This is a genomic window from Fulvivirga lutimaris (genome assembly GCF_009711525.1).
GTDB lineage: Bacteria > Bacteroidota > Bacteroidia > Cytophagales > Cyclobacteriaceae > Fulvivirga > Fulvivirga lutimaris.
This window is the reverse complement of sequence record NZ_SMLV01000430.1, coordinates 1-57,671: the sequence shown is the minus strand read 5'-3', so window position 1 is coordinate 57,671 and position 57,671 is coordinate 1. Positions and strand designations below refer to the sequence as shown.

Here is a 57,671-nt window from a genome sequence, read left to right as displayed (position 1 = left end):
TTGCAACAAAGGCATAGAACAATACAGAATCTGATTCACCTTTATCACGAGCAAACCAATTTGATTGCATGTCTTCACTTGTGCCGTTGCTGTACCCAGCAACAGGCATGGAAGAAAATGCTACTACTTCTGAGTTTTTTAGGATGGATTTAATTGCCTCCTCAAACTCCTTTATGGCAGTTATCATTAATAATTCCATGATCTTAAGCTTTAGTTTTTTGTTCGTTTTTATTCTCCCACTTACTGCGCTCCGTCATATAGTAGATCAGTGGAACTACAATCAGTGTCAGCAATGTGGATACAATTGCTCCAGCTACCAGTGAGATGGCCAAACCTTGAAAAATCGGGTCAAACAATATGATAGATGCACCAATCACAACTGCTCCGGTGGTCAAAAGAATAGGCGTTGTTCTTACCGCTCCTGCGTCTATAATCGCTTGCTTAATAGAGGCGCCTTCAGCCAGTCTGATTTCAATAAAATCGATAAGTAACACTGAGTTTCTTACCATAACCCCAGCCAGTGCGATCATACCAATGAAAGAAGTAGCAGTAAAGAATGCATCCAACAACCAGTGACCAAGTACAATACCCACCAGTGAAAGTGGAATAGCAATCATCATCACTATTGGTGTTTTGAAATTTTGGAACCATCCTACAATCAGCATGTAGATGATGATCACCACCACTAAAAATGCTGCTCCAAGATCTCTAAACACTTCAAGGGTAATCTGCCACTCGCCATCCCATTTAACAGTAAAGTCAGTCTCATCAGAAGGTTGATTGATATATAATTCTCCAATCTCATACCCTTTTGGAAGGTTCATTTGCTTCAACTTCTCTTCCATTCCAAGAATCGCGTAAGCTGGGCTTTCAAGTCCACCAGCCATATCTGCAGTTACATAAACCACTCGCTTTTGATCCTTTCGGTAAATAGATGGATTAAGCGTATCTTGTTTTACACTTACCAGATCCTGAACAGGCACTAAGTTGCCCTGCTGACCTTTTATTTTAATGTCATTGATATCTCCTAATCTTGATTTATCAGCATCCGGAACGCTAAATACAACCCCTACAGGATTCACTGATTTTTCATCATAAAAATTAGTGAATGGGTATTCCTGCAATAGGTAAGTAAGGTTGCCAACTACCTGCTGTGGAACAATACCTCTTAGCATGGCCTTTTCGTAATCAACATCCAGCTTATACTCCACCTGCTTAGCCTCAACTGTCCAGTCGACATCCACCACATCATCAGTATTGATCAAGATGTCCTTTACCTGCTCAGCTACTTTTATCTGTTCAGCATAGTCAGGACCATAAATTTCGGCTACAATAGTTGACAATACCGGAGGACCTGGTGGTACTTCCACTACCTTCACATTAGCATTGTACTGTGCTGCAATTTTCTGAATTTCAGGACGCACCAAAGTGGCAATGTCATGACTCTTTAATGATCGTTCTTCTTTAGGAAGAAGGTTCACCTGAATATCAGCCATATTGCTACCGCCTCTTAAGTCATAATGGCGAACCAACCCGTTGAAGGTAATGGGAGCTGATGTACCGATGTAGTTTTGGTAATCCACAACTTCTGGCACTGTTATCAGGTATTGTGTAATCTCTTTAGCTACCGCAGATGTTCTTTCAAGCGTAGTGCCTTCAGGCATATCAATTACCACCTGAAATTCATTCTTATTGTCAAAAGGCAACATTTTTACAGCCACAGACTTGGTAAAGAACATGGCCACTGATCCTAGAAGTAATAGAACGGTAAGTCCCAACATTACCCATCTTTTCAGGCCACTGTCTAAAAACGGTTGCTCAACAAGTTTGTAAATTCTATAAATGAATGTCTGCTCATTTGAAGGATGTTCTTTACTCTCTTCTTCATGCTTTTCTTGTAGTAAATGATACCCCAAATATGGCGTTACTGTCAGTGCAACAAACAAGGAAAGCATCATTGCAATGGAAGCTCCAATTGGCATTGGACTCATGTAAGGGCCCATCATACCAGACACAAAGGCCATTGGTAATATTGCCGCTATTACAGTGAATGTCGCCAAAATAGTAGGGTTACCAACCTCGTTGATCGCATAGATAGCCGCTTGTTTGAAAGGCAATCTTTTCGATTTGAAATGGCGGTGCATGTTTTCCGCGATAATGATACTATCATCTACCACAATACCCACCACGAAGACTAAAGCGAATAGTGTAATTCTATTCAAAGTGTAACCCAGCATATAATAGCTGAAAAGGGTCAATGCGAAAGTCAATGGCACTGAGAAGAACACTACCAATCCACCGCGCCAACCCATGGCAAACATTACCAAAACAGTAACGGCTATAATGGCTACACCAAGGTGCAGCAATAATTCACCTACCTTGTGAGAAGCTGTTTCACCATAGTTTCTTGTTACCTCTACATGTACATCATTTGGAATTAAGGTTGCTTTTAATGCTTCAACATGATCTATGATCTTGTCAGAAACCTTCATTGCATCTGCACCTTTTACCTTAGCCACAGAGATGGTTACTGCCTGATAATCTGATGGTGCATTAGTATAATTTTCATTGGCCTTGCCATATCCAAAAGACACATAATCCTTTGCTGTGGCAGCACCATCTTCAATACTGGCTACCTGATGCAGATAAACCGGCATATTTCTATTTACGCCTACTACCAAATTTTCAATATCCTCCACATTAGATAGAAACTTGCCGGTGGTCAAAAGATATTCCTGGTCGTTATTCACAAACTTTCCAGACTGAGACGAGCTATTGCTGGCTTTCATGAGTTGCATTATACCCAAAGCATCTACACCATTTTCAGCCATTTTATCAACGTCAACCACCACTTTCACCTGACGGGTTCTTCCTCCTATTTGCTTGGTGATAGCTACATCCTTAACCTTCTCTATTTCTGAAGTAAGCTCTTCAGCTAGTTGCCTAAGCTCAAAGTCATTATAGTTTTCGCTCCATAGTGTAAGCCCAAGCATAGGCACATCATCAATTGATCTCGTTTTGATTACCGGTGGGTAAACTGCTGACGGGAAAATGTCATTGTGCTTCATTAGCTCATCATAGAGCTTTACATATGATCTTTCAATGTCTTCACCCACATAGAACTGCACAATCATCATGGCCTGACCATTCATGGCCATGCTATGAATATGCTCAACCCCTTTAATATTAGCGATGATCTTCTCCAGTGGTTTTACCACCCTGCTTTCCACTTCTTCAGGAGTGGCACCCGGGTATCCAACCATGACATCAGCCATGGGCACATTAATCTGTGGCTCTTCTTCCCTTGGGATCAGGAAAGAGCTGTACACTCCTATGATCATAAGGGCTACCATTAATAAAATGGTGAGCTTAGAGTTTATAAAAAAGTTGGCGATTTTGCCTGATATTCCTTCTTGCATTATTTCTAATCTTTAGCGTTTAGAATGTGACTTTAGCGCCATTGTAAAGTTTGCCATCAGCAGAAGAGATGTAGGTTTCACCAGGCTTTAGGCCAGATAATACCTCAACATCGCCCCCAATGGTTTTACCTAATCGAAGCCATCTTAAAATGGCTACCTTCTCACTGCTCACTACATATACTCCAGATAGCTGGCCCTTGCTCACAATAGCCGATTTATTCATGGTGATTCCTTTTTGTGATTCTGTAGTCTCAGAAAAGCTCACATTAACGAACATCCCTGCATACACATCGCTGGTTGGCTCTTCTAAACTCACTTTCACAATGTATTGACCTGCGGTATTTTTAGCTGATTTGCTTATTTCTGTGACAGTACCAGTAAACTCCTTACCAAGGCTTTTTACTAATACTTTAGCTTTAGCTTCCTGCTTTAATTTTGAAATATCATTCTCAGATATCATTACAGCCGCCTCGTATTGCTTACCCCCTTCAAGGGCAACAAGTGGCATCCCAGGATTAGCCATACCACCTTCTTTTATGAAAGTGTTGGTAACTACACCATCAAAAGGAGCAGTTATATTACTATAAGCATATTGAGCCAATACCTCCTTTTTCATTTGGCTTGCAGCCTCATAATTAGCCTTTGCCATTTCAAATCGAGTGGTCATGTCATCAAGCTCCTTTTGAGAAGCACTATTTTTATCAAACAGCGCCTTGAACCTGTTATAGTCCTTTTCAGCATTCTCTAAAGCACTCTGTGCCTGCGTGATTGAAGCTTCTACCTGTGCTTTTTTAGCATTCAGGTCAGCATTATTGATGCTTATTAGCAGCTGTCCTTTTTTAACTTTCTGTCCAACTTTCACTGGAAGGCTGGTTACAAAGCCCATCATTCTGGTGCTCAAATTAGTGCTGTTCTTAGCCTCAATTGTTCCGCTTGCACCAATGGTGCTTCCCATGCTTTGACTAGATGCCTTGGCAACTTTTACAGCCACTGCCTTCGTATCTGCAATGGTGTGCTGATCATCACTGCCACATGCAAAAACAGTAAGCAGGATTATTAGTATGGTTAAATAATTTATAGTCTTCATTTTCTATTTTGTTAAAAATCTTAAGTATTCTTTAGTGAGATTGTATTCAAATATTGATTGGCGATATTCCAGCTCCTTTTGAAAATATTTGGTTTCAGCAGCTAGCAGATCGGCTGTTTTTTCTAAACCTTCAGCAAAGCGGTCCTTTCTGATTCTGTAAGCCTCTTCAGACTGCTCCAACGCCTGACCAGTTAACCTTACTTTATTTTGCAGGTCATTTAGCTGACGGATTGTTTTATCCAATTCCATCTGCTCTTTGCCTTTATATTGATTGTTTTCAAATCTGGCTTTTTCAAACTGCGCTTTTGACTTTTGTATTTTGCCGATGGTGCGAGATCCATCAAAAATATTCCATGATAACTGAGCCCCTACTATGTAGCCTGAAGCACCGAAACCAAAAAGGGCTTCATCATATAATTGATAACTACCGAAAGCATTTATCCTTGGTATAAGGCTCATCTTATCTGATTTTAGCATGGCCTGATAACCCTCCTCAGCTTTAGACATTGCGGTTACGTCCTTACGGCTATCAGATAATTGGTCGTCAAAAGTTTCTATTTCGACAGATGCTGCTGAACGCTCTGATGGTCTGTAGATAATCCCTTGATCCTGTGTGCCAAATAAGAAACCTAAGTATGCTGAAGCATTCTGAACATTTGACTCGGCAAAACGGAGCTGACTTTCTACCTCACTCACCCTCACCTTAACGGCCAGTACATCAGTTTTTTGAACCAACCCCTGATCGTTGTAATCATTGATAACTCTTAACCCTTCTCTCGCTGTTTTCTGTGCCTTTCTTAGTACACTTACAGCCTCATAACTGAGTTGCAATTGCATATAGGCTTTTAAAACCTCAAGCTCAAGATATTCTGAAGTTCGTTGGGCTTGTAAAACCTGTGCTTCTGCCTGAATTATTGCCCCTTGCCTCTGATAAGCATAATCCAGATTCAGCAAAGGCTGAAGTATCTGAATTTCTGTGGCAAAATTGGTGGTATTATCAGGGTCATTTAATAAAGCCGGGTTGAAATCAGCCTGTGTTAATATCTCCTGATTTAGCTTTGAGCCAAATGCCATCAATGGGTTATTGGTAACCATAGCGGTATGCGAAGCAGTAATAGTAGGGAGATAAGAAGCCCTTGACTGACTTAGATCGCCTTGTGCTATTTCTACCTGCTTACTGGCTATTTTTAATTGCAGATTACCCTCGTGCACTTTCTGGAGTAATGCTGACTTGTCAATTACCAGTGTATCTTGTGCGTAAGATTTAATGGTAAGAGACCAGATAATAATCAATAATAAACCTTGTCTAATCATTTTATTTAAATTTTCGACAAAGCTATATCGGTGAATTACCGAAATCTGTAACGAATGTTACAGAGCAATAAAATACTGCTCTATTTACTTAAAATGAGCTATTTTCAGATTTGAAAATGGTTATGCTCTTCTTGGCCTACGATAGGCATAATAACTCAAAACCACTTTGAGAGCTTCTTCAATGGCCACATTAATTGGCATTAATTGTCTGCCAAGCTCGGTATCAATGGCTCTTAATTGATGATAAAAATCTGTCATAATTGGAACCCTGCCGCCAGCTTTAACCACATCTTTAGCGGTTTGATATTGCTCGGGAAATTCAGTCTTTATCGTCTTACAAGTAGCCAATTCTAGCTCACTCATTTTGTTTCTGCTAGCAGCAAATCCAAAAAGCCTGCAAATTAATCCACGGTATTGGTATTGTGAACAAAACCCAGGCTCTCCTTCTACCCTCATCGGCCTAAGAATTTTACACATGGTCGTTTCAGAAGCTTGCACCTCCTCTAACCACTGATAAGCAAGATCATTTTTATATAATTCGTAAGCAAAAGGAAGAAACTCCAGTGGGGTGGCCGTGATATTAGGGTTCAGGCAGCAAAGTCCGCAGCCTGATAAGCAATTTAATCCTGTTCCGTTTTTGAAGGAGGCCAGTTCCTTTTCCAGCGCCTTGAATACCTTTTCAACAGCCTGAACTTTCCTATAAATTGACATAGCGCCCAGAGGCGATGCAAAGCTAATCAGTAGCCATCATTAAAAATACAGGTCTTAATTTATATTTATCGCAATTAAATCCGAAGGCCTGATTCAGCCATTTTATTATGATTTTGTCTTATATTACCGAATGGTCTTGGCTAAGAAACATCAGAAATACATAGAAAACTTGTTGCTCGAGGGAGCTAAATTAAAGGCTGTCAGATATATACAAGAGCATGTTGTACCTGATATTTCCAAAGCTGTGGAGTTAGCTGAAGAGATTGATAACACCATTGATGCCGATGCCACATTAAAAAAACTTAATGAAAAGCTCGTTATTCAAAATAATGAACTCGCCAAAAAAGAGAAGCAACTAGAGCAGTCTAACAAGCAACTAAAGCTTAGCGCCAAAAGATTATTTAACTCTCAAAGAGAGATTGCTCAAAGTCAGGAGTTAATCAATTCTATCAACACCAATTTATCAGAGGGCATATACCGCAGTCATGCAGTAGGAGGTTTGGTTTACGTAAACCAGTCCTTTGTAAAGCTTTTTGGTTACGATTCAGTTTCGGAGATGCTTGAAACACCATCAATAGAGCTTTATGCCAATCCTACCTCAAGGAAAGGATTGACCAAGGACATTGTAAAAGACAAGTCACGATCCAATCAGGAGGTACTTTATAAGCGTAAAGATGGCAGCACCTTTTGGGGCTTGAATAGCTACTACCTGACTATTGATGAAAAGGGAGAGGCCGTCTTTGATGGGGCCATCAGAGATATTACAGAGGAAAAGAAGATTCAAAAGAAGATTTACGAAAGCCAACGCTTACTTGAGTCAATCAACACCAACTTATCTGAAGGTATTTACCGTAGTTATAAAAAAGGCGGATTGATATATGTCAATAAAGCCTTTGCCAAAATGTTTGGTTACTCTAGCCCTGAGGAGATCCTTCGGATCAAATCTATCAACTTATATGCTGTTCCTACTTCTCGTGAGGAGCCAATCCATATCATGAGTAAGGATGAAGAACGATCAAATGAAGAAACGTTATTTAAACGAAAGGATGGCTCAACTTTTTGGGGCCTGAACACCTATCTTATTACTACCGATGAAGATGGTAATGAAGTGTATGATGGTGCTGTCAGGGATATTACAGAAGAGAAAATCTATCAGGAAAAACTTAACAAACTAAATGAAGAGCTGCTAAAAAGAAATCAGGAGCTAGCACAGCAGGAGAAGGAACTGGAAGAATCAAATGATGCCTTAAGAGCGAATAGTGAGAGTCTGGTTAAAACATTAGATGAACTTTCTGATAGAAATTTCGAGCTGGATCAGCTGGTTTACAGAACCTCTCATGACCTGCGCTCACCTTTGCGCTCGGTGCTGGGGTTGGTGAATCTTTATAAACTTGAGTCTCCAACAGCCAAACTTGAATTCATCGATAAGATAGAAGATCGAATCCTGAAAATGGATGAGTTCATTAAGTCTATGCTCAACTATTCCCGAGCCAGCAGAATGGGCATTAAAAATGAGGTGGTAGACATTGGGGCTTTAATAAAAGAAAATATTGAAGGACTGGAATTTTTAGAGGGCTTCAAAAGAATGAAGATTACCACAAAAATTACTGGTGACACCAGCACTTTAATTACCGATCAACTGAGATTAAAGATTATTCTGGGCAATATCTTGTCCAATGCCATTAAATACCGAAATCAAGAGTTGTGCACCAACAAGCTTTCAATCAAAATCAAGATTCTAAAAACAAAGGCCACTCTTGTGTTTGAAGATAATGGTATAGGGATTTCTGAAGAATATCTGGGGAAAGTATTTGACATGTTCTACCGTGCCACAGAGCAGTCGGACGGGTCGGGTTTAGGAATGTATATCGTTAAACAATCTATAGACCGACTTGGGGGAACCATAGATATTCAAAGTAAGCTTGGTGAAGGCACTAAAATTGAGATCGAGCTACCACTTAGAACTTTGGATGAAGAGGAGCCTGAGGAATGATAAAAACACCTCCTAATTCTACTCAAGAGGTTATAGGAGGTGTCATTTGATTACTTATAAAGCACCTAAAGCTGCCTCATAATTTGGCTCCTGCCCAATTTCAGGTACAAGCTCAGAATGTATCACTTTATGATCAGCATCCAGAACAACAACAGCTCTTGCATTCAATCCCTTAAAGCCGGCATCTACTAACTCCACACCATAATCTTTGGAATAAGAATCATTTCTGAAACCAGATAAAGTGATAGCATTTTCTATACCTTCTGCTCCGCAAAATCTAGCCTGCGCAAATGGTAGGTCTTTTGAAATGCATAGCACTACAGTGTTATCAAGTGAAGCGGCCTTCTCATTAAACTTTCTGATAGAAGTAGCGCAAACACCTGTGTCTACACTTGGAAAGATATTTAAGACAACCTTTTTGCCTTTAAAGTCACTTAGTGATGCTTCTGAAAGATCATTTTTTACTAAAGTAAAGTCTGGAGCCTGAGTTCCATTTTTTGGTAAGTCTCCATTAGTATTTGTTGGTTTTCCACCTAAAGTAATTGTAGCCATATTTTAGTTTTTATTATTTACTATAATCTAACAACTCATCTAGTGAATTGGTTGAAACAAAGTGATAATTTGGCCTGGCAGTAGTATATATACTCGTTGCCATAGATGCACAGCACTCTGAATTCACCATTTCCTGGTATAAAGGCATTAAGAACTTTCGCCTTCCGGTATTCACCAAAAAGTGAATGAGCTCATCAAATGAAGCCTCATAATTATGCCTAATAGACTGAACCAGCCATTCGGTAAGTACTTCAGAATTGCCACTTTTAGTAAAACCAAAAGCATCATCCAAAGCCTTCATTTGGTCTTTGGTCAAATTCGCTGGAATTGATCTTACAAAATGTAACCATTCCTGTGAAGACCAACCTTCTACTTCAAGATCTGAAGCTTTAGTTTCTGTTAAAAACCTGCTCATCTGCTCATCAACTTTAGCGAATTTGTCAGAGGTTGGTTTTGGAGCATCAGCCGGTAAACCTGGCTGATATATCCACTCTTTAATTTTAGCGGTATCCATCTCAAGGCCATTCTTTTTATAAAGCTTCTCATCAAGTTGTCTGATGAAATTTTCTGTTGTCATCACGGAAAAGGCATTACTGGTAAAATAGTCCTTTAAGAAAATATCAAACTTCTCTCTACCTACCTTCTCCTCCTGACTTCTTAAAAACAAATAACCTTTGTCATAGGCAATTGAGGTTACTCCATCATCAGGGTTTCTGTTAGACAGATCCAATTTCAATCTTGTGTCATCACCTGATCCGTTATTTTTCATGTCTGCAATTTCGGCAACAAGTCCCTGATATGCGAGGCTAGCTTCCATCTCAGAAAAATCACGGCCATACATTTTCTCCATGATTCTATTTTCAAAATAAACCGTAAACCCCTCGTTAAGCCAGAAGTCATTCCATGTAGCATTAGTCACCAAATTGCCAGACCATGAATGCGCCAGCTCATGTGCAACTAATGAAGTAAGCGATTTATCACCGGCTAAAATGGTGGGCGTAGCAAAAGTAAGTTTAGGGTTTTCCATGCCACCAAAAGGAAAGCTCGGTGGTAAAACCAGTAAGTCGTAACGCCCCCATTGATATGGTCCATAGAGCGACTCAGCAGCAGATATCATTTCCTCCAAATCTTCGAACTCAAAGGCAGCGGCATCAATAACTGATGGCTCTGCATAAACCCCTGATCTATCTCCTATAGGCTCAAATTCTAAGTCTCCTACTGAAAGGGCCAAAAGGTAAGCGGGTATTGGCTTGTCCATTACAAAATGGTACTCTCCTTTTGTATTTTTTTCTTGAGGGTTTTCAGCGCTCATCAATGCCAAGAGCTCAGAAGGAACTTTGACATCCGCTTCGTAGGTAAATCTTATACCAGGCGAATCCTGAATAGGCACCCAGCTTCTGGCCAATATTGCCTGTGACTGAGTAAACAAGAAAGGATGCTTCTTGCCTGCTGTTTGCATTGGTGTAAGCCATTGCAATGCTTCAGCATCCGTTGAAGTAGAATAATGGATAGTCACAGAATCCGTTGATGATTTAATAGGAATGGTTAAGGCACTTCCCATGTTTTTATCGGCTTCACCTAATGTAAATTTTGCTTCTTTTTTACCCACCAGCACTTTCTCGATCTTAAGCGCTTTGGTATCCAGAACCACTTCTTTAGCATCATCACCATTTTTAAGATGCAATGTTGCAACTCCATCTATTTTCTTATTTTCGAAGTCGACTACTGCATTCCATTTCAGGTGAGTAACAACCGATTCGGCAGGTTTTGCATAACTATGCTGATCCATTATTATTTCTTTGTTGGTTTCCTTACTCTCTTCATGACTTTCCATAGCGCAAGCTGGTAGCAATAAGGAAATAAGAGCGATTAATTTAAGTTTCATTTTATAACGTTTGTGAACATTGTATAAACCATTTTCCGCATAAACGACTTGAAACTAAAAAATCTTACCCTGTAAGCCACATATTACCATGAATTTATATTTTCTGAGTTAAATTTTTACTATTTTCCACACGTGATCCGATTGGGCAATAACTTACTGATATTGAGCATAATACTCCTTTTTGCCGCCAAGGCAACAGGTCAGAATATGCAATTAATCGATAGCTTAAAGACTGTTGCAAATAATGTTAGTATTGATCAAAAAATCGCGATTTACAATCAGCTTGGTTGGCAGTACAGAAAGCTTCATCCGGACAGCTCTATCTATTTCCTAAACAAGTCAAGGTTACTCATTGATGAAAGTAACAACCTTGAGCTGCTACCTGAATGCTATAACTTTTTAGGAGTCGCCTATTTGTACAAAGGTGATTATCTGTTTTCTTATGATTATCATGAACAGGCCAAAGAGCAGGCATTTAAACAGCAAGATAGTCTCCAATATGCACACGCGCTCAACAGCCTGGGCCGACTATATGAGGGTACTGCTGCTTATGATAAGGCCATTGAATATTATGATGAAGCCTTAATATATTTTCAAAACCTAAACGACAATGTTGGCTTGGCTTATATCTATTCCAGTCTGGCCACCTTTTACCAGAGTCAGAAGAACTTTGTGCGTGCCGAAGAGATGTGTAAGCAAGGGCTGGAGCTCAGAATGCAAGAGGAGTTATGGGCTGGAGTTGCATTTAGCTATTTAGAGCTTGCCAAAATATATAATGATTGGGGTAAACCAGATAAGGCTTTTACCACCTTGCAAAGTGCACAAAAATATAGCCAGCAGGTTACCGCCAATATGGTGTTAAAAGCTGAGGTAAATACCGAAATAGCGAGCCTTTACAGACAGAAAGGGGAATATGCCAAAGCTCAGGAACTAATGAACATGGCACAAAGCACTGCTGAGAGCATTAGCAATCAAAACCTTTTCATGAAGGTTTATTTGGAATTGGGCAGGCTAAATTATGACCTGAAAAAATATGATGAGGCAATCAAATATGACAAAAAGGTAGTAGTGGCCGCGGAAAAGTCAGCTTTTATGAAAGAGCTACGAGAAGGTTATTTAAACCTTTCAAAAAACTATGAGAAAAAAGGTGATATAACCACTGCTTATGAAAATTTTAAAAAGTATAACGAGATTGAAAAGCGCTTTCTAGATACTGAAAAAGCGCGTTTGGCACAACAGCACGAGTCAAGAATAGCACTGGAAACACGAGCTCGCGAAAATGAATTACTGCGCATTGAGCAGCAAAAAAATGAAGAGCTTATAGAAGAGCAAAACTTAAGAAATTATGCGCTTTTAGGTATTGCAGCTTTAATGTTTGTGCTTTTGGTAATGTTCATGATCTACTCATACAGACGCAAAAGAGATAACCTACTCCTGACCCAGCAGAAGGATAAGTTAGCAGACATTAACCTTGAAAAGGATACATTAATGAACATTCTTGCCCATGATTTAAAGGCACCCTTCAACCGGATTTATGGCCTCTGTGATTTGGCCAAGATCGATAAAGGTCAGGAAGAGCAGTATATCAAAATGATGCAAGACATGAGCAGCTCGGGTTTGGCATTGATCAAAAATATATTGGAAGTAAGCAGGCTTGAAACCGGAGAAGTTCTCGCTAACATCAACTCTGTTGATCTTCAGCAACTGTTCCGAACAAAAATTGAAAACTATGCTGATGATGCAAAGGCAAAAAGCATCGACCTGAAAAGTGACCTGAAGCTGGATAGTAATTTTGTCACCAATCAGCTTTTTCTAGAACGGATTATTGATAATCTCATCTCTAATGCCATTAAATACTCAAGCAAGGATTCGGCTGTGGAGGTGAGGGCCTTTAAAAATTCTAATGCTCTAAAGATCTCAGTTAAAGATCACGGGCCTGGGTTTACTGAAGATGACAAGAAAAATCTTTATCAGAAATTTAAACCGCTGTCTGCCAAACCAACTGCTGGTGAAGCTTCCAATGGCCTTGGACTGTCTTTGGTAAAAACCCTTGTTGATAAACTGCACGGCACCATCTCACTTTCCAGTGAAGTAGGTAAGGGAAGCACTTTTAATGTGGAAATTCCGGAGCTGCATCGTTAGTTATAAACAAACTCGCCCTTTTCACTTTTTACAGTTACCTGAGCCTTGTCTGCTCCTTCTACTCTACCAATGATTTTGCCTCTGATGTTGAACGATGCTCCAATTGATATTAAATCCTGAGCGATGCTTTCTGGCACGTACAATTCTAGTCTGTGGCCCATGTTGAACACCTTATACATTTCCTTCCAGTCCGTACCGCTTTGCTCATGTATGGCCTGGAATAATGGTGGGATTTCGAAAAGATTGTCTTTGATCACATGTACATTATCCACAAAGTGAAGCACTTTGGTTTGTGCACCACCACTGCAGTGCACTGCACCATGAATTTGACCCTTGTATTCTTTAAGAATGGCTGTCATGATTGGGCCGTAAGTTCTGGTAGGTGAAAGCACTAGCTTACCCATATCTAAAGGCACACCATCAATTTGATCAGTTACTTTATAACCTCCGGTATATACCAAATCTTCCGGAACAGTTGGATCAAAAGTCTCAGGATATTTGGTAGCATATGATTTATCAAACATATCATGACGGGCAGAAGTAAGACCATTACTTCCCATTCCACCATTGTATTCTGTTTCGTAAGTAGCCTGACCGTAAGATTCAAAGGCCACAATCACATCCCCATCCTGAATATTTTTATTGTCAATAACATCTGATCTTTTCATTCTGGCAGTGACCGTGCTATCTACGACTATAGTTCTCACCAAATCTCCTAAATCGGCCGTCTCACCACCAGTGCTAATGATATTCATGCCATTATCACGAAGCATGTGCAGCACCTCCTCGGTACCTTCAATAATCTCCGCGATAACCTCTCCTGGAATCAGGTTTTTGTTTCTGCCGATAGTAGAAGAAAGCAGAATATTATCCACCGCCCCAACACAAATTAGGTCATCAGTATTCATGATGATCGCATCTTGTGCTATGCCCTTCCAAACGGAGATGTCACCTGTTTCTTTCCAATAGATATAGGCCAAAGAAGACTTTGTACCGGCTCCATCGGCATGCATCACAGTGCAGTAGTTGGGGTCACCACCAAGGTGATCTTCGACTATCTTACAAAATGCTTTGGGATAAAGCCCTTTGTCAATGTTTTTGATGGCATTGTGAACATCTTCTTTAGAGGCAGAAACCCCTCTTTGTGCATAGCGATCGCTCATGAGCAGTACAGATTAAAAAGGAAACGCAAAAATAAGAAAAGTATGGAGAGTTTGGGTTTAATAGGTTGTTAAAGGTTTTAGGATTTAAGCTGCAGGTCATTCGGTATCCAGATTTATCGGGAGTAGGAATCCTTATCAAAACGTGTAACTAAATGGCAAAGATGCCTAACGGCATGACTTATCGATGGCAAGATTTATCCACTAAATCCAAGCCTTGGTTCATGTCACACGAAACAAGCAGTTTTTACATAAACTGGTTTGTGAGGACACAAACCAGAGTGGTCCCATCCCTTCAACCAAGGGAGAGGTTTCCCTAACCTGAAGGGGATTTCTCCCTCGCACCTCAGTCGAAATGACGATAAACAAAAAATCACCGAACAACTTTCGTCATTCGGTGATTTGGTAACAGTCTCCCTTTTCAGGGAGTGCCGGAAATTCCGGATCTATAATTATTCAGCCGCCAGGCTTACACTGCGCTTGATGAAATTGGTAAGATCAGCTCCAGTCAGCATGTTTTGAGAAAGCATTGCTAAATCATAAGCTTGCTTAGCCAATTGCTCCTTCTTCTCTGCTTTCTTAGCTTTCAAAATCTTATCAATCACAGGGTGATTACCATTTACAGTCACTTCAAACTGGTCTGGCATGTTGCCCATCATGGCATAGCCTCCGCCACCCATTTTACTCATGTCCTTCATTCTGCGCATAAACTCAGACATTGTAATAGTTACTGGCATTTCTTCTGGTGCTAAAGAATCAATGTTCACTTTCATGTTCGCATTGTTGATAGCCGTTTCGAAAATACCTTTCACTTTTTCTTCCTGCTCCTTGCTCAACACACTGTCCAGCTTCTCGTCTTTATCAATCAACTTATTGATAGTATCAGCATCAACTCTTTTCAACTGGGTGTTCTCTAATTTCTGCTCCAGGAAGTTCACATAATGGCTGTCTAAAGGACCATCCATCAATAACACATCATAAGACTTGTTCTTAGCAGTTTGGATGTAAGTATCCTGTGTGCCAGGGTTAGAAGTATATAAGTAAATCTTGTTCTTGTCTTTATCAGTCTGATTTGGAGCTACAGCTTCAGCATACTCATCTAAAGTTGAGAACTTGCTATCTACATTTTTGAATAGTGCAAAGTCCTTAGCCTTCTCATAAAACTTCTCTTCGCTCAACATACCGTATTTTACAAATACGCCAATATCATCCCACTTCTCTTCGTAAGCTTTTCTATCTTTTTTGAACAGCTCGCTCAGTTTATCAGCCACTTTTTTAGTAATGTGTGAATTGATCTTTTTCACATTACTGTCAGACTGCAAGTAACTTCTCGATACGTTCAATGGAATATCTGGTGAGTCAATCACACCATGCAATAGCATTAAAAATTCAGGAACCACGTCTTTTACCTCATCAGTAATAAACACCTGACGTGAGTAAAGCTGAATTTTATTTTTCTGTACCTCAAAGTCATTTTTCACTTTAGGGAAGTACAAAATACCTGTCAAATTGAAAGGATAGTCAACATTAAGGTGGATCCAGAACAATGGATCTTCTGTCATCGGATAAAGTTCCTTGTAGAAACTGATGTAATCTTCATCAGTTAATTCAGAAGGCGACTTAGTCCAAAGTGGCTCAGTTTCGTTGATGAACCTGTCTTTAGTTACCGTCTTATATTTTGGCTTACCATCCTTATCTTTTCCATCTTCTACAGACTCATCTCTAGTACCGAATCTGATTTGAACTGGTAAGAATTTGCAATATTTATCAAGGATACCTTTGATTTTAAACTCCTCTAAAAATTCTTCAGAGTCATCTGCAATGTGAAGAATTACGGTAGTACCGCGCTCTTCTTTAGTAGCCTTAGTAATTTCAAATTCTGTAGAACCGTCACATACCCAACGAGCAGCTTCTGATCCTTCTTGATATGATTTAGAAATGATCTCAACCTCTTTAGACACCATAAAGGCAGAGTAGAAACCTAATCCGAACTTACCGATGATGTCCTGAACATCTTCTTTGTCTTTGAATTTCTCAACGAACTCAGTAGCTCCTGAAAATGCGATTTGATTAATATACTTCTTAATCTCCTCGGCAGTCATACCAATACCTCTATCCTGAATGGTAATGGTTTTTTTATCCTTATCGAAACTTACATCAATGGTTGTATCTCCTATTTCTTGTTTCAATTCACCAAGTGATGACAGTCTTTTCAACTTTTGAGTAGCATCAACAGCATTAGAGACCAATTCCCTCAAGAATATTTCATGATCTGAATACAAAAACTTCTTGATGATAGGGAAAATGTTTTCGGTGTGTATCGAAATCGTACCTTTCTCTTCCATTATTTATAATCGTTTACGTGTTAGTTTAATCAGTAATTCGAAACACCCTTTTCAAATACTATTCCACGTCATTTTTGGTGACAAAATGACAGCATAAAGGTAAAAATGAGAAAATGACCTGACTTATTGGATAGGTTTTGTGGCAGCCAGTACAGTTTTGTTCCTATCATGAAGGTCTATGGCCTCATTGCCATACCTATATAGGTCTATGGTTACGATATTGCCTTCCCATCTCACGGCTTCCTCCACTCCTGGCTCTACAGCTTCAATGACAATAAAATCGCCATACTGTTTAACCAGTTCATCTTTCATCCGATCAAAATCAGCCTGGTTGAGTCGCTGAAAATAGAAATCGACATATTCCAGCAAATCATCGCGATAGCCAAGATTGATATCGAATATTTTATTGTCATAGAGCGCTCTTAAATCTCTGTCATCATATTTATAATAATTGACACCAAAAGATATAGTAAGATCTAAAGTAAGCTTGCCGGGAAGGCTTTCAGGAGAGCTCCTGAATTCGAAAGTGTGAAAAGAGGTGATTTTGTCAATATCTACACTTTGCTGTGCCCAACTTCCGGAAGAAGCTATGAGCAGCAGCACTATGGAGATATATATTTTCATTTACCGGATTCTATCTACAGACTTTACGAGTTTATCGTCTTTGCGGATGAATCTATTGGCCAACATGTTAAACATCATGGCAGCGGCCGGAAGGAAAAGGCCTATTCCGAAATTCCCAGAAGCACCTACTTCTTTCATTAATTCTGTAGAAAACCATGCTCCACAACCTAGTGCACCAGCCATAAATAATGAGTTAAGTGCGCCTAACCTCATTTGCATCAAGCGGTCTTTAAATTTGGTAATAGAGACAACGGCAATAATTGCAGAAATTACTGCACAAATAGCCATTGAAGCATATGGAAAGTACACAACTCCGTTTGCTTCATCAGTCGCTTTAAAGTCAATTAATTTCATGGCCATCAGTTGCTGAACTAATTCTCCATTTTCTGCCTTTAATGTCCATACAGGTAAAAATAAGGTGAGTAGCATGAACAGAGCTACGAGCATTAGAAATACGGTTTGAATCCTTTGTAACATATGGCTATTGGCTTAACTTGCAGCGCAAATGTAAATCAAACCGCTCGGTTTTAAAAAGCATTCCTACTATGAAAACAGCCTATATTGTTGATATTTTGAGAACCCCTGTTGGGAAATTTGGTGGAACACTGGCTTCTGTAAGACCTGATGATATGGCCGCCTTTGTCATTAAAAAACTGATAGAGCGCAATCCTTCGCTAGATACGAAACTTATTGAAGATGTAATTTTTGGAGCTGCCAACCAAGCTGGCGAAGACAATAGAAATGTGGCCAGAATGGCCGCGTTAATGGCCGGACTACCGATTGAAACTGGTGGAGTAACGGTCAACAGGCTATGTGCTTCCGGGCTTCAATCTATTATGGATGCTTCAAGGGCTTTGATGCTGGGTGAAGGTGATGCCTACATAGCCGGAGGTGTGGAAAGCATGACCAGAGCACCTTTTGTTACAGGTAAACAAGAGGCAGCTTTTGGAAGAGTTGTTGAGACTTATGACACTACCATCGGGTGGAGGTTTATCAACCCTAAGCTTTCTGAATTATATCATCCTTATGCTATGGGTGAGACGGCAGAAAATGTGGCCGAACAATGGAAAGTGAGCCGTGAAGCACAGGATGAGTTTGCCTTAAGCTCGCAGCAGAAATATCAGGCTGCCCATGAGGCGGGAAAATTTGCTAATGAAATTGTAGCTTACAATGTGCCTCAGCGCAAAGCTGATGACATTATTTTTGATAAAGATGAACATCCAAGATTATCGAGTTTTGAAAAACTTGCAACCTTGAAGCCTGCCTTCAAAAAGGGTGGTACTGTAACGGCTGGTAACTCATCAGGTATTAATGACGGAGCCGCAGCCTGTCTTATTGTAAATGAAGAAACGCTTAAGAAATATAACCTGACACCTATAGCAAGAGTAGCTTCTATGGCCATTGCCGGTGTTACTCCAGAATGCATGGGCGTTGGCCCAATACCTGCCACAAGAAAAGCTCTTAAAAGAGCAGGATTAACTTATAATGACCTCGATGTTATAGAACTTAATGAGGCCTTTGCTTCACAATCAATTGCCTGTATGAATGACCTGGGGTTTGATCCTGCAAAGGTCAATGTAAATGGAGGCTCAATAGCCATAGGTCACCCTCTTGGTGCTAGTGGAACCAGAATAAGCGCCACATTAATTCATGAAATGCAAAAAAGAGCGTCTGCTAAATATGGGTTGGCTACAATGTGTATTGGCGTTGGTCAGGGTGCAGCCATCATTTATGAAAAACTTTAAGAATAATGCCAATAAAAGTAGTAGCCTTTGATGCTGACGATACTTTATGGGTAAATGAAAACTACTTTCGTGAAGCCGAAGGCGAGTTTGTAAAACTAATGGCCACATATGCCTCAGAAGAGGATACAATGAAGATTCTTTTCGAGATAGAAATGCAGAATCTAGGCATCTATGGTTTTGGTATCAAGGGTTTTATGCTGGCTATGGCAGAGGCGGCTGGCAGAATATCTAACGGAAAAGTAACAGCTGCAGAAATAGATAAAATTCTTAGCCTGGGTAAAGCAATGCTCAACAAGCCTGTTGAGTTGCTCGATAATGTTGAAGACATTCTTAAAAAGGTTCAGCAGAGATATAAAGTGATACTGGCTACAAAAGGTGACTTGCTAGATCAGCAGCGAAAACTGGAAAAGTCAGGATTGGAAAAATACTTTCATCATATAGAGGTGATGAGTGATAAAAAAGTAAAGGACTATAAGAAGCTTATAAAACATTTGGACATCCAACCTGAACAATTTTTGATGGTGGGTAATTCATTGAAGTCTGACATCTTGCCTGTGGTTGAGCTTGGAGGCCAGGCCATTTATGTTCCATATGAAATAACATGGCTGCATGAGCAGGCAGCTCCTGAAGAGCAGCATAATGGTAAGTATGTTGAAGTAGCAAAACTTCATGATGTCTTAAATCACCTTTAGCCATGAAGTATTTATTTGAAATAGCATACAAAGGCACCAACTATCATGGCTGGCAAAGGCAAAAAAACGCCATGACAGTACAACAAATGGTGGAAGAGGCTTTTTCAAAAATAATGAGAACCGAGATTTCAATTTTAGGTAGCGGAAGAACAGATACTGGCGTGCATTGCGAGCAACAATTCTTTCATATTGAAACCGAATCTGAGATTCCGGATGCTGATCGGCTCTTATTCAAAATAAACAATTACTTGCCAGAGGACATTGCCATAAAAAATGCCGCTCTTGTTAGTGATAATGCTCACGCTAGGTTCAGTGCATTTTCAAGAAGTTATGAGTATCGTATGACATTGGTAAAAGATCCCTTCAATGCGCCATTGAGGTATTTTTTCAATAGGCCGTTAGATATCAAAACCATGAATGAGGCCGCTGCGTTATTAATCGGTAAACAAGATTTTGAGTGCTTCAGTAGGGTAAAAACTGAGGTCAATAATTTTTTCTGCGATATTACAGAAGCAAAATGGGTTTTAGAGGGCGACAATCTCACCTTTTATATTTCAGCTAATCGGTTTTTAAGAGGGATGGTTAGAGCTATTGTTGGAACTTTGCTTAAAGTAGGATTAGGCAAAATAACTGTGAATCAATTTCAAGAAATTATTGATTCAAAAGATCGCAAGAATGCAGGGGCCGCAGCTCCGGCACAGGGATTATTTTTAACTAAAGTGGTTTATCCACAGGATATATTTATCAACTGACATTGGAAAAAGAAAAAGTAACAAGCGGAAGTATTGTTGATTACCAGGTATTAAAAAGGCTTTTCAAATTTGTTCAGCCCTATAAAGGCCAATTTTATGGATTAGTGCTGCTCACCATTTTACTTGGTATTTCTGCCCCGTTAAGACCATACCTCATTCAATACACTTTAGATAATGATGTAGCCAATGGAGACTACCCGGGATTGGTAAATATGATTTACTTATTGTGCGGACTTCTGGTGATCCAGGCCATCATTCAATATCTGCATACGTACCTATCAGGCTGGTTGGGTCAGTTTATAATACGTGATATCAGGGTGAAGCTTTACAGCCATTTGGTTAAGTTACGTCTTAAGTTCTTTGATAAAACGCCTATTGGACAGTTAGTAACCAGAACCATTTCAGATGTTGAAACTCTGGCAGATGTTTTCAGCGAAGGACTAGCCGCCATGGTGGGTGATTTATTGCAGCTCATATTCATTTTAGGCATTATGATTTATACAGACTGGAGATTGGCATTAATCAGTTTATCAACATTGCCCCTGCTTATTTTAAGCACCTATGTTTTCAAAGAGAAAATAAAAGTGGCTTTTAATGATGTTAGAAATGCCGTTTCTAACCTGAACACTTATGTGCAGGAGCACATTACCGGTATGAGTGTAGTGCAGATTTTCGGTAGCGAAAAAAGAGAATACAAAAAATTTACTGATATCAATCGCGAGCACAGAAGAGCCAACTTGAAGTCTGTACTTTATTACTCAGTCTATTTTCCGGTAGCGGAGATTATCAGTGCAGCAGGTATTGGATTACTGGTTTGGTATGGCGCCAAAGGTGTTATTCACCAAGTGGATACTGGCATTACCCTAGGTATGCTCATTGCCTTTATTATGTATATCCAAATGTTCTTCCGTCCTATCAGAATGATAGCGGATAGGTTCAACACCTTGCAGTTAGGTATTGTGAGCTCTTCAAGAATCATGAAGCTTTTGGACAACAACGAACATATTCCTAACAATGGATCACTAGCACCTGAAAAGATAGAGGGTGCCGTATCGTTTGATAAAGTTTGGTTTGCTTATAACGATGCAGATTATGTATTAAAAGATATTTCATTGGATGTAAAACCTGGTGAAACCATTGCCTTGGTTGGAGCAACCGGAGCAGGGAAATCTTCTATCATTAACCTCCTCAACAGATTCTATGAAATAAATAGAGGAACCATTACTGTAGATGGCAAGAGCATTCAGGATTATGACATCGATAATTTAAGAGGTAATATTGGGGTGGTGCTGCAGGATGTTTTCCTGTTTTCAGATACCATTATGCAAAACATCACACTCGGCAACCCTGACATTACCGAAGAAGATGTAATGGAAGCGGCAAAGCTTGTAGGTGCTAAAAAATTCATAGAGAGACTTCCAGGAGGCTTAAATTATAATGTAATGGAACGTGGGTCAACACTTTCTGTGGGTCAGCGCCAGCTAATCTCCTTTGTGAGAGCAATGGTTTATAATCCAAGAATACTGGTACTCGATGAGGCCACTTCTTCTGTAGATACAGAAACTGAAGAGATGATTCAGAAGGCCATTGATAAAATGATGTTCGGCAGAACATCCATTGTAATTGCTCACAGGTTATCTACTATTCAGAAGGCCAACAAGATTATAGTGCTCGATAAAGGGGAGATTAAAGAAGAAGGAACACACGATGAGTTGTTAGAACTAGGCGGATACTATACTCAACTGCATAAAATGCAGTACAAAGAAATTGTATAATTCGATTAGCAATCAATTCACGACATTCGCGAATTAATTATATTGTGTCTAATTTAGCTTGCTGATGTCCAAAACGTTCCGCTATATTTTTATTCTCTCGCTGTGTCTCCTGATGACAGAGGTTGACCTATTTGGTCAGAGTAGAAATAAAAGACGGCCTACATCAACCTCCGCATATCGCGGGCGATATAAGAATATCAAAGTTAGTCGTGCTAAGGCCAAAGTGGTCTGCCCTATTTTTGAAGACAGTCAGTATCCATATCAGGGTATTGGTATCAAAGTAGGAGACCCGTTTGCAATTACTTATAAATTTTATGCGGCAAAAAACTTTGCTATAGCCATTGATGGCGGTAAAGCGGCCAGTGGTTTGTACAGTGGCTATCACAGAGAAAATTTTCAAGACCTTATTGAACCAGACACGCTTGGCTTTGATCAGGGTGTGGGATATTTAGGCCATATTGTGAAAAAAGAATGGGTGTTGGAAGGTAAGGCCTTGTACCAGCGTGATGCTTCTAAAGTGCTAAAAGGGCTGCAGTGGTATGTTGGTGCCGGATGGCAGTGGCGTAATACTGACATACAATACGAATACCTTTTAGAGATCAGTTTTGATGAAAACGAGATCAATATTCTGGATGAAAGTTATCTGACCATGGGGCCTGTCGCAGTATTGGGTATTGAATATTCCTATTTCACCATTCCGGTATCAGCTTTTATGGAAATAGAATGGTACACCGATGTGGTGCAGGATCCGGGGTGGCAGCGTTTTCAGGGAGGTGTTGGACTAAGGCTAATTTTCTAATCAATGAATAATAAGATCAAATACGGTGTCGCGATTCTTGTCTCGACCATCATTGTTATTGCAGTATATTTTGGACTAGGTGGGGCGGAGCCCCTCGTTTTTGAAAAAGAAACCAGACCAATGCTCAAGGTTTATGGCAAGCCCTTTCAGGGAGAATACACTGACCCCACAATAGAAAAGCTGTTTACCGAAGCCCGTGAGTTTGCCATAGCCAATGAAGACGCTACATTAGCCATCATCAATTACAACACGGCAGATATTGATTCAGTAAAACAATTTATTGGCTTTATCTCTGACAAAGACTATGACAAAATGTATGTGGAAATGAAGGAAGTCACCTTTGTGAAAACCAAGATCAATGCCCACAACCTCGTAATGCCACGCCCTGATAAAGTGCTGGAAGAAGCCACAGCATTTGCCAAAGAAAATGGCCTAAAGCTAGATGAGCTTTCTATTGAAGTTTATCATAAGGAAAGTGATTTGGAGGTGTTGTTTCCTTGTAAGGCGGAGTGAGATAATCCTTTCTTTAACAACTCATTAACACTATTCAAAAGTCTGACCCTTTATATTTGACAGCGCACATCAACACCAACTGTCAAATGAAATTTCTGTTTTCTCTATTATTTATTAGTTTCCTTCAAATGCATTCTGTTAATGCTCAAGAAGCAACTAAAGAACATAAAGACTCTTTAAATACTTTGAATAAGGCATATTATGATCTGAACCTAAGAGTTTTCCAGGCCGACTCTAAGGTTGAAGATATTGATAGAATATTTCAATTGTTCACAGATGACTTTACCTATGTGCATCCAAAATATGGCGGAACCTATACCCGAGAAGATTTATACAATGGTTATGTACGCAACCAGAAAAATGGAGGCTATGATGGTCGAGTGGTTGACATAAAAATAGTCAACAAGATCATAGGGTTAAATGCTGTGACGGTAGAAAAGCGGTTTGTCCAAAAAGAAGATGGAGACATTGTAGAAGGAGAACCTGAAATGACCCTATTCGAATTTAAGGATGGAAAAATTTCAAGGATTTTTGAGTATTGGTGATTTGGAAACCCTGTTTTCCTGTCTCGAAGAGTAAAGTGATTTTTTATCAATTAAACTTGTGGCATACTAAGTATTTGTTTCTTTTTGGCTTTATCATACTGATCAGTAATCTCTACATCTAATGAATCAAGTCTTAGAGCTCTTTCATAAAGTTCAATTGATTCACTTAGTTTTCCACTAGAGTAGTAGGCATTTCCCTTCCAGTATAAAATTCGAGCATTATTTGGATTTCTTTTAATTGCAAAATCGTAATCATTAATTGCAGCATTATATAAAGATGAGTCATAATATGTATTTCCTCTATAAAAGTAATTTTCATAATTACTCGAATCAAGACTTATTGCCATATTAAAATCTAATAAGGCTTCTTTATACATTTTATTTAATCGATATACTCTTCCTCTGTAACTATACCCCTCGGCATTCATAGGTTCAATTCTTATTGCTTTCTCTAGATCCAATAAGGCTCCGTTTAAATCTCCGAGTATATTTCGTGTTGTGCTTCTATTTCTATACCCTCTGGCATCATTCGAATCTATTTTCAACACCAAATTAAAGTTATTTAGTGCCTTTTGATGATCATTGAGCTTAGAATAGACAATTCCTCTTAAATTAATTGTTCGGGTACTGCTATCTCCATAATCTATTGCCTCAGCAAGATACTTTGAAGCCTCTTCATAATTTTCAATATCAAAATAGCATTTACCCATATTATACAAAGAAGATTTATTACTTGGCCGCTTTTCAAGTGCTATTCGAAAATATCTTAGCGCCAAAGAATATTCTTGAAGCTTTAAATAACAAGCGCCAATATCATTATACGTTTTTGATTCTTCTGGATCCAATTCAACTGCACCCAGATAGTATTCAATTGCCTCTTCGTATCTTGCCTCTTCGTAAAGCTCAAATGCTCGATTATAGACTTCATCATAAGAATTTTGACTACAAGCGGCAAAGCTCATAAGAATTAAAAGGTATTTCAGGTTTTTATTCATTACCTCAGAAAACTATTATTAACTCTCCAAAGTCTCCTCAGCAGTCATCTGCTTTTCGTAAAGGTCTTTGTAAACTCCGTCATGGTCCATCAGGCTGTCATGGGTTCCTTTTTCTACAATCTTGCCATCATCCAGCACAATAATTTTATCGGCCAGCTTAGCCGAAGATACCCTGTGGGAAATTATGATGGTAGAACGGCCTTTCATGATCTTCTTCATACTGTTGAGAATGGTATTCTCTGTCTTCATATCCACTGCAGATAGTGAATCGTCCAGCATCAATATTTTAGGATCTCTTGAAATGGCTCTGGCAATAGAAACACGTTGCTTCTGCCCACCGGACAAGGTAATACCACGCTCCCCTACTTTGGTGTTAAAACCTTCAGGGAAATCCATGATATTGGTATAAACATCAGCATCCTTAGCTGCCTGCAGCACCTTTTCTTCAGAAAACTCCTGGCTACCAAAAGCTATATTATTGAAAATAGTATCGCTGAAAAGGAAAACATCTTGTGGCACATAGCCAATCTGGCTGCGCAGATTCACTACCTCATAAGCCTTAATGTCTTCATCATCTATTTTGATGCTACCAGAGGTGGTATCATACATTCTTGAAATCAAATTGGCAATCGTACTCTTTCCAGAGCCAGTAGTACCAATTACTGCCAATGACTCACCGGGATTCACCTCAAAAGAAATGTCATCCAACGCTCTGATACCCGAGTCAGGATAAACAAACCCCACCTTGTCAAACACAATTTTGCCATCCAGTACCTTAATCTTATTGTGTGTAGAGACTATTTCATTTTCAGTTTTCAAAAACTCATTAAGCCTTTTCTGAGAAGCAGCAGCACGCTGGATGATACTGCTAATCCAGCCCAGTGATGTTACCGGCCAGGTCAATAAATTCACATAAATGATAAACTCCGCGATATTACCAAAAGTCAAAGTCCCTTCAATCACCTGGGCGCTACCAGCATAAACAGTAAGTACCGTACTTAGCCCAATCAATGCCAATATCAATGGAAAAAACAATGCCTGCACCATGGTCAGTCGCAGCGACTTGTTCTTATAGTTATTGCTTTCTGCAGAAAATTTATTGATGGAGTCCTTCTCCCTTATAAAAGATTTCAATACCCTTATCCCAGAAAATGCCTCCTGTACAAAAGTAGAGAGCCCAGACTGGCTGATCTGAATTTCCTCTGAGCGCTTGTTAATAATGTTGTTCACATAATAAATGCTCACAGAAAGTATAGGCAGTGGAATCAATGCATACAATGTCAGCGTCACATTGATAGAAAGCATGTAGGGAATCAGCATCGCAAAAAGCGTTATCAAATTAAGACCATACATGATTGACGGTCCCAGGTACATACGCACCTTGCTCACATCTTCAGAGATTCTATTCATTAAATCTCCCGTATTGTTTCTTCTGTAAAAGCTTAATGGTAAAGACTGATAATGGGCATACACTTCATTTTTCAGATCGTATTCTATCAGTCTTGACATAACAATAATGGTTTGCCGCACCATAAAAAGGAACACTCCTCTTAGCAAGGCCATCAGCAAAATAATCAGGGCATAGATCAGAATGCTGGCAGCAAAGACTTCATACATATTGTCTTGCAAATCGACCCCCTGAAAAGATTTATAGATTAAAATATTATCTCCTACCAGGTTAAGTGCATACCGCACCATTTGAGCAGGAATAATCTGAAATATGTTTGAGATGATGATGAAAAGCAGCCCCAGTGCCAGGTGATACTTATATTTCCAAAGATACTTATTGAGATAGCTTAATTCTTTCATTCAGGATTTTGTCTCGTATTGCAACGTTCGGCACCAGCCTTAAGTTTTACACATCTGCTTTAAGATGCCAATAAAGTTCATGCAATCGTTTTCGTTCGTTGAATTAGTTACAAAAAAGGCTTAGTTTTGCGCCACATTTTCCTTGAGGCATTCTCTTTTGAACGGCTCAAAAGTACGATAAAGTAATTATTAGCACATTATGATGGATATAAAAGAAATGGAAAAGGTAGAAGGAGGATTTCTGTTTTCAGAAGTCTCTAAATTAGGTCATGAACAAGTCGTATTTTGTCATGATGAAGCTACCGGCCTTAAGGCAATTATTGGTATTCACAATACCGTATTAGGTCCTGCGTGTGGAGGAACCAGAATGTGGAACTATACCAACGAGCAGGAAGCACTGACTGACGTATTGCGTCTTTCAAGAGGCATGACATACAAGTCGGCCATTTCAGGGTTGAACTTTGGTGGTGGTAAGGCCGTGATTATCGGTGATGCCAATACCATGAAGACTGAAGCTTTCTTAAGAAGATTCGGAAAGTTTGTTCAAAGTCTGGGTGGTAAGTACATCACTGCAGAGGATGTGAACATGAAAACCCGTGATATGGAAATCATAGGCATGGAGACCAAATATGTTACTGGTCTTCCTGAAGTTCGCGGTGGTGGTGGTGATCCATCTCCTGTTACTGCTTATGGTACCTATTTAGGGATGAAAGCAACTGCCAAAAAAGTATTTGGTTCTGATAGCTTAGAAGGCAAGAAAATCGCTATTCAGGGTGTTGGCCAGGTAGGTATGTATTTAGTAGATCATTTGACTAAAGAAAATGCCAAGCTTTATATCACTGACATTTCTGAAGCTAAATTGAAGACTATTTCTGAAAAGTCTGGTGCTACTGTAGTAGGCATGGATGAGGTTTATGATCTTGATGTTGATATCTATGCACCTTGTGCTTTGGGTGCCACTTTGAATGACGATACAATAGGCAGATTGAAATGCCAGATGGTAGCAGGCGCTGCTAACAATCAGCTTGCTGATGAGAAGAAACATGGCTATATGTTGTTAGACAAAGGCATTGCTTACGCTCCTGACTTTTTGATCAATGCAGGTGGTATCATCAATGTATATGAAGAGTATTTAGGAAACTACAATAGAGAAAGTGCTTATCTGCAGGCAGAAAATATTTATGGCACTTGTTTAGACATCTTAAATAAGGCTGAAGATGAGAAAATTTCTTCTCAGGAAGCCGCTATTAAATTAGCAGCACAAAGAATAGAAGAGATAGGCAAAGTTAAATTGTCTAGATAATCTAAAATACCCTACTTTTGCAAATGAATATGATGGTGGCTAATTGGTCACCACCATATTTATTTAAATTATATACGTTCTTTTTAATAACCGTAAATGCTTAACCGCAGAACATTACGAATCAAAGCAATGCAAACCATGTTTGCATTTCGTCAAAGCAGAGACGCCAATTACGCTTTGGCTGTACAGCAAATTGCTGACATTTTTTCTCCCGATCTTAATTCAATGGAAGTACAAGACAAAGACCAGCTAAAAGCTGATCGTAAACTTAGTACTGATCTTTTCAAGGCTAATTTTGAAAATAAGGGATATCATTCTACTAATGACAAAGTAGAGGAAGTGACCACTAAAATGATTCAGGAATACCATCAAAAAAATGGTAAAGACCTGCTCCATTTTAAAAAGACTATGGTCATAGAAGCGGAGAAAATTGTAGACCGTTATTTGTTGATTTTGTTATTACTAGTAGAATTTTCAGAATTCGCAGAAAAAGATACTAAACAAGATCATTCCAGGTTTGTTAAAAATTTGTTAATCCAGTCTATAAAATTTAACAAGTCGCTTGAAACCGCTAGCTTGAGGCGTAATTTAAATTGGACAAATGAGTCCGATACTGTTCGTCAGTGGTTCAAAGATATAATTAAGGCTGATGATGAGTATTTAAAGTATTTGAAGTCACAAGACCAAAGCTTTGAAAGTGATAAGGCCATTGTTGATCATATAGTTAAGAATATAATATTCAAAAACGATGTGATTGATAAGTATCTGGAAGATGCCGATTTAAATTGGGATGAAGACAGAGCCATTATCAAAAGCCTTGTGACTAAAACTTTAAAGTCTATTCCTGATGAAAGTGGAGAATTTGAACTTCAAGAGCTTTCTTATAATTGGGAAGATGACAAAACGTTCTTTCAGGAGCTGTTTGAAGAGACCATAAAGGTTGAAGAAAAATACGAGCCGTTAATTGCGAAAAAAGCAGTGAATTGGGACGTAGATAGAATTGCTGTCACCGACAAGATTATACTTGAAATGGCGATTTCAGAAATGATCAATTTTCCGAGCATCCCTGTAAAAGTGACAATAAATGAATATATTGAGGTCGCAAAACGTTATAGTACTCCGAAGAGTAAAGTCTTCATCAACGGTATATTAGATGTGATTGCTGAAGAGCTTGAAGCTTCAGGAGTTATTAAAAAAAGCGGACGCGGATTAATAGACAATAAATAGAAATACAATGAGCAAGAAATCAGGAAATACTTTTATGGCTTTTCTTCTTGGAGCAGCAACAGGGGCGATAGTAGGAATACTTTATGCACCTGACAAAGGCTCTAATACTCGTGACAAATTGACTTTCAGATTAGACAAGTACAAAACAATGCTTGAAGATCTGGTAGATGATTTGGTAAATCATAATGAAGGCCCGCTTAGCGAGGCTAAATCACATGGTGAACGCGTAGTAAACGATGCTAAAGAAAAAGCTGAAAGATTGTTAGAAGATGTGGATGAGTTGATCAGCCACATCAAGAGTGGAGAAAAGAATTAATCTTTTAAAAAGTAAGTCAAAATAAACTAAACTAGAAATGAACAAATTAATGAAATCTGCATTGGCTATAGGGCTAATGGCTTTTGTACTAGGTGCATGTGGAAGCGACAAAGACGCAGAAAAAAGAATTGCTGAATTGGAGAACAAATTAGCTCAACTAGAGACTAGCAAAACTGGTGGTGCAACTGCTGCTACTGCTACTCCAGAAACTAAGCCTGAAGGACCTCTTCCTGCTTTCAAATTTAACGAGCTGGATCATGACTTCGGAACTATCAATGAAGGTGATGTTGTAGAGCACACTTTTTCATTTACTAACACTGGAGATGCTCCTTTGATCATCCAAAGTGCTAAAGGATCTTGTGGATGTACTGTACCAACATGGCCTAAAGAGCCAATTCCAGTTGGTGGTACTGGGGAAATCACTGCTCAGTTTAACAGTAAGGGTAAGCCAAACATCCAAAACAAAACTGTAACTATCACAGCTAACACTTGGCCTAAGCAATCTACGCTTAGAATCAAAGCTATGGTGACTCCTGCAGCTCAACAAGCTCCTGCAGAAGGACCAGTGAAATAATTACATAGAATAAATTCTATATTTGCGCATCCCAACTCTCCCAAGGAGTTGGGATGTGTTGTTTTTATTAACTTATTTTACTCAAACAAAAAATTAAAAAATGATTAAGCCTTTATTATTACAAGCGGCAGACGGTGGTGGACTTTCTTCACTTATTCTTTTTGGTGGTGTTGCGTTAGTATTCTATTTTTTCATGATCAGACCACAGCAAAAGAAGCAGAAAGAGCAGAAGAAATTTATTGAAGAGATTAAAAGAGGTGATAATGTTGTTACTATAGGCGGCTTGCACGGGAAAGTCATGTCAACAGATGACGATACTGTAACTTTAGAAGTGGATAAAGGTGTTAAATTGAAATTTAACAGGTCAGCAATATCACAAGAGTCATCTAAAACCGTTTTAGAGGAAACAAAATAGTTGAGTAAGCTAGGCACCATAGTGAAATCAATAAGCCCTGAGCGCATCAGAAGCATCAGGGTGATTACACTATGCGTTGTGGCCGCTGCTACTTTCTGGTTTCTTAATGCACTTAATGATACTTACTCTACTACGCTAAAATACCCTCTAGTATTTAGCTATGACACTGAAAAGTATATCCCTTTAGAGCAGCCACCTGAATATATTCAGATTAATGTTAGCGGCATAGGCTGGAACTTGTTTAGAAATAGCCTCGGCATAAAAGTTACTCCGGTAAACTTTAAGCTGCAAAACGCCTCTGAATTTAAAAAAATCCCTGGCAACTCAATTTTAGGCACCCTGTCTGATCAGCTGGATGAGTTTAATGTAAACTTCATACTTACTGATACCTTGTATGTTAATATTGACACCCGGGCTTCCCGCAGGTTTAAACTAGCTATTGACAGCTCAGCCATTAAATTGAACGAACAGTATTGGTTAAGCTCATCACTGCGCTATAGTCCTGATTCAGTAACGCTACAAGGACCAGAGTCCATACTTAGTCAAATGGATGAAGTGCTTACAATTAGTATTCCGCAGTCCGATATTGATGAAAATTACAATGAGGATATTCCTATCGAGTTCGAAAACTCTCGATTGATTAGTAGAGACCCTCCAACCATGAATGTGGTTTTTGGTGTTGAAGAATATACCTCCTCAGAGATTGATGTGCCTTTGACATTAGAGAACTTCCCAGAAAATAAAATAGCATTTGTTACCGACACTATAAGAACACTGATCTATAATGTTGGCATCAATAGAGCTGATAACATCGCACCTGACCAATTCAGCATTGTAGCCAATTACAATAAGATTAATCCAGAGGATTCTACTATCACTTTGGAAGTCACCAAGCATCCTGAATTCACCAAAGATGTTCACCTTGACTCTGCTAAGGTGAAGGTTAAATTCAATGAATAAACTTTTACAAGTTGGCATTACCGGAGGTATTGGATCTGGCAAAAGCCTTGTCTGTAAAATATTCTCCAGCCTGGGCATTCCTATATACGATGCTGACTCAAGAGCAAAATGGCTAACGAGCAATAATGAAACAATTAAGGCCTCCATTATAGCTCATTTTGGTGCGGAAGCTTATACTGGGGTTGGTCTCAACCGTGAGTATATTGCTGGCAGAGTATTTAATAATAAACAGGAATTAGAGGTTTTGAATGGAATTATTCACCCAGAAGTGGGCAAAGACTACAAATTGTGGGTTGAGTCCCAAAGCTCTGCTTACGTAATAAAAGAAGCGGCTTTAATGTTCGAATCAGGCTCTTACAAAGTCTTAGATAAGGTTATCAATGTTACTGCGCCTGTGCCTCTAAGAATCCAAAGAGTACTAAAAAGAGATGCTTTCAGAACTGAAAAGGAAATACAAGCCATTATTGACAAACAGCTGTCAGATGAGGAAAGGATAAAAAGGTCTGATTATATCATCAATAATGATGAGCAAGAGATGCTCATCCCCCAAGTTTTAAAGCTTCATGAAGAGTTTAAAAGCTCAGTCACATGAAACTGAAAAAATGAATTCTGAACAGGTGCTTTCTTTCAAATAAAAATCAAAAATCAGGAGCAATAATAGGAGCAATTTTTAAGTGAAAATTATGCTAAAAACCTACCGGTTGTTAGCCGCAATTTTTGTCCGATTTTTATGAAAAATCAAAAAATCATAAATTTTCACACCTGCCCTATTTATCTAAAGCAATCGTTTACGGTAATTAAATGAAGCTTTTTCATTGCAATTACCTCACAATTTGAGTATTATCTCAACTTCTTTAGGGTACAGTCACTCTCCTCTTAACGACTTTTCGAACGCTTTCCTGACCAACTTTTGGTCAAGCGAGCGAGTGGATGACCTACCCCTAAATCGAAAATAAGGATTGTAAAATGGAAGAGAGAAATTTGAAAAATCAGGGGCTATATCGTTCGAATTTCGAACATGATTCTTGCGGAATTGGATGCATCGCACAAATAGATGGCGAAGCAAAACACGAGCTTGTGCAGAAGGCATTATTAATGCTTAGCAGAATGGAACATCGTGGTGGTACAGGTGCAGATCCAGAAACTGGTGATGGCGCTGGTATTCTGACCAAAATTCCTCATGAATTTTTTAAACAAGAGTGTAAATCACTTGATATTTCACTGCCTGAAGCGGGAGCTTATGGTGCCGGCATGATCTTCTGGCCAACCACCAAATCAGTACGAGATGAGTGCAGAACAGTTTTTGAAAAACACGCTGAAGAATTAGACCTTATAGTATTAGGCTACAGACCCGTACCAGTGGATAAAAATGTTCCCGGTGCTGGCGCCAAAAAAGGTGAGCCTGTTATAGAGCAGGTCTTTATGACTCATAAAGATGGCCTTTCAGATATTGAATTAGAGCGCAGATTATTCGTTTTCAGAAATTATACCACCCACCATATTGGCTGGAATGTATCTGGTAATAATGGAGACTTTTATATGCCCAGTCTCTCTTGTAGAGTGATTGTATATAAAGGTCAGCTAAGGACTAACCAATTAGGGCCTTACTATCATGACCTTAATAACCCAGACTATAAGACAACCATTGCTGTAGTTCATTCACGTTTTTCTACCAATACTTTTCCTAGCTGGAAATTAGCACAGCCCTTCAGATATATAGCTCACAATGGTGAGATAAACACTATAAAAGGTAATGTGAACAAAATGCAGTCTAAGGAAGCAAATATGAAGTCAGATGTATTTACTGACGAAGAGCTTAAAATGATGCTGCCCGTTACTGACCCTGCCCACTCAGACTCTGCCAATTTAGATTCTTTGGTTGAGATGTTGGTGCTTAGCGGTCGATCGTTACCACACGTTATGATGATGCTAGTGCCAGAAGCTTGGGAAGATAACCAGCTGATGGAAACACAGCGTAAAGCATTTTATAAATTCCATGCTTCATTAATGGAGCCATGGGATGGTCCTGCTGCATTGATATTCACCGATGGAAAAATGGTAGGCGCCACATTAGACAGAAATGGTCTGCGCCCTGCCAGATATACTATAACTAAACAAAATCAGCTCATCATTGCCTCAGAAGCAGGCGCATTACCACTTGATGAAAAAGACATTATCAGCAAAGGCAGGTTACAGCCCGGTAAAATGTTGGTAGCAGATATTGAAAATAAAAAAGTGACTTATGATGAAGAAATCAAGCACGAAATCTGCCACAGACAGCCTTATGTAGACTGGATTAAAGAGGAAAGAATAAAACTTAGACTTGCTCCTGAAGTAGCAGAACCGACCATTGGTTTCGATTCAGCCACTTTAAAAAGCAGGCAGCAGGCTTTTGGCTTTACTTCAGAAGAGGTGAAAGTTATTCTGGCCCCTATGGCCGAAACAGCCAAAGAGCCAATAGGTTCTATGGGAGCTGATACTCCATTGGCAGTATTATCAGAGTTTAGCCAGCACATTTCAAATTATTTCAAGCAGCTATTTGCCCAGGTAAGTAACCCTCCTATCGATCCTATCAGAGAAAGATTGGTAATGTCATTGTTTACAAGAGTTGGAGAAAGTCTGAATATTCTGGATGAAACGCCAGCACACACCAGGCAAATACATTTGTCGCAACCTGTATTACTCAATTCAGATATTGAAAAGCTTAAATCAATGGCTGACCGTGGTTTTGACTATGCTGTTATCGATATTTTATTCGATGCCAATGGCAAGGTTGGAAATCTTGAACGTGCCATTGAAAATGTTTGCCAAAAGGCTAAAGCTGCCATCGGTAAAGGCAAAAAAATACTCATCCTGTCTGATAAGAATGTTACCAAAGACAAGGCTCCAATACCATCATTAATGGCCATTGGTGCAGTACATCATTATCTGGTCAAAGAAAAAATAAGAACCAAAGCAGGGCTTATTGTAGAGGCTGGTGATATACGCGAGACACAGCACTTCGCCACAGTTATCGGTTATGGTGCCAGTGGTATTAACCCATACTTGGCTTTAGAAACAATCGCTGACTTAAATGATCAGGGCCTTTTAAAAGAAGGGCTAACAACAGAAGAAGCCCTCCATAATTATCAAAAAGCTATAGGCTATGGGCTACTGAAGGTATTATCCAAAATGGGTATTAGTACATTGCAGTCTTACCAGTCGGCTCAAATATTTGAAATCTTAGGTATTAGTAATAAGGTTGTTGATAAGTGCTTTAAAGGCACCACCTCAAGAATTGAGGGTCTCGGCTTTGATGAATTGGCGAAGGAAGTGCTTGTAAGACATGACCTTAGCTATAATAAAAATCTAAACAGGTTAGAAGTTGGCGGTAAGTATCAATGGAAGCTTCGTGGTGAACGGCACACCTTCACACCAGAAACTATCCATTTACTGCAGCATTCTACCAAAACGAATAACATTAAGTTATATAAAAAGTATGCTGAAAAAATTAATGATCAGTCAAAGAAAGCGCTAACATTAAGAGGCCTACTGGAATTCAAGGAGCGGGTACCTGTACCCATAGAGGAAGTTGAACCTAAAGAAGAAATCTTCAAAAGATTTGCTACAGGTGCAATGTCTTTCGGGTCTATTTCTCATGAGGCGCATTCTACACTGGCCATTGCCATGAACCGCATTGGTGCGAAAAGTAATAGCGGTGAAGGGGGTGAAGATGAGGTAAGATTTGAGCGCAAGACCAATGGTGATTGGGAGAGGTCAGCGATCAAGCAAGTAGCTTCTGGCCGTTTTGGCGTAACCAGCTACTATCTCACTAATGCCAATGAGCTTCAGATTAAAATGGCTCAGGGTGCTAAGCCCGGTGAAGGTGGGCAGTTGCCAGGCCATAAGGTGGACGACTGGATTGGAAGGGTTCGTCATTCTACACCCGGTGTAGGTCTAATTTCACCTCCTCCACATCACGATATTTATTCTATTGAAGATTTAGCACAGCTGATCTTTGATTTGAAAAATGCCAATCGCTCAGCTCGTATTAATGTTAAGCTGGTTTCAGAAGCAGGAGTAGGCACAGTTGCAGCTGGTGTTTCCAAAGCTAATGCAGATGTAGTACTGATAGCAGGTGCTGATGGTGGTACCGGGGCTTCTCCACTCAGCTCTATTCAGCATGCAGGTTTACCTTGGGAGCTTGGCCTGGCTGAAGCACATCAGACACTAGTAAAAAATAATCTTAGAAATAGAATCACTGTTCAGGCCGATGGTCAGATGCGTACCGGCCGGGACTTGGCTATTGCCGCTTTGCTTGGCGCAGAAGAGTGGGGAGTTTCAACTGCTGCGTTAGTCGTTGAAGGTTGCATCATGATGCGAAAGTGCCATCTGAACACCTGCCCTGTAGGTATAGCTACGCAAAACCCTGAGTTGCGTCAGCTGTTCACCGGAGACCCTGATCATGTAGTAAATTTCTTTAGCTTCTTAGCCGAAGACCTTAGAGAAATAATGGCATCGCTAGGTTTTAGAACTATCAATGAGATGGTAGGTCATAGCGAAGTGCTAAAGCTTAGAAGCAATTTGAAGCATTGGAAATTAACTCATCTGGACCTTACTCCTATACTTCATAAAGAAACAGTAGAAGGGAATATTGGTCAGTTTAAGCAGATTGAGCAGGATCATGAGATGGACGAAATTCTTGATTGGAAACTACTTGAAGCATCAAAACCTGCCATCGAAAAAAATGAAAAAGTACATGCCAAATTTGATATTGAAAATGTCAATCGTTCTGTTGGTGCAGTGCTTTCAAATGAAATCTCTAAAATCCATAAAGGAAAAGGACTTAAAGAAAACTCTATAACTATTGATTTCAATGGCTCTGCAGGCCAGAGTTTTGGGACATTTTTAGCACCTGGTGTAACTTTTAACTTGACTGGTGAGGCCAATGACTATTTTGGCAAGGGTCTATCGGGCGGAAAACTTATTGTTAAACCCAGCCCCGCTGCAACTTTCAAAGCTGAACAAAATATCATTATAGGTAATGTGGCTTTTTATGGTGCCACAAGTGGAGAGGCCTTTATCAGAGGTATGGCGGGAGAGCGTTTTGCTGTCCGTAACTCTGGAGTTCATGCTGTGGTAGAAGGTGTTGGTGATCATGCCTGTGAATATATGACTGGAGGAAGGGTAGTAATACTGGGCGAAACAGGAAAAAATTTCGGTGCCGGTATGAGTGGCGGAATTGCCTATGTGTTTGACCCGTTGACCCGATTTGATTTTATGTGCAATAAGGAAATGGTATTACTTGAATCACTTGATAGTGAGGATATGGATCTTGTCAAAAGTCTTGTTGAAAAGCACAAGGAATTTACAGAAAGCCAGTTGGCAGAAAAGATATTAGGAAATTGGAAATACTATATTGATCAGTTCGTAAAAGTGATTCCAACAGATTATAAAGCCGTGTTAGAAAGTAAAAAAACTAAAAAGGAGGTAGCATAATGGGAAAAGTAGATGGATTTTTAAACTTTAACAGGGAGCTTCCAAAATCAAGAAAGCCTGAAGAGCGCATTCATGATTATAAAGAAATTTATGAGCCTTTTCCAGAGAAGAAGACTAACGAACAGGCGGCCAGGTGCATGGACTGCGGGATTCCTTTTTGTCACAATGGATGTCCATTAGGCAATATCATTCCTGAATTCAATGATGCCGTATATCGAGAAAGCTGGGAAGAGGCGATTCAAATTTTATCAGAGACCAATAATTTTCCTGAGTTTACTGGCAGAATCTGTCCTGCACCTTGTGAAGCGAGTTGTGTACTTGGAATCAACAAACCTGCAGTTGCAATTGAGCATATTGAAAAAACAATTGCAGAAAAGGCCTATGAGCTTGGTTATATTAAGCCTAATCCACCAAAAACGAGAACAGGAAAAAGTGTTGCCGTTATTGGTTCAGGGCCGGCAGGTCTGGCCGCTGCCAGTCAATTAAATAAAGCAGGGCATTCCGTAACTGTTTTTGAGCGCGCTGATCAGGTAGGTGGACTTTTAAGATATGGTATTCCAGATTTTAAGCTTGAAAAACAGATAATAGACAGACGTCTTGACATCATGAGCGCTGAGGGTATTGTATTCGAAACCAATGCTGAAATCGGAAAAAATGTTGATATCAAGACTTTAGAGGATGGTTTTGATGCTATTGTTATATGTACAGGATCGACTGTACCAAGAGATTTACCTATTCCGGGAAGAGAATTTAAAGGCATTCACTTTGCTATGGAATTTCTTACTGAGCAAAATAAGCAGGTGGCGAATCAAACGCCTGAAGGTGTGAGTATTACTGCTAAGGACAAGCATGTAGTTGTAATTGGGGGTGGAGATACCGGGTCAGACTGCATCGGTACTTCGCACAGACAAGGTGCAAAATCGGTGCTGCAAATTGAGCTTTTAGAAAAGCCACTAGATCATCGCACAGATAAAGACCCATGGCCCAACTGGCCAATGGTTGTGCGTACCTCATCATCTCATGAAGAGGGTGGGAAAAGAGAATGGGCTTTACTTACTAAAGCTTTTGAGTGTGATAGCTCGGGACATGTAAAATCAATTACACTTGTTGATATTGAGTGGAAGGAAGAAAAAGGCAAGAAATTCTTTGAAGAAATACCCGGTACGGAAAGGAAAGAGCCATGTGAACTGGCATTACTTGCTATTGGCTTTGTTGCTCCTGAAAATTCATTGCTAGAGCAATTTCAGATAGAAATTAGCGAAAGGAACTTGGTAAAAGCGAAAAAATATCAAACCAACTGGCCTCACATTTTTACCGCAGGAGATGCTCACAGAGGACAATCTCTTGTCGTTTGGGCTATTTCTGAAGGTCGCGAAGCGGCTGTTGCTGTTGATAAGTATTTAATGGGAAGCAGTGCATTGCCTTCTAAGAGTGGTTCATTTCTAGTGGCTAGATAAAGTTGTGCAATCCCCAGATATGTTCTGGGGTCTACACTTTGGATTAATATTATCCTTCTACTTTCTCTCCAACTTCATCTAACTTCTCTACCCAGAAGTTATTAAAGCCCTCTCCGATATGAAGGGTGATCATAGCCATCTGAAGAAGTTCCAGAATAGCGAGGAAGTTAAAGATCACGGCTATCTTGTTCTTATCCTGTTCAATTATGTCAGAAAATGGCACTTTCTTTTTGTCTCTTAACGCATACATAATAAAATCACGCTGCCCACTGATGGTGTAAGGAAATTGAATAACCTCGTGCCGAGGTTTATTTTGCTCAATTTCATAACGCTCCATCACATTTTGAAACACTTTGAGTAATTTGTAAAGATCAAGATCCTGCATTTCTGACTCCACATTCACCGACTCAGCCAGTGTGCGCAATTCCTTATTGATATTGCCTCTCTTTTCTTTATCTATCTGGCTATTTTCCATCACCTGAAGTTCTTCAAGCACAGATTTGTACTTTTTGTACTCCAATAAATGTCTTACCAGCTCTTCTCTAGGATCAATTTCATTGCCTTCTTCATCTAATTGTGGTCTGGGAAGAAGCATTTTTGATTTAATGCGCATTAGCGTAGCTGCAACGAGAATAAATTCACTTGCCACCTCAATATTCAACTTTTCAAGATTATGCAGATAGTCTAAGAAGTCATTAGTGATTTTTGATATAGGAATATCATTGATGTCCAGCTCATCTCTTTCTATAAAGAAAAGCAGTAGATCAAAAGGGCCTTCAAAAAGTGGTAATTTTATTTCGAAGCTCACATTAAAAATCTTAATGGTTGATTAAATCGTAATTAGTCAAAGATATTACTATATCGACTAAATATGTCTTGCTTGTGCAAAAAAGTGTAATTTTGCCGCTTGTATTCAAATTGCAAAAATATTTTAAAACAGTTACCTTAAGTTCTTGTTTTAGATTTAATACCAATAAATAAGAGATGCTAATTGAACCCGGAAAGCTTCTTGCTAACATTAATAGCCCTGAAGATCTAAAAAAACTAGATCAGACACAGCTTGTACAGCTTTGCGATGAGTTGCGGCATTTTATTATTGATAATGTTTCAGTTTATGGTGGTCACTTTGGTGCCAGCCTTGGTGTAGTTGAACTTACCGTTGCTTTACATTACATATACAACACCCCTAAAGATCAGCTAGTCTGGGATGTAGGCCATCAGGCTTACGGTCACAAGATATTGACAGGCAGAAAAGACGTTTTCCATACCAATAGAATTTACAAAGGTATGTCTGGCTTCCCTAAAAGGAAGGAAAGCGAATATGATGCTTTTGGTGTTGGTCACTCTTCTACTTCTATTTCAGCTGCTTTGGGTATGGCAGTGGCTTCCAAATACAAGGGTGATGACGAGCAGCAGCATATTGCCATCATTGGAGATGGTGCTATGACTGGCGGGTTAGCATTTGAAGGTATGAACCACGCAGGGGTTTCCAATAGTAACATACTTATCGTTTTGAATGATAACTGCATGTCTATTGACCCTAATGTTGGTGCACTAAAAGATTATTTAACAGACATAACCACATCGCACACCTACAATAAGGTAAAGGACGATGTGTGGAATATACTAGGGAAAATCAGCAAATTTGGCCCCAATGCCAGAGAGGTAATCTCTAAAGTAGAGAACAGTATCAAATCATTGTTGCTTAGCCAAAGCAATATGTTTGAGTCTCTTAACCTAAGGTATTTCGGTCCGGTTGATGGCCATGACGTAAATCATTTAGTAAGCGTGCTTGATGATTTGAAGGACATCAAAGGTCCAAAAATTTTACATTGTATTACAACCAAAGGTAAGGGCTATGCTCCTGCCGAAAATGGTAATAAAACTACCTGGCATGCTCCAGGAAAATTTGATAAGGTTTCTGGCGAGATCAGAAAGAAAGTGCATGAAACTCCTCAGCCACCAAAATATCAGGATGTTTTCGGACATACGCTGGTAGAACTGGCAGAGAAAAATGATAAAATAACAGGAATAACACCTGCCATGCCGTCTGGCTCTTCTATGAATATTATGATGGAAGCCATGCCCGACAGAGCATTTGATGTGGGTATTGCTGAACAACATGCCGTTACATTTTCGGCTGGTTTAGCGACACAGGGATTAATTCCTTTCTGTAATATTTATAGCACATTTATGCAGCGTGCATTCGATCAGGTAGTGCATGATGTATGTATTCAGGATTTGCCTGTAAACTTCTGCCTTGACAGGGCTGGTTTTGCTGGTGCTGACGGTCCTACTCATCATGGTGCTTATGACATTGCCTATATGCGTTGCATTCCGAATATGATCATTGCCTCTCCAATGAATGAAGCTGAATTGAGAGACCTGATGTACACATCGCAGTTACCAAGAGAAGGCAAAGCATTTACCATTCGCTACCCACGTGGACAAGGTGTTATGCCAGAGTGGAGAACACCGATGAAAGAGGTGGAAATTGGAACTGGTAGAAAGATAAAGGACGGTGAAGATGTGGCAATATTGACCATTGGTCATATTGGCAACTACGCAGTCGAAGCTTGCGAGCAATTAGAGAAAGAAGGCTTAAACCCTGCACATTATGATATGCGCTTTGTGAAGCCTTTGGATGAAAAAATGCTTCATGAGATTTTCGCCAAATACAAAAAGGTAATCACTGTAGAAGATGGTTGTCTTATGGGTGGATTTGGCAGTGCCGTATTAGAATTTATGGCTGAGCACGGTTATGCTGCCCAAGTCAAAAGATTAGGTATTCCCGACAGAATTGTCGAGCATGGCGAGCAAATCGAATTGCATGCTGAGTGTAATTTTGACCCTGAAGGCATTGCAACTGCCGTGGTTGAAATGACTGAAGGTGTGTTAACCAACAAATAATGTCTTCCATTCATTATGAAGTTAAAGGTGAGGGTAATCCTGTTATCCTTATTCATGGTTTTTGTGAAACTTCAGCCATCTGGAAGCCACTTCTTAACAAATTAGCCTTTAGCCATAAAGTAATTACACTGGACTTGCCGGGTTTTGGTAAGAGCCCACTTCCTAAAACTCCTTTTTCAATTGCTGATATTGCTGAAGAGGTGTATCGGTGGATGAAAGAAAATCAGTTGTTAGGTAGTGTGGTTATTGGACATTCTTTAGGTGGCTATGTTTCACTGGCACTAGCAGAAAAATATCCTGAGAGTATTAAAGGGTTTGGGCTGTTTCATTCCACTGCCTTTGCCGATGATGATGAAAAGAAGCATTCCAGAAACAAAACTATTGCGTTTGTAAGAAAGCGTGGTGTTAAGGTGTTTGCAGACTCATTTGTGAGTCAGCTCTTCTATTTAAAAAATAGAGAGAGATTGGCTGGTGCAATTGCTGAAGTTACTGTTGATGCTGGCAACACCAATGAAGAAACTTTGATAGCTTACATGGAAGCCATGCGTGATCGCCCCGACAGAACTGATGTTCTTAAGTCATTTAATGGACCAATACTATTCATCGCTGGTGATCAGGATACTTCTGTACCCTTTGAAAAATCTCAGGCACAGTTTGAGTTAATGCAACAACCCTATTTAACTATCTTAAAAGAAGTTGGTCACGTGGGCATGTACGAAGCCACTTCAGAAAGTTACGAGGCCATTACTAAATTCTTAAATGCATTTGAGGAAGATAGTACTGACGATATTCAAACTGGAATTTTACCTGATAGAGATTTGAAGAAGAATTTGGGTTGTGGGTGAGAAAATCTCTACTGACAACTAACATAGATTATCCCCTGACCAAAGTCACCTTTTTTGCTGATTCGTTTTTCATCCTATTCTTTGCTAATCCCGGTCGAAGGCCATATCTTCGCATTGTTTATAATTAATCTAAATAAAAGTGGTGAACCTTAGAAGCGTAGTGGATTTAGCCCCGGGAGAAAGTGCCATTATCAGTGGATTTATGGATGATACGCTTTCTTTGAAGTTGTTGGAAATGGGATGTTTGCCCGGCCAACCGATAAAATTCAACTTCGCTGCCCCGCTTGGAGATCCTATTTGTGTAAGCGTTTCTGGTTACGACCTGTCTTTGCGCTTAGACGAGGCTATCACTATTTCAGTACAATAAATGGCTACTGGCGATATGAGAAAAATCGCCCTTGTTGGCAATCCTAATTCCGGAAAGTCATCTCTTTTTAATCACCTTACCGGCTTAAACCAAAAGATTGGGAACTTCCCCGGTGTTACTGTAGATAAGAAAACGGGTTACACCAATTTGCCCAATGGTGAAAAGGTAGAAATAATAGATCTGCCCGGTACTTACAGTATCTACCCTAACTCAACCGATGAGAAAATTGTATTTGACATACTAGCCAACAAGTCAAATAAACTGTATCCTGATGCTGTAGTAGTAATAGTTGATGCCTCTAATTTTAAGAGAAACCTTCTTCTATTTACACAAATTCATGATTTGAACATCCCAACTATCCTAGTACTAAACATGATGGATATTGTGGAGAAAACCGGTTTAAGCATAGACCAAGCCAAGCTGAGCAATGAGCTTGGAGTGCCCGTTGTTCCAATGAAGGCTCGTAAAGGCAAGGGTATAGATCTTCTAAAGCAGACACTTACTGATATAAAGGTTGATGAGTATCATACGATTTTTGACGCAACTGCCCATGCATCTGAGGCTATTGAAGAAGTAAAAGAAATCTTCACTATTAAGGAAGACTATTTAGCTTATCAGCTCCTGCAGCAATTCAACATTAATACTTCTTTAGCTGAAAATGAAAAAAATATACTTCAGCAGATTGCCGACAAGCACAACTTTAGCAGAGACGATCTTAGACGAAAAGAGACCTTAGAGCGCTACTCTTCAATCAATCACTTTATCAACGGCTCAGTTAAGGAGACATTTACAGTATTACCGAAGAAGGTAACTGAAAAATTGGACAGGGTATTTACGCATAAAATATGGGGGTATGCCATTTTCCTATCCATATTGTTTTTAATATTCCAAGCAATATTTGCATGGGCTACTGTCCCTATGGATCTTATTGACCTCACTTTCTCTAAGATCAGTGCTTACTTAGCTGGTGCTCTTCCTGATAGTGCTTTAACAAGACTCCTCACCGAAGGAATTATTCCTGGAATTGGAGGCGTAGTTATCTTTATTCCTCAAATTGCCATTTTGTTTGCCTTCATATCCATACTGGAGGAAACCGGCTACATGTCGCGTGTGGTTTTTCTTATGGATAAAATTATGCGTAAAGTAGGCCTCAATGGTAAGAGTGTTGTGCCTTTGATTTCTGGTGTAGCCTGCGCCATTCCCGCGATTATGGCCACGCGAACTATTGAGAATTGGAAGGAAAGAATAATCACCATTTTTGTTACTCCTTTTATGAGCTGTTCGGCTCGCTTGCCAGTTTACACCATTTTAATAGCCTTAGTTATTCCGGATAAATTGGTCTTTGGTGTTATTAATATGCAGGGCATTGTCCTGATGGGCCTATACCTTCTTGGTTTTTTTATGGCCATTGGTTCTGCAGGTATAATGAAGCTATTACTAAAAACTAAGGAAAGAAGCTTTTTGGTAATGGAGCTGCCTACTTACAAATCTCCAAGGTGGAAAAACGTTGGTCTCACGATGGTTGAGAAGTCTAAAACATTTGTGTTTGAAGCCGGTAAAATCATTTTAGCTATTTCTATCATACTATGGGTATTGGCAAGCTATGGCCCAGGGGACCATATTGAAAATGCACAAGTAGAGGTTGCTGAGTTGGTTAAAGATCAAAGATTAACACCAGAGGAATTTGATAATAAGGTGCAGGCCTATAAACTGGAAAAATCTTATGCTGGTATTTTCGGTAAAGCGATTGAACCTGTTATTACTCCATTGGGCTACGACTGGAAAATAGGAATTGCGCTCATCACTTCCTTTGCTGCCAGAGAAGTATTTGTAAGTACAATGGCTACCATATACAGTATTGGTGATGATGTGGAAGAAGGTACAATCAAAAACAGAATGCGCTCAGAAATCAACCAGGAAACAGGTGGGCCACGATACAATTTACCAACAGGCGTTTCTCTATTGCTTTTTTATGTTTTTGCCATGCAGTGCATGAGTACACTGGCTGTTGTTTATAGAGAAACTAAGGGCTGGAAATGGCCGGCCATTCAGCTCACCTATATGACGATTATAGCTTACCTCTCGGCACTAATTGCTTATAATGTCTTATCTTAATGTAAGAAAGTCAGTTTTTTTCCTACCATACTAATGCGCTAAATTGAAACTGATGACATCTCCAGAATCTATATTTCAGGAAAAACTTAACCACCATAAACTTGAATGGACAAGGTTAAATAAGCAATATAATTTTATTGCCTTTGGCCGAATTTTCATTTTCCTTCTTTACCTGGTGCTTGCAGTATATTTCGCCAATGCCAAAATGGGGTATCCGTTAGGAATTACAGCAATTTCTTTTCCTTTTGTATTCGGGCTTTTTGTCAAAATGCATAGGCGAATATCTTATAAGCGTAAGCAGGAAAACATCCTTCAAAAAATTAATGAAGATGAGCTCAAAATATTCAATGGTGATTTAAGAGATCAGGAAGATGGTGCCTATTTTAAAGATAAAACTCATCAATACATCAACGACTTAGATATTTTTGGTTCTAACTCCATATATCAGCTAGTCAACCGATCTACTACAAATGGTGGCAGAAGAAAACTGGCCCAATGGCTATCAAAATTTTCAAAAAAGGAAGTCATTAAAAGCCGGCAAAAAGCTGTTAAAGAATTAAGTCCAAAAATAGACTGGAGGCAAAAATTTCAGGCCAGCGGATTGCATCATAAAAATGAAAAGGCCAATCCAGAACTGCTTATAAAGTGGATCAATGAACCGTATGTTTACAATAAAGCTTACAACATATTGGCATGGGCACTTCCAGTAATCACATTAAGCACCGTCATTCTGTACTTTGCTGCCGATATTAGTTTCTACTATATACTAGGCATGATTACCCTAAACGGAATTGTTTTGAGCCGTTTCAGTAAACACATTCAAAACCTAACTTTATCCGTTTCTGATCATATCAATTTACTCGCTAGTTATGGCGCCCTAATAAAACATCTGGAAGACTCAAATTTTGAAAGTGAGCTTTTGAATTCGTTGAGAGACCAACTGATTAGTGAGGGTAAAAAGGCATCTAATGCTATCCTCAATTTATATAAGATACTAGATTTCTTAAACGCAAGAGCCAATTTCTTCTATTTCTTCATTGATTCATTAACGCTGTTCGATTTACACATCATGTTTATGGCAGAGCGTTGGAAAAGCAAAAACATCGCAGATGTTTCTCTTTGGTTCGATTCTATAAGTGAGTTTGAAGCTCTTTGCAGTTTAAGCGGATTGGCCTACAGCAATCCTAGTTTCTCATTTCCATCTATTAGCTCAGAAGATTATCAATTGAAAGGTGAAGACATTGCCCATCCCCTGATTAAAAAACATGAAAGAGTAAGCAACAGCTATGCACTAAGCGGCAAAGGAGCTCTTACCATAATTACAGGATCTAACATGTCTGGGAAAAGTACCTTCCTAAGAACTTTGGGTGTAAACATTGCCCTTGCCCTTTCAGGTGCTCCTGTTTGTGCCAAGAAGTTTACTGTTTCTGAATTGCAGTTATTTACCAGCATGCGAACTGAGGACAATTTGGAAGAACATGTTTCTTCCTTCTATGCTGAACTTCAGCGGATAAAAGCCCTGCTTGATGAAGTTGAAAAAGGTAAGCCTGTTTTATTCATGCTGGATGAAATATTAAAAGGCACTAACTCTCATGACCGTCACAATGGTGCTGTTTCTTTGGCCAAACAGCTTTCTACAACCAGCGCATTTGGATTAATCTCAACACATGATCTAGAACTGGGTAAGCTTGAAAAGGAGTTAAATAACGTTACCAACTACAGTTTTAACAGTGAGGTCAATGGCACTGAAATTATTTTTCCTTACAAGCTGGATGATGGTATCTGTAAAAGCTTTAACGCCAGTGCCCTCATGGCAAAAATGGGTATTAAGATGCTATAAAAAAGGGCCTTATGGCCCTTTTTTATTTATTGCTTTCTCTCAATTATATTTTCATGACCGCCAAGGTCTGGTAGGTTGTATAACTCCACAACCTCATCGTAACTTGGTGTCGATCCTTTTCTACCGTTCCAGAATTTTCCAGGAACTACCACTATCCTTACTACCCAGTTATCAGTATCTTGAGCAGTCAAGTTGTCTAATGGAAATTGTGCGTCTAAAAATAATTTCACATCATAAATGGTGAAGTCAAAATTATATTGCAACAATCCATTAGCCGTGATAATTGACTGCGGAAGTGGCCTCCACACTTCAACTGTCTCACCATCTACTTCATCTGTTCCCCATAGTAAATAGACCAATGTTACATCTGAAGTCAATGCTGTAAAGTCATCTGCATATGGCAACACAACTTCATAATCGGGTCCCGTGAATGAGACACCTTCATATTCAAAAACATAAGCTTCTTCTCCATCTAATCCTTGTGGACCAGTTGGACCCTGTGGACCTTGTGGACCTTGTGGACCAATAGGCCCATCATTAGAAATCGAGCATGCGCCAAAAGTTAATAGCAACCCTAGGCTGATCATAGTTAGTAGTATTTTCATAACACCCATTGTTTGGTCTACCCAAACATAACCAAACATTGTTCCAAAAATTATCCTTTCCTTAAAAACCAGTTTGCATTGCCCTTTAAATGCGGTATTATTGACCTATGCAAGGGCAAAAAGAACTCGAAATATTAGGTGCTACATTAGAAAAACTCCAAAGAAATTTTGGATATCCAATACATGAGACAGACATAAATTATAATTCTCTGGAGAAGGTTCTGTCTGATGTTGCTAATAAAATGGGTGACAACTATCCTTATTTTGATCCCAATTATGCAGGCCAAATGTTAAAGCCTCCACACCCAATTGCCCGAATGGCTTACACTTTGGCCATGCACATCAATCCAAACAATCATGCCTTAGATGGAGGAAGAGCGAGCTCAGCAATGGAAAAAGAAGCCGTAGCTGATATCGCTAAAATGTTTGGTTGGGATGAGCATATTGGTCATTTGACAGGTGGTGGCACCATGGCCAATATGGAAGCACTTTGGATTGCCAGAAAAATCCATCCAGATAAAATTGTTGTTGCCTCAGAAATGGCGCATTATACTCATGAGCGTATTTCTGAAGTAGTTGGTCTGGGCTTCTCTAAAGTAAGCTGTGACCAATTAGGCAGAATGGATCTGGAGGCTCTTGAAGACCTGCTCAAAACCAAAAATGTTGGAACAGTAGTAGCCACACTAGGCACTACCGGGACAGGCTCTGTTGATCCGTTGACCAAAATTCTTGCGCTTCAGAAGAAGTATCATTTCAGAATCCATGTGGATGCCGCCTATGGAGGTTATTTTAAGTTAGCTGAAAACCTCGATCCTGAAACTGCTGATCAGTATGCGAATATTCATCATGCTGACAGCATTGTGATTGACCCACATAAGCATGGCCTGCAACCCTATGGTTGTGGGTGCATAATTTTTAAAGACGCTCTTGTTGGTGGTTATTATCAACATGATTCACCCTATACCTATTTCAGCTCTGCAGAACTACATTTAGGTGAAATTAGCCTTGAATGCTCACGCGCTGGCGCTGCAGCTGTAGCGCTTTGGGCGACTATGAAATACTTCCCAATCATACCAAAAGGTGAATTTGCGCAAGGATTGGAAAAATGTCATGAGGCAGCTCTAAAGCTGTATAACCTTATTGAAAATGACGAAACATCAATCTCTTTATTCAAGCCTGAAATAGATATTGTTGTTTGGGCTCCTAAAGGAGATTCTTTGAGCAGCATAAGTAACAAATCAAGTGATGTTTTTGAGAAGGCTGCTAAAAAAGGAGTTCACCTGGCATTGATCAAAATTCCGGTTAAACTGCTTTCAAGCTCATGGAATGATGTAGAAAAGGATCAGGATTATGTGACGTGCCTTAGAAGTTGCCTAATGAAACATGAGCATTTTGACTGGGTTGATCACATCTGGAAGACCATAAAAGACGTATCACATTAAAGCCATAACTTAGCACAAATTTTTAGCATGAATAAATTATTTAAGAGCTGGCCCGTTGCACTGATGATTGTAATCATATCTGCATGCCAGAGCCAGGTTGAAAAAGTTGAAAGCCCGGTTTCTAACAAATATGAAAATGAGGAATTGGTTAAGATTTATGATCTCATAGATAAGAGAGGCTCCAAACAGCTATTACCCTATCTAAGGCATGAAAATGACACATTGAGATATGAGGCCACCCTAGGATTTGGTTCCATTCAGGATAAATCTGCCATCAAAAATGTAGCCTTTAATTTAAATGACGGTTCTCCTAAAGTGCGCAAAGCTGCGGCTTATGCCTTAGGCCAAATGAAGGACACTGCTGCCATTGCGCCAATTGTCAGCAGCCTTGAATTGGAGGACAGTGTATATGTCAGGCAACAGTTACTGGAATCATTGGGCAAAGTAATTACACAGGAAAAATTAAGACAGCTGCAGTACTGGCCGCTTAAAACCTCTGATGATAAGCAAGGTTTAGCGTGGGGGTTATACAGAGCAGGTCTCAGAAATGTCCATGACGGCATTTCGGTTGATTTGGCCATTTCATTGCTAGATAGTTCAAATTCATATATGACAAGATTGGGTGCTGCTCATTTTCTGGGTAGAAGCAGAAACTTAGATTTAAAAGGTCGTTCAGGCTTAATCATCAAATCTGCCTCTAAGGACAAATCACCATTTGTGAGAATGGCCAGTGCATTGGCACTTGGCAATGCCATTGAACCAAAATCATTGGACGCTCTTATAGCTATAGCCAAAGACTCTGATTACAGAGTACGAGTCAATGCATTAAGATCTTTATCAAAATTTGAATTTAAGGATATCAAAACGACAGTCTTTGAGGCTTTGGATGATGTAAATGTAAATGTTGGAATCACAGCATCAGGAATAGTGGCTAGCAAGGCTGTTGAAGAAGATCTTGCGGCTATTACCTCCTTAACCAAACAAGGTTTGCCAGGCAGAATTAACGCTACACTTTTAGGCACTTTGCTAAAACTTACTGAAGTCAAGCAGCCTATAATAGAAACAATCATCAATGAGTACAATAATGCTACTTCAAATTATTACAAAGCTGACCTTCTTGGCGCTTTAGGAAACTCACCACTTGCCCATGAGTTTGTAGTAACAAAGACTTTTGCTGAAACAAATATGGCCATAGGCACAGCAGGTATTAGTGCTTTAGCTACAATGCGTGTCAATGAAAACTTCCCTCAAAAACTAGAAGCACCATTTGCTGATATTTTTAAGCAGGCCATTGAAACCAAGGACATTGCTATGATAGCCATTGCGGGATCAGTGATAACTAGTCCTGAACTAGGTTTTAAGGCCATTTATGATTCAGCGAAGTTTTTAACTGAAGTAAGAAGCTCACTTGAGCTGCCCAAGGATATAGAAGCTATTCAGATGCTCGATAGAGCAATCGCCCACTTTAACGATGAAGAATATGTGGCTCCAGAAAATGAATATAATCACCCTATAGATTGGGAATTGATAAAGACCATAGACAAAGAACAAATTGTCAAAATTTCAACAGACAAAGGGGTAATTAAACTAAGAATGCTGGTAAATGATGCGCCTGGTTCCGTGGTTAATTTTATTGCATTGGCCAAATCTGGTTATTATAATGGTAAGAACTTTCATCGGGTAGTTCCTAATTTTGTTATCCAAGGAGGCTGTAATCGTGGCGATGGTTATGGAGGAGAAGATTACTCGATCCGTTCCGAATTTGCGAACCTGAGATATGAAGAAGGAAGTGTGGGCATGGCTTCGGCAGGTAAAGACACTGAGGGAACTCAGTGGTTCATTACACACTCACCTACTCCTCATTTAGATGGAAGTTATACTATCTTTGCAAAGGTGACTGAAGGCATGGATGTAGTCCATAAAATGGAGGTTGGGGATAAGATAAATACTATTGAATTAGAATGACCAAAGGAATACAGGAACAAAAACTAGGAATATTAGGCGGTGGACAATTGGGCAGAATGCTCGTGCAGTCGGCACTGGATTTTAATATCGATATCAAAATCCTTGACCCTGACGCCAATGCTCCTTGTAAAAGTATAGTTTCAGAATTTGTTGTTGGCAAGCTCACCGATTATGATACTGTTTACAACTTTGGTAAGGGTTGCGATCTCATCAGCATTGAAATTGAAAATGTAAACACGGATGCCCTGAAGCAATTGGCCAAAGAAGGTGTAAAAGTTTATCCACAACCTGAGGTTGTCGAGCTGATAAAAGACAAGCGTATCCAAAAGCAGTATTATCAAGATAATAATATACCTACCGCAGAATTTATCCTGACCGATAATAAGGAAACTGTAATCACCCATAAAAACTTTCTGCCAGCGGTTAACAAGCTGGGAAAAGAAGGCTATGATGGCCGTGGTGTTCAAATTCTTAGAACTGAAGCCGATCTTGATAAGGCCTTTGAAGCACCAAGTTTACTGGAGAAACTGATAGATTTTGAAAAAGAGATAGCTGTTATTGTTGCCCGAAATGAGAACGGTGATGTGACAACTTTTCCTGCGGTAGAAATGGTTTTTCATCCGGAAGCCAATATGGTAGAGTATTTGTTTTCGCCAGCAGATATCAGTGCTGATATAGAATCTGATGCTCAAGAGATAGCTAAGACAGTGATCAACCGATTGGGAATGGTTGGCCTTTTAGCGGTAGAAATGTTTGTAACTAAAGATGGAAAAGTGCTGGTCAATGAAATTGCCCCTCGCCCTCACAATAGTGGCCATCAAACGATAGAAGCTAACTTTACTTCTCAGTACGAACAACATTTAAGAGCTATTTTCAATTTGCCTTTGGGCAACACAGATATTCTGCTACCTTCAGCAATGGTTAACCTATTGGGTGAAGAGGGTTTTACCGGCATTGCCAAATATGAAGGCCTTGAAAAGGTAATGGCAGAAAAAGGGGTGCATGTCCATTTATATGGAAAATTGACTACCAAGCCCTTTAGAAAAATGGGGCATGTTACTATAAGAAATAAGGATACAGCAGCTCTCAAAAAGGCTGTTGATCTGGTAAAAAATACATTGAAAGTAAAAGCATAGATTATGAGTAAGCCACTAGTAGGTATAATCATGGGCAGCGACTCTGACTTAAGAGTAATGAAAGATGCTGCTGAAATTTTAGAAGAGCTTAAAGTGGAATATGAGCTTACGGTAGTTTCTGCGCACAGAACGCCTGAGCGCATGTATGATTATGCTAAATCTGCTAAGGAGCGCGGCTTAAAAGTAATTATTGCTGGCGCTGGCGGTGCAGCGCACTTACCTGGTATGGTTTCATCTATTACCACTTTACCTGTAATTGGCGTGCCTGTAAAATCAAGCAATTCTATTGATGGCTGGGATTCTATTCTTTCTATTCTGCAAATGCCGGGTGGCATACCTGTAGCAACCGTTGCTCTAGATGGTGCTAAAAATGCTGGCATCCTTGCTGCTGAAATCATTGGAGCCTTTAATGAGGAAATAGCCAAAAATCTGGAGACCTATAAAACTCAGTTAAAAGACAAAGTGCTAAAAACCGCTGAGGACATAGAAGCCAAAGGTTGGCGGGGAAAGCAGATCGGGTTTAAGTGATTTATAAGTTATGGTGCAAGCAACCTTTAGCTGATCTTATAATTCTTACTATGCCTCTTTTATCAATCTAAAAGTCTATTGGCTCCGGCTGATGTAAGTATAATTCTGATTTCCTGTCCTTGCCTAGTTATAGAGATCAGCCCTTCCTCGTCTAACTTCATTGGTATAAGATTGAAGCTTTCATTTATTCTAATATTCTTGGTAATGAACCTATCAAATGAGTATCGAGAAACTTCTCCACCTTGCTCATGAATAAATAATAAACATCTTTTGATGATATCATTGGTAACTTTTTCTTTCATAAAATTTAGATCCGATAACTCCACTAGCGCTAGTTTTTAACGTGTGCAATTAGAATAAAGTCACGCATCACAGATACGCGCCAGCGTATGTATATTAATGAACTCAAACCACAAAAACCTGCTTAAACTGAGCGATGTTTTTGGTATTACCTAATACAATCAAAACATCGCCTTCCTGCACTGCCTTTTCTGAGTGTGGATTAAAGATAAAACCCTCTACTTCATCTTTAAAAGCAATGATAGTGGCTCCGGTCTTATTGCGCACATCAAGCTCGCGTAGTGATTTGTTCTGATATTCAGCTTTGAGTTTATCATGGCTCACTTCCTCTAATACCAGTTTGCTATCACCAACACCATTCAATAGTTCGAGGAATTCTATAACATATGGTTTCGTAATCAAATTGGCCATATGAATACCACCCAACCTATCTGGCATTACTACATAAGTTGCTCCTGCCCGATACAGCTTTTTCTCCGAAGTGGGCTCGTTAGCCTTACTGATAATCTTTATTTTCCTATTCAGTTCACGAGCAGTAAGTGTGATAAAAACATTGTCTGCATCAAGTGGGAGGCTACAAATTATAGTGCTTGCCTCTTTAATACCCGCTTCCAACAAAACTTCATCAAGCGTAGCATTACCATTGATGAAAAAATAATTCTTCTCTTCAGGAAATGCGTTGATGATTTCAGTATTAGATTCAATGACAATAAACTCAATATTGTCGTTTCTCAGCTCTTCGCAAACCTTAATGCCGTTTCGCCCAAAACCGCAGACTATTACATGGTTTTTCAATTTTTTCACGTCTCTTGAAGTTATTATATTTTTAAAGACCCTCCTCAATTCCCCTTCAAAAAAGAAGGAAGACAATACCGACACTGTATAAGCAAAGATGCCCAGATTTACCATGATAAAAATGATGGTAAATATCTTTCCATCGCTAGAAAGGGTGTTTACTTCATTATAACCAACTGTGGCAAATGTTATAACAGCCATATAGATGGCATCAAGAGGTGCAAAGCCTTCAATTATAATATAACCCACAGCACCCAGTGACATACTGATGATAAATAGGGCTGTAGCAAAAATTAATCTTTGTAAACTTCTGGGCATTGCAACTTGAAGATATTCATATTGTATTTACTCTCCAATTTTAATAGCTTACACCCCAATGAAAATAATCTCGCTTTGGTCAGGGCCGCGAAATGTTTCAACCGCCCTGATGTATTCTTTTGCTCAGCGCTCTGATACTTATGTGGTTGATGAACCGCTATATGGTCATTATCTAACTAAGACAGATGCTGACCACCCCGGAAAGCAGGAGGTCATCAATAATATGGAAACTGATGGGCTCAAGGTAATTCATCAGCTAAACAAGCAGGCTAAAACAACACCAATATTATTCTTAAAAAATATGGCGCATCACTGGATCGGGCTAAATGACGAGATGCTGCTGGATTATGACAATGTGTTTCTCATCAGGGATCCCAGGGAAATGCTGCCTTCATTAGTGAACCAGATTCCTAACCCAATTATGAGAGACACGGGTTTGAAAATGCAGGTAGATCTTTTGAAAAAACTACAAAGCCAAGGAAGAACTCCGGCTGTGATAGACTCTCGTCAACTGCTTTTAAACCCGGAGAATACACTAAAGAAGTTATGCACCATACTTAAAATTAAATTTGAGGCCCATATGCTTGAGTGGGAGGCTAAGCCACGGAAAGAGGATGGTGTTTGGGCCAAACATTGGTATCAAAATGTACACAAGTCAACAGGTTTTGAACCTTACACCAAGAAAAAGGCAACTGTACCCCCTCATGTAATGCCACTACTCGAAGAGTGTATCCCTCATTATGAATACTTATATGACAACGCTATAAAACTTAATTGAACATGATAAAATTGCCAGACTCGAGAAACGAAAACATACTTATAAATATTAATGGCGAGCTATTACCACGCGAAGAAGCCAAAATCTCTGTTTTTGACAGTGCCGTGCAGGGTGGTGATGCCGTTTGGGAAGGACTGAGAATTTATGATGGCAAAGTTTTCATGCTTGATGAGCATCTGGATAGGATGGTAAACTCCGCAAAAGCCATGGCCTTTGCGCAGATTCCCAGTAAGGAAGAAATCAAGGCTGAGGTAATGAAAACCCTTAAAGCCAACGGTATGTATGACGAGTCGCATATTAGACTAACACTAACCAGAGGTAAAAAAGTGACCTCGGGTATGAGTCCTCATTTTAATCAATATGGTCCGACTCTAATTGTTCTAGCTGAGTGGAAAAAACCTGTTTACGATAATAATGGTATCAGTTTGATTACCTCTTCTATTAGAAGAAATCCTCCGCAGTGTGTTGATTCAAAAATTCATCATAATAATCTTATTAATAACATTTTAGCAAAGATAGAGGCCAATCTTGCTGGTGTAGAAGATGCAGTTATGCTGGATGTTGATGGGTTTGTTTCAGAAACAAATGCCACTAATATCTTTTTTATAAGCAAAGGAGCAGTAAAAACTCCCTTTGCGGACAGCTGCCTTCCTGGAATAACCAGAGCCAATGTCATCAAGCTCTGCGAGAAAAATAATATCCCAATAAAAGAAAAAAGGATTTCTATCTCTGAAATGTACACTGCCGATGAGGTATTTGTAACTGGCACCATGGGAGAGATAACCCCTGTATTACAGATAGATGGAAGAAAAATTGGAGAATCTACAGGTGCCGTAACTAAAAAAATATCTGAACTGTATCAGTCAATAGCTCATACCGAAGGAGTGCCAATACCAAAATAAGGTTTTCTTATTGTTAACTTTTTATTGTAAATTTTCACAATGAATCCGTCAAAATCAGGTTGGCTTACTGACTTTATCAAGTATCGAAAATCGGCATTTCTTAAAACCAAAGAATTCAACCAATCTAAGTTAGGAAAGCACCCAGATCAGTCCTTTTATGGCATTATTCAGCCAACAGGTATCATGTACGGGCACCCTGTAAACGCCTTTGGTATTGAAAATGAAAATTCCTGGACGGAGGATGAAGGCATTAAAGTTTTAATGGCTGATAGCTTTCTCAATATAGCCGCACTTTACTCCGGTGAAAAAATTGAAACTGAAGAAGATTTTGATAACCATATCAGTAAAACGCTTACCAACATCAATAACTTCTATAAAGGTGTTTATCCAGAACTTAGCATCTCTTCTACAACCTGGCTTGGTAAAAAGAAAGATATCAACGAGCTAACCGAGCAAATATTAGAGAAGAGAATCTCACAGATAACATCTAAAAGGAATAACTTCTGGCAAAACTTCTTTAGCAGAAACCAACTCTTTCTTGATATCTATATTTTCGGTCAATGGAGCCATACGCACCCAGATGATATTCTGCTAGAATTCTTTAAGAGCGAAAAAGAAGAAATGAGTTTTACCTCTGTTAAAGTAATAGCGGCCTCGGCACATGCCAATTCAAAAGTTGAGGAAGAGGAAAGAACATTGTTTGAGCATTTTCTCACCACCACCACATTGCCTGCTGAAAAGCGCAGGGTGGCTAAGGAGTATTTTGATCATGGTATGGGTATTCAGGAAATTCCGGTGCAGGAATCTGACCCGTGGATTATCCGCAAGTTTTTACTTGAGCTGGCCATACTTACCGTTTGGTCAGATAAAAAAGTAGAAGATGCTGAGAGAAAATTTTTGGTTTCCTTTAAAGAAAGTCTGGGCTTCTCTGATGAGGATCTTGAAGAAAGTATGATTGCCGTTGAAGGCTTTTTACTTCAAAATTGGAGTCAACTTGATAGCCTTCAGGGTAAAATAGACTATGCTGCCGTAAGTGATGAGTACATGAGCAGGCTCATAAAAATGTGTTCCAACCATATTAATAAAATTGAAAACCTGGTAGCTGAAGATGTAACGCTTTTAGCCACAATTAAGAAAGGCAGTTCTTCCGAGCTATCTGAAGATGATAAGCAACTAATTCGTAATCGTTTTTTAGCCATTCTGCAATCCATACCACATTTTAGAGTGGTGATGCTACCAGATGAATTTCTTAGCTATGAGAATTTGTTGAAAGTTATACCGAAAGAGACTATTACAAGAGTTCTTTCTCAGGATTGACCTGTTCTCCAGCACCTAGGTTTTTCTCTTCTGGTTCATCTTCTTTCTCTTCCTTTTGAGGAATAATCAGAGACATCACTATTGAGCCGCCCAGCACTACTATTATTACTAAAAAGCTGATGTTAATAGGAATATCCACATGGATAATTTCAAGTAACATTTTAGCTCCAATAAAAATCAGGATGAATGAAAGTCCTTTTTGCAACAAGTAGAACTTGTCAATAATACCGGCTAGCAAAAAGAATTTTGCTCTTAAGCCCAGAATGGCAAAAATGTTTGATGTGTATATCAAAAACTCATTCTGAGTGATGGCAAATGCAGCAGGGATAGAATCAACAGCAAATATTAAATCTGTAGTTTCTATTAAGATTATTACCAAAAAGAGTGGTGTAAATAAGAGTTTTTTATTTCTCCATATAACGAACCTTCCTCCAAAATCACTTTTAGTGATTTTAAGGTACTTGCGCGCTAATTTTAATAGTGGATTCTTACCCGGATCAATTTCATCTTCTTCATCTTCGAAGAAGATTTTGATTCCTGAATAGACAAGAAACACTCCAAATATGTACAGTATCCAATAAAACTGGCCGATCAAATAAGCACCTACGAAAATGAATATTGCTCTGAAAACTAATGCTCCTAATATCCCCCAAAACAATATGCTATGGTAATACTCATCCTTAACAGCAAAGTATCTTAAGATTAGAAGAATTACGAATATATTATCAACTGATAAGGCGTACTCTGTGAGATAAGCAGTAAAGAAAGTAATCGAAGCGTCAGCCCCATCTCCATACCAATAAATAAGGTACCCAAATCCTATAGATATAACTACCCAAAAAATAGACTGGTAAAGAGCAGATTTAGTAGAAATTTTGTGTGCGTTCTTATTTAGAACCCCTAAGTCTATTACCAGGAAAA

48 protein-coding genes (1 of these 48 running past the window's edge) are annotated in these 57,671 nt (G+C 39.4%); 30 read left to right on the top strand and 18 right to left on the bottom strand.

Translation table 11 applies throughout. The features are described 5' to 3' along the window. The 5 genes from E1140_RS19140 to E1140_RS19120 all read right to left on the bottom strand — a co-directional run. On the bottom strand, positions 1–199 hold part of the coding region annotated (locus tag E1140_RS19140) for a hypothetical protein (RefSeq protein WP_155187946.1) (this coding region is incomplete at its 3' end). The annotated region extends 66 nt beyond the left edge of the window; 199 of 265 annotated nt are visible. 4 nt (positions 200–203) lie between these two features. Then, complete coding sequence (locus E1140_RS19135; protein WP_155187943.1) at positions 204–3,419, bottom strand: efflux RND transporter permease subunit; 3,216 nt, start codon at positions 3,417–3,419, stop codon at positions 204–206. Positions 3,420–3,438: 19 nt separating this feature from the next. Continuing rightward, positions 3,439–4,506 (bottom strand): efflux RND transporter periplasmic adaptor subunit, encoded by a 1,068-nt coding sequence (locus E1140_RS19130; RefSeq protein WP_155187939.1) that lies wholly within the window; start codon positions 4,504–4,506, stop codon positions 3,439–3,441. A gap of 3 nt (positions 4,507–4,509) precedes the next feature. Next, positions 4,510–5,820 (bottom strand): TolC family protein, encoded by a 1,311-nt coding sequence (locus tag E1140_RS19125; protein WP_155187937.1) that lies wholly within the window; start codon positions 5,818–5,820, stop codon positions 4,510–4,512. Between the two features lie 120 nt (positions 5,821–5,940). Next, on the bottom strand, positions 5,941–6,531 hold the full coding sequence (locus E1140_RS19120; RefSeq protein WP_155187935.1) for a YkgJ family cysteine cluster protein: 591 nt from the start codon (positions 6,529–6,531) through the stop codon (positions 5,941–5,943). A 136-nt stretch (positions 6,532–6,667) separates the two neighbouring features. Here E1140_RS19120 and E1140_RS19115 point away from each other — a divergent pair, with 136 nt between their 5' ends. Beyond that, a complete protein-coding gene (locus E1140_RS19115) occupies positions 6,668–8,524 on the top strand; it encodes a PAS domain-containing sensor histidine kinase (protein WP_185153680.1) in 1,857 nt (618 codons plus the stop codon). Positions 8,525–8,578: 54 nt separating this feature from the next. Here the strand turns inward: E1140_RS19115 and tpx are convergent, their stop codons facing one another. After that, positions 8,579–9,076 (bottom strand): thiol peroxidase, encoded by a 498-nt coding sequence (gene tpx, locus E1140_RS19110; protein WP_155187931.1) that lies wholly within the window; start codon positions 9,074–9,076, stop codon positions 8,579–8,581. Between the two features lie 13 nt (positions 9,077–9,089). Then, complete coding sequence (locus tag E1140_RS19105; RefSeq protein WP_155187927.1) at positions 9,090–10,961, bottom strand: M1 family metallopeptidase; 1,872 nt, start codon at positions 10,959–10,961, stop codon at positions 9,090–9,092. Positions 10,962–11,123: 162 nt separating this feature from the next. Here E1140_RS19105 and E1140_RS19100 point away from each other — a divergent pair, with 162 nt between their 5' ends. Beyond that, positions 11,124–13,103, top strand: a complete 1,980-nt coding sequence (locus E1140_RS19100; protein ID WP_155187924.1) for a tetratricopeptide repeat-containing sensor histidine kinase — start codon at positions 11,124–11,126, stop codon at positions 13,101–13,103. On the opposite strand, the gene E1140_RS19095 is transcribed toward E1140_RS19100, so the two are convergent. From E1140_RS19095 to E1140_RS19080, 4 genes are all read right to left on the bottom strand, one after another. Then, positions 13,100–14,266: an AIR synthase related protein gene (locus tag E1140_RS19095; RefSeq protein ID WP_155187921.1), complete on the bottom strand. Its 1,167-nt coding sequence runs from the start codon at positions 14,264–14,266 to the stop codon at positions 13,100–13,102. The genes E1140_RS19100 and E1140_RS19095 overlap by 4 nt on opposite strands. A gap of 449 nt (positions 14,267–14,715) precedes the next feature. Next, on the bottom strand, positions 14,716–16,608 hold the full coding sequence (gene htpG, locus E1140_RS19090; RefSeq protein WP_155187918.1) for a molecular chaperone HtpG: 1,893 nt from the start codon (positions 16,606–16,608) through the stop codon (positions 14,716–14,718). 123 nt (positions 16,609–16,731) lie between these two features. Then, positions 16,732–17,232 (bottom strand): hypothetical protein, encoded by a 501-nt coding sequence (locus E1140_RS19085; RefSeq protein ID WP_155187915.1) that lies wholly within the window; start codon positions 17,230–17,232, stop codon positions 16,732–16,734. Further along, positions 17,233–17,709: a DUF4293 domain-containing protein gene (locus E1140_RS19080; protein ID WP_155187912.1), complete on the bottom strand. Its 477-nt coding sequence runs from the start codon at positions 17,707–17,709 to the stop codon at positions 17,233–17,235. It abuts the gene before it with no gap. Between the two features lie 68 nt (positions 17,710–17,777). Here E1140_RS19080 and E1140_RS19075 point away from each other — a divergent pair, with 68 nt between their 5' ends. From E1140_RS19075 to E1140_RS19045, 7 genes are all read left to right on the top strand, one after another. Continuing rightward, a complete protein-coding gene (locus E1140_RS19075; protein WP_155187909.1) occupies positions 17,778–18,977 on the top strand; it encodes an acetyl-CoA C-acyltransferase in 1,200 nt (399 codons plus the stop codon). Between the two features lie 5 nt (positions 18,978–18,982). Beyond that, entirely contained in the window at positions 18,983–19,669 is a 687-nt protein-coding gene (locus E1140_RS19070) for an HAD family hydrolase (protein ID WP_155187906.1), read from the top strand. A 2-nt stretch (positions 19,670–19,671) separates the two neighbouring features. Then, positions 19,672–20,421: a tRNA pseudouridine(38-40) synthase TruA gene (gene truA, locus E1140_RS19065; RefSeq protein WP_155187903.1), complete on the top strand. Its 750-nt coding sequence runs from the start codon at positions 19,672–19,674 to the stop codon at positions 20,419–20,421. Beyond that, entirely contained in the window at positions 20,418–22,196 is a 1,779-nt protein-coding gene (locus E1140_RS19060; RefSeq protein WP_155187900.1) for an ABC transporter ATP-binding protein, read from the top strand. The genes truA and E1140_RS19060 overlap by 4 nt, the downstream gene beginning before the upstream one ends. A gap of 64 nt (positions 22,197–22,260) precedes the next feature. Continuing rightward, positions 22,261–22,995 (top strand): hypothetical protein, encoded by a 735-nt coding sequence (locus E1140_RS19055; RefSeq protein WP_155187898.1) that lies wholly within the window; start codon positions 22,261–22,263, stop codon positions 22,993–22,995. A gap of 3 nt (positions 22,996–22,998) precedes the next feature. Then, positions 22,999–23,508 (top strand): hypothetical protein, encoded by a 510-nt coding sequence (locus E1140_RS19050; protein WP_155187895.1) that lies wholly within the window; start codon positions 22,999–23,001, stop codon positions 23,506–23,508. A 128-nt stretch (positions 23,509–23,636) separates the two neighbouring features. After that, complete coding sequence (locus E1140_RS19045) at positions 23,637–24,053, top strand: nuclear transport factor 2 family protein (protein WP_221412729.1); 417 nt, start codon at positions 23,637–23,639, stop codon at positions 24,051–24,053. 50 nt (positions 24,054–24,103) lie between these two features. Here the strand turns inward: E1140_RS19045 and E1140_RS19040 are convergent, their stop codons facing one another. Together E1140_RS19040 and E1140_RS19035 are read right to left on the bottom strand one after the other, a co-directional pair. Beyond that, positions 24,104–25,048, bottom strand: coding sequence for a tetratricopeptide repeat protein (locus E1140_RS19040; RefSeq protein WP_155187891.1), 945 nt, complete (start codon positions 25,046–25,048; stop codon positions 24,104–24,106). A gap of 18 nt (positions 25,049–25,066) precedes the next feature. After that, positions 25,067–26,857, bottom strand: coding sequence for an ABC transporter ATP-binding protein (locus E1140_RS19035; RefSeq protein WP_155187888.1), 1,791 nt, complete (start codon positions 26,855–26,857; stop codon positions 25,067–25,069). A gap of 199 nt (positions 26,858–27,056) precedes the next feature. Here E1140_RS19035 and E1140_RS19030 point away from each other — a divergent pair, with 199 nt between their 5' ends. The 9 genes from E1140_RS19030 to E1140_RS18990 all read left to right on the top strand — a co-directional run bounded on the left by E1140_RS19030 (position 27,057) and on the right by E1140_RS18990 (position 38,587). After that, the gene (locus E1140_RS19030) at positions 27,057–28,160 is read left to right on the top strand and encodes a Glu/Leu/Phe/Val dehydrogenase dimerization domain-containing protein (protein WP_155187885.1); all 1,104 of its coding nucleotides are present in this window, start codon (positions 27,057–27,059) and stop codon (positions 28,158–28,160) included. 96 nt (positions 28,161–28,256) lie between these two features. Then, on the top strand, positions 28,257–29,387 hold the full coding sequence (gene nusB / locus E1140_RS19025; protein WP_155187882.1) for a transcription antitermination factor NusB: 1,131 nt from the start codon (positions 28,257–28,259) through the stop codon (positions 29,385–29,387). Between the two features lie 7 nt (positions 29,388–29,394). Continuing rightward, complete coding sequence (locus tag E1140_RS19020; RefSeq protein ID WP_155187879.1) at positions 29,395–29,703, top strand: YtxH domain-containing protein; 309 nt, start codon at positions 29,395–29,397, stop codon at positions 29,701–29,703. Positions 29,704–29,740: 37 nt separating this feature from the next. Further along, entirely contained in the window at positions 29,741–30,277 is a 537-nt protein-coding gene (locus E1140_RS19015; RefSeq protein WP_246203048.1) for a DUF1573 domain-containing protein, read from the top strand. Between the two features lie 100 nt (positions 30,278–30,377). Further along, positions 30,378–30,692 carry a preprotein translocase subunit YajC gene (gene yajC, locus E1140_RS19010; RefSeq protein WP_155187876.1) on the top strand — a complete coding sequence of 105 codons (315 nt, stop codon included), beginning with the start codon at positions 30,378–30,380 and terminating at the stop codon, positions 30,690–30,692. Positions 30,693–30,713: 21 nt separating this feature from the next. Next, complete coding sequence (locus E1140_RS19005; RefSeq protein ID WP_155187873.1) at positions 30,714–31,652, top strand: YbbR-like domain-containing protein; 939 nt, start codon at positions 30,714–30,716, stop codon at positions 31,650–31,652. Then, positions 31,645–32,244, top strand: coding sequence for a dephospho-CoA kinase (gene coaE, locus E1140_RS19000; protein WP_155187870.1), 600 nt, complete (start codon positions 31,645–31,647; stop codon positions 32,242–32,244). The genes E1140_RS19005 and coaE overlap by 8 nt, the downstream gene beginning before the upstream one ends. A 374-nt stretch (positions 32,245–32,618) precedes the next feature. Next, a complete protein-coding gene (gene gltB, locus E1140_RS18995; protein ID WP_155187867.1) occupies positions 32,619–37,130 on the top strand; it encodes a glutamate synthase large subunit in 4,512 nt (1,503 codons plus the stop codon). Continuing rightward, positions 37,130–38,587 carry a glutamate synthase subunit beta gene (locus E1140_RS18990; protein WP_155187865.1) on the top strand — a complete coding sequence of 486 codons (1,458 nt, stop codon included), beginning with the start codon at positions 37,130–37,132 and terminating at the stop codon, positions 38,585–38,587. The genes gltB and E1140_RS18990 overlap by 1 nt, the downstream gene beginning before the upstream one ends. 49 nt (positions 38,588–38,636) lie before the next feature. On the opposite strand, the gene E1140_RS18985 is transcribed toward E1140_RS18990, so the two are convergent. Next, positions 38,637–39,395: a segregation/condensation protein A gene (locus E1140_RS18985; RefSeq protein WP_185153676.1), complete on the bottom strand. Its 759-nt coding sequence runs from the start codon at positions 39,393–39,395 to the stop codon at positions 38,637–38,639. Between the two features lie 176 nt (positions 39,396–39,571). On the opposite strand from E1140_RS18985, the gene dxs reads away from it, so the two are divergent. The 5 genes from dxs (at position 39,572) to E1140_RS18960 (ending at position 46,664) form a co-directional block, all read left to right on the top strand. Further along, positions 39,572–41,497 carry a 1-deoxy-D-xylulose-5-phosphate synthase gene (gene dxs, locus E1140_RS18980; RefSeq protein ID WP_155187862.1) on the top strand — a complete coding sequence of 642 codons (1,926 nt, stop codon included), beginning with the start codon at positions 39,572–39,574 and terminating at the stop codon, positions 41,495–41,497. Then, complete coding sequence (locus tag E1140_RS18975; RefSeq protein WP_155187857.1) at positions 41,497–42,342, top strand: alpha/beta fold hydrolase; 846 nt, start codon at positions 41,497–41,499, stop codon at positions 42,340–42,342. Before dxs ends, E1140_RS18975 begins: the two co-directional genes overlap by 1 nt. 142 nt (positions 42,343–42,484) lie before the next feature. Then, complete coding sequence (locus E1140_RS18970; protein ID WP_185153675.1) at positions 42,485–42,709, top strand: FeoA domain-containing protein; 225 nt, start codon at positions 42,485–42,487, stop codon at positions 42,707–42,709. Positions 42,710–42,724: 15 nt separating this feature from the next. After that, positions 42,725–44,824 (top strand): ferrous iron transport protein B, encoded by a 2,100-nt coding sequence (gene feoB, locus E1140_RS18965; protein WP_246203046.1) that lies wholly within the window; start codon positions 42,725–42,727, stop codon positions 44,822–44,824. 52 nt (positions 44,825–44,876) lie between these two features. Next, positions 44,877–46,664, top strand: coding sequence for a MutS-related protein (locus E1140_RS18960; protein WP_155187852.1), 1,788 nt, complete (start codon positions 44,877–44,879; stop codon positions 46,662–46,664). A 26-nt stretch (positions 46,665–46,690) separates the two neighbouring features. Here E1140_RS18960 and E1140_RS18955 read toward each other — a convergent pair whose 3' ends face one another. Then, complete coding sequence (locus tag E1140_RS18955) at positions 46,691–47,269, bottom strand: collagen-like protein (protein ID WP_155187849.1); 579 nt, start codon at positions 47,267–47,269, stop codon at positions 46,691–46,693. Between the two features lie 107 nt (positions 47,270–47,376). Between E1140_RS18955 and E1140_RS18950 the strand changes: the two genes are divergently transcribed. Genes E1140_RS18950 through purE form a run of 4 tightly spaced genes read left to right on the top strand, consistent with a single transcriptional unit; the run spans position 47,377 to position 52,340 of the window. Then, positions 47,377–48,711, top strand: coding sequence for a pyridoxal phosphate-dependent decarboxylase family protein (locus E1140_RS18950; RefSeq protein WP_155187846.1), 1,335 nt, complete (start codon positions 47,377–47,379; stop codon positions 48,709–48,711). A 27-nt stretch (positions 48,712–48,738) separates the two neighbouring features. Next, the gene (locus E1140_RS22060) at positions 48,739–50,676 is read left to right on the top strand and encodes a peptidylprolyl isomerase (protein ID WP_155187843.1); all 1,938 of its coding nucleotides are present in this window, start codon (positions 48,739–48,741) and stop codon (positions 50,674–50,676) included. Continuing rightward, positions 50,673–51,812: a 5-(carboxyamino)imidazole ribonucleotide synthase gene (locus E1140_RS18940; RefSeq protein ID WP_155187840.1), complete on the top strand. Its 1,140-nt coding sequence runs from the start codon at positions 50,673–50,675 to the stop codon at positions 51,810–51,812. The genes E1140_RS22060 and E1140_RS18940 overlap by 4 nt, the downstream gene beginning before the upstream one ends. Before the next feature lie 3 nt (positions 51,813–51,815). Continuing rightward, a complete protein-coding gene (purE, locus tag E1140_RS18935) occupies positions 51,816–52,340 on the top strand; it encodes a 5-(carboxyamino)imidazole ribonucleotide mutase (protein ID WP_155187837.1) in 525 nt (174 codons plus the stop codon). Positions 52,341–52,402: 62 nt separating this feature from the next. On the opposite strand, the gene E1140_RS18930 is transcribed toward purE, so the two are convergent. Both E1140_RS18930 and E1140_RS18925 read right to left on the bottom strand, forming a co-directional pair. Then, positions 52,403–52,642, bottom strand: coding sequence for a hypothetical protein (locus E1140_RS18930; protein WP_155187834.1), 240 nt, complete (start codon positions 52,640–52,642; stop codon positions 52,403–52,405). A 103-nt stretch (positions 52,643–52,745) separates the two neighbouring features. Further along, the gene (locus E1140_RS18925) at positions 52,746–53,699 is read right to left on the bottom strand and encodes a potassium channel family protein (protein WP_246203043.1); all 954 of its coding nucleotides are present in this window, start codon (positions 53,697–53,699) and stop codon (positions 52,746–52,748) included. 112 nt (positions 53,700–53,811) lie between these two features. Between E1140_RS18925 and E1140_RS18920 the strand changes: the two genes are divergently transcribed. Genes E1140_RS18920 through E1140_RS18910 form a run of 3 tightly spaced genes read left to right on the top strand, consistent with a single transcriptional unit; the run spans position 53,812 to position 56,750 of the window. Then, complete coding sequence (locus E1140_RS18920; RefSeq protein ID WP_155187830.1) at positions 53,812–54,531, top strand: sulfotransferase-like domain-containing protein; 720 nt, start codon at positions 53,812–53,814, stop codon at positions 54,529–54,531. Positions 54,532–54,533: 2 nt separating this feature from the next. Further along, positions 54,534–55,433 carry an aminotransferase class IV gene (locus E1140_RS18915; protein WP_155187828.1) on the top strand — a complete coding sequence of 300 codons (900 nt, stop codon included), beginning with the start codon at positions 54,534–54,536 and terminating at the stop codon, positions 55,431–55,433. Positions 55,434–55,472: 39 nt separating this feature from the next. Then, positions 55,473–56,750, top strand: coding sequence for a TerB family tellurite resistance protein (locus E1140_RS18910; protein WP_155187825.1), 1,278 nt, complete (start codon positions 55,473–55,475; stop codon positions 56,748–56,750). Here E1140_RS18910 and E1140_RS18905 read toward each other — a convergent pair. Beyond that, positions 56,725–57,671, bottom strand: a 947-nt coding sequence (locus E1140_RS18905; RefSeq protein ID WP_155187822.1) for a TerC/Alx family metal homeostasis membrane protein, incomplete at its 5' end; no start/stop codon positions are given. The two genes, E1140_RS18910 and E1140_RS18905, sit on opposite strands and share 26 nt — an antisense overlap.

Excerpts from the sequence above, each read along its gene's own strand:
- E1140_RS19035 (WP_155187888.1), bottom strand. The coding sequence starts at position 26,857 with ATGAAAGAATTAAGCTATCTCAATAAGTATCTTTGGAAATATAAGTAT.
- E1140_RS18915 (WP_155187828.1), top strand. The coding sequence starts at position 54,534 with ATGATAAAATTGCCAGACTCGAGAAACGAAAACATACTTATAAATATT.
- E1140_RS18925 (WP_246203043.1), bottom strand. The coding sequence starts at position 53,699 with ATGTCACTGGGTGCTGTGGGTTATATTATAATTGAAGGCTTTGCACCT.
- htpG (WP_155187918.1), bottom strand. The coding sequence starts at position 16,608 with ATGGAAGAGAAAGGTACGATTTCGATACACACCGAAAACATTTTCCCT.
- E1140_RS18910 (WP_155187825.1), top strand. The coding sequence starts at position 55,473 with ATGAATCCGTCAAAATCAGGTTGGCTTACTGACTTTATCAAGTATCGA.
- purE (WP_155187837.1), top strand. The coding sequence starts at position 51,816 with ATGAGTAAGCCACTAGTAGGTATAATCATGGGCAGCGACTCTGACTTA.
- yajC (WP_155187876.1), top strand. The coding sequence starts at position 30,378 with ATGATTAAGCCTTTATTATTACAAGCGGCAGACGGTGGTGGACTTTCT.
- feoB (WP_246203046.1), top strand. The coding sequence starts at position 42,725 with ATGAGAAAAATCGCCCTTGTTGGCAATCCTAATTCCGGAAAGTCATCT.
- tpx (WP_155187931.1), bottom strand. The coding sequence starts at position 9,076 with ATGGCTACAATTACTTTAGGTGGAAAACCAACAAATACTAATGGAGAC.
- E1140_RS19055 (WP_155187898.1), top strand. The coding sequence starts at position 22,261 with ATGTCCAAAACGTTCCGCTATATTTTTATTCTCTCGCTGTGTCTCCTG.
- E1140_RS19120 (WP_155187935.1), bottom strand. The coding sequence starts at position 6,531 with ATGTCAATTTATAGGAAAGTTCAGGCTGTTGAAAAGGTATTCAAGGCG.
- dxs (WP_155187862.1), top strand. The coding sequence starts at position 39,572 with ATGCTAATTGAACCCGGAAAGCTTCTTGCTAACATTAATAGCCCTGAA.
- E1140_RS18960 (WP_155187852.1), top strand. The coding sequence starts at position 44,877 with ATGACATCTCCAGAATCTATATTTCAGGAAAAACTTAACCACCATAAA.
- E1140_RS19045 (WP_221412729.1), top strand. The coding sequence starts at position 23,637 with ATGCATTCTGTTAATGCTCAAGAAGCAACTAAAGAACATAAAGACTCT.
- E1140_RS18955 (WP_155187849.1), bottom strand. The coding sequence starts at position 47,269 with ATGAAAATACTACTAACTATGATCAGCCTAGGGTTGCTATTAACTTTT.
- E1140_RS18975 (WP_155187857.1), top strand. The coding sequence starts at position 41,497 with ATGTCTTCCATTCATTATGAAGTTAAAGGTGAGGGTAATCCTGTTATC.
- E1140_RS19040 (WP_155187891.1), bottom strand. The coding sequence starts at position 25,048 with ATGAATAAAAACCTGAAATACCTTTTAATTCTTATGAGCTTTGCCGCT.
- E1140_RS19015 (WP_246203048.1), top strand. The coding sequence starts at position 29,741 with ATGAACAAATTAATGAAATCTGCATTGGCTATAGGGCTAATGGCTTTT.
- nusB (WP_155187882.1), top strand. The coding sequence starts at position 28,257 with ATGCTTAACCGCAGAACATTACGAATCAAAGCAATGCAAACCATGTTT.
- E1140_RS18940 (WP_155187840.1), top strand. The coding sequence starts at position 50,673 with ATGACCAAAGGAATACAGGAACAAAAACTAGGAATATTAGGCGGTGGA.
- E1140_RS19105 (WP_155187927.1), bottom strand. The coding sequence starts at position 10,961 with ATGAAACTTAAATTAATCGCTCTTATTTCCTTATTGCTACCAGCTTGC.
- E1140_RS19030 (WP_155187885.1), top strand. The coding sequence starts at position 27,057 with ATGATGGATATAAAAGAAATGGAAAAGGTAGAAGGAGGATTTCTGTTT.
- E1140_RS19125 (WP_155187937.1), bottom strand. The coding sequence starts at position 5,820 with ATGATTAGACAAGGTTTATTATTGATTATTATCTGGTCTCTTACCATT.
- E1140_RS19070 (WP_155187906.1), top strand. The coding sequence starts at position 18,983 with ATGCCAATAAAAGTAGTAGCCTTTGATGCTGACGATACTTTATGGGTA.
- coaE (WP_155187870.1), top strand. The coding sequence starts at position 31,645 with ATGAATAAACTTTTACAAGTTGGCATTACCGGAGGTATTGGATCTGGC.
- E1140_RS19050 (WP_155187895.1), top strand. The coding sequence starts at position 22,999 with ATGAATAATAAGATCAAATACGGTGTCGCGATTCTTGTCTCGACCATC.
- E1140_RS19095 (WP_155187921.1), bottom strand. The coding sequence starts at position 14,266 with ATGAGCGATCGCTATGCACAAAGAGGGGTTTCTGCCTCTAAAGAAGAT.
- E1140_RS18950 (WP_155187846.1), top strand. The coding sequence starts at position 47,377 with ATGCAAGGGCAAAAAGAACTCGAAATATTAGGTGCTACATTAGAAAAA.
- truA (WP_155187903.1), top strand. The coding sequence starts at position 19,672 with ATGAAGTATTTATTTGAAATAGCATACAAAGGCACCAACTATCATGGC.
- gltB (WP_155187867.1), top strand. The coding sequence starts at position 32,619 with ATGGAAGAGAGAAATTTGAAAAATCAGGGGCTATATCGTTCGAATTTC.
- E1140_RS19020 (WP_155187879.1), top strand. The coding sequence starts at position 29,395 with ATGAGCAAGAAATCAGGAAATACTTTTATGGCTTTTCTTCTTGGAGCA.
- E1140_RS19080 (WP_155187912.1), bottom strand. The coding sequence starts at position 17,709 with ATGTTACAAAGGATTCAAACCGTATTTCTAATGCTCGTAGCTCTGTTC.
- E1140_RS19075 (WP_155187909.1), top strand. The coding sequence starts at position 17,778 with ATGAAAACAGCCTATATTGTTGATATTTTGAGAACCCCTGTTGGGAAA.
- E1140_RS18990 (WP_155187865.1), top strand. The coding sequence starts at position 37,130 with ATGGGAAAAGTAGATGGATTTTTAAACTTTAACAGGGAGCTTCCAAAA.
- E1140_RS19135 (WP_155187943.1), bottom strand. The coding sequence starts at position 3,419 with ATGCAAGAAGGAATATCAGGCAAAATCGCCAACTTTTTTATAAACTCT.
- E1140_RS19130 (WP_155187939.1), bottom strand. The coding sequence starts at position 4,506 with ATGAAGACTATAAATTATTTAACCATACTAATAATCCTGCTTACTGTT.
- E1140_RS18920 (WP_155187830.1), top strand. The coding sequence starts at position 53,812 with ATGAAAATAATCTCGCTTTGGTCAGGGCCGCGAAATGTTTCAACCGCC.
- E1140_RS18930 (WP_155187834.1), bottom strand. The coding sequence starts at position 52,642 with ATGAAAGAAAAAGTTACCAATGATATCATCAAAAGATGTTTATTATTT.
- E1140_RS22060 (WP_155187843.1), top strand. The coding sequence starts at position 48,739 with ATGAATAAATTATTTAAGAGCTGGCCCGTTGCACTGATGATTGTAATC.
- E1140_RS19085 (WP_155187915.1), bottom strand. The coding sequence starts at position 17,232 with ATGAAAATATATATCTCCATAGTGCTGCTGCTCATAGCTTCTTCCGGA.